Origin of the sequence: Microbacterium sp. MTN4-26 (assembly GCF_042846595.1) — a bacterium.
GTDB lineage: Bacteria > Actinomycetota > Actinomycetes > Actinomycetales > Microbacteriaceae > Microbacterium > Microbacterium luteum.
This window is the reverse complement of the sequence record NZ_BTGO01000015.1, coordinates 1-56,655: the sequence shown is the minus strand read 5'-3', so window position 1 is coordinate 56,655 and position 56,655 is coordinate 1. Positions and strand designations below refer to the sequence as shown.

Sequence of the window (56,655 nt, the reverse complement as noted above, 5' to 3'; positions counted from 1 at the left end):
GCCTCGACGTCCTCGCGTCCGATTCGGACCCGCAGGTCTCGGAGGCGTTCAGCGGACGCGATTATCACGACGTCGCGAGTCTCGCCGCCCACTACTACTCGATCGTGCTGACCGACACCGGCACCGGCATCGTGCATTCGGTCATGGGAGCCACGCTCGAACTCGCCGACCAGCTCGTGCTCGTCGCGGGGCTGAGCGTCGACGAAGCGCGCCTCGCGTCCGAGACGCTCACCTGGCTCGAGACGAACGGCTATGCCGACCGCGTGCGGAACGCCGTCGTGGTGCTCAACAGCGGTCGCCCGGGCGCCCCGCTCGTGCAGCTGGACCAGCTCGACGCGCACTTCCGCACGCGCGTGCGGGCGGTGGTGCGCATGCCGTACGACGCCCACATCGCGACCGGATCCTCGATCGTGTTCCGCGATCTGAACGCCGCCACCCGGCACGCCGCACGCGAGCTCGCCGCGGTCGTGGTGGAGGGCCTGCGGACCGCGACGGCGGCTGCCTGACATGGCCGTGCGCGCGATCCGCGTCTTCGGCGATCCCGTGCTGCGCGCTCCGAGCGCGACGATCGAGGTCATCGACGACGGCGTCCGCTCCCTCGTACGGGATCTGCTGGACACCGTGGAGCTGCCAGGGCGCGCCGGTGTGGCGGCGCCCCAGATCGGCGTCGGTCTTCGCGCCTTCAGCTACAACATCGACGGGGACATCGGCTATCTCCTCAATCCGGAGATCGTGGAGGTGTCGGGAGAGCCGGAGTACATCGGCGAAGGATGTCTGTCGGTTCCCGGACTCTGGCACGACGCGCTCCGCTACCCGCATGCGGCAGCCCGCGGTATCGACCTCGATGGACGCGAGGTCGTCGTCGAGGGCGAAGGCCTCATGGCCCAGGCGCTGCAGCACGAGACCGACCATCTGGACGGAAAGCTCTACCTCAGTCGGCTGACCCCTGAATCCCGCAAGGTCGCGATGCGGCAGATCCGCGAATCGGAGTGGTTCTGACGATTCCGGTGCCGGCTGCCCCGAGGGCACCGGAATCGCCTTCGCGTCAGGTCAGCGAGACGTTGGTCGTGTTCACCGGCACGGCGTAGATCTCGTCGATCTCGGTGGCGAAGTCGCTCATGATCACGTTGCGCTTGATGCTCATCTTCGGAGTGAGATGACCTGACGCCTCGGTCCATTCGGTGGCGAGGATGGTGAACTTGCGAATCGACTCGGCGCGGGACACGAGGGTGTTGGCGTGGTCGATGGCCTTCTGCACCTCGGCACGCACCGCGTCGTTCTTCGCTGCGTCTTCGAGGGGCATGTCCGCGGGCAGGCCGTTGTTCGACAGCCAGGTCGGAAGCATCTCGGGATCGAGCGTGACCAGCGCGGAGATGAACGGCTTCTGATCGCCGACGACGACCACCTGGCCGATGATCGGATTGGCGCGGATCGGGTCCTCCAGAGCGGCCGGGGCGACGTTCTTGCCACCGGCGGTGACGATGATCTCCTTCTTGCGCCCCGTGATGGCCAGGCAGCCGTCGCTATCGAACGTGCCGATGTCGCCGGTGCGGAACCACTCGCCGTCGAATGCGGTGGCCGTGGCCTCCGGGTTGCGCCAGTACTCCTTGAACACGTTGACGCCCTTGACCTGGATCTCGCCATCGTCGGCCAGACGCACACCGACACCCGGGATGACCGGGCCGACGGTGCCGATTTTCATCTGCTGGGTCGTGTTGACCGTGGCCGGCGCCGTGGTCTCGGTGAGCCCGTAGCCCTCGAGGATCACGACCCCCAGGCTGTGGAAGAAGTGACCGAGCCGCGGACCCAGCGGGGCCGACCCCGACACCGCGTAGATGACCCTGCCGCCCATGGCGTCGCGGAGCTTGCTGTAGACGAGCTTGTCGAACAGACGGAACTTCAGGCGCAGGCCGAGCGGAATCTTGCGACCCTCCTGCTCGAGCTTCGAGTGCTCGATGGCTGTTTCCGCGGCGGCGTGGAAGATCTTGCCCTTTCCACCGGCTTCGGCCTTCTGCTCGGCCGAGTTGTAGACCTTCTCGAACACGCGAGGGACGGCCAGCAGATACGTCGGCTTGAAGGACCCGAGGGCGGGAAGCAGCTGCTTGGTGTCGGGCTGGTGCCCCGTCTTCACACCGGCGTGCACGTTGAGGATCGAGATGAAGCGCGCGAACACGTGAGCGGTCGTGATGAACAACAGGGTCGAGGCGCCGGGGGTGGTGAGCACATCGTTGAGCGCCACGAAGCAGTTGCGGGACAGCTCCACGAAGTTGCTGTGGGTGAGCACGCAGCCCTTGGGGCGGCCCGTCGACCCCGACGTGTAGATGAGGGTGGCGATGTCATCCCCGTTCGCGAGGTTCCGACGGCGCTCGATCTCGTCGTCTTCGACACCGGTGCCCTCGGAGACCATGCGGTCCAGGTCGCCGGCGTGCATCGCCCACACCGATCGGATGAGGGGGAGGTCGCCTCGGACCTCTTCGAGCCGCGCGGCGTGGTCCTCCGATTCCACGATGCACGCGACCGCTCCGGAGTCGGCGAGGTTCCAGGCGATCTGCGACGACGACGACGTCTCGTAGATCGGAACCATCACGGCGCCGGCGAAGAACAGCGCGAAGTCCACAAGCGTCCAGTCGTACGTGGTTCGCGCGATGAATCCGACCTTGTCGCCGGGTTCGATGCCGGCCGCGACGAGGCCCTTCGCGAGGGCGATGACCCGCTCATGGAACTGCGCGGCGGTGATGTCGCGCCAGCCGGAACCGTCCGGAACTGCGAAGAGAGCGCGGTTCGGCGTCTCTTTCACACGTTCGACGAGGAGGTCTGTGATGTTCGCGTCGGGATCGGCGGGAACGACGGCGGGGATAGTGAACTCGGTCACGGCAACTCCTTTGGTACCGGCTGCGGTTTCGGTGGTCGGGTGTGAATCGAGTCTAACTGAGCGGGGTCTTCCTCTCGCGGGATTCCGCGCGGATGAGCCCGCACAGGACGCGCACCTCGCCCGCGGGAGAGCGCCCGCCCTACTAGAGTGGTTGCGCCGTCGCGCCAGCGCTCGGCCGGAAGGGAAGACGTTGCTCAAGGTCGGCATCGACATCGGTGGCACGAAGATCGCAGGAGGCGTCGTCGACGCCGAAGGACGCATCGTCGAAAAGCTCCGCGTGGCCACACCCGTCGACACGGCCTCGCTCGCCGACGCCGTCGTCGACATGGCGCGACACTTCGGGCAGAGTCATGACGTCGCCGCCGTCGGCGTGGCCGCCGCGGGTTTCATCGACCGGAACCGCGAGCTCGTGCTGCACGCACCGAACATCGCCTGGCGCAATGAGCCGCTGAAGGCGACTCTCGCCTCGCGCATCGACGTGCCCGTGACGATCGAGAACGACGCCAACGCCGCAGGGTGGGGCGAGTTCCGCTTCGGTGCCGGTCGCGACGTCGAGAACATGACGATGCTGACGATGGGCACCGGCGTCGGGGGAGCGGTCGTCGTCGACGGTGCGCTCCTCATGGGCGGCCACGGCATCGCCGGTGAACTCGGACACATCCGCTTCATCCGGGATGGACGACCCTGCGGGTGCGGGCAGAAGGGCTGCCTCGAGCAGTATGCATCCGGTCGAGCGCTCCAGCGCGAAGCGGAGGAGATCGCCGACGACGACGCCGGCATAGGTGCGGGACTGGCGGCGCTGCGCCTCGAGACGGGTGCTCTGAAGGGACCGGCGATCTCGCGCCTCATCCTGGCGGGGGATCTTGGTGCGATCGAGGCGCTGCGGCGTGTCGCGACGGCACTCGGTGAGGCGTGCGGCGGGTTCCAGGCCGTTCTCGATCCGGAGCTGTTCGTGATCGGCGGAGGCGTCGCGCAGCTGGGCGAAGACCTGCTGGGACCGATGCGCGAGGCGTACCGCACGGCCGTCCCGGGTTACGGCGACCGTCCGGTGGCGGAGTTCGCCGTCGCGCAGCTGGGCAACGACGCGGGTCTCATCGGCGTCGCCGACCTGGCGGAGGTCGGCTGACGGTGTTCTACTGGCTGATGAAGTACGTGGTCATCGGGCCCGTCGTCAAGGCCGTCTTCCGGCCCTGGATCGTCGGCCGCCGCAACGTCCCCTCGCAGGGTGCGGCCATCCTCGCCAGCAACCACCTGTCCTTCGCCGACTCCATCTTCCTGCCGCTGATGATCGACCGCCCGGTGTCGTTCCTCGCCAAGAGCGACTACTTCACCGGCAGAGGGCTGCGCGGCTGGGCGACCCGGGTCTTCTTCAAGGCGACCGGTCAGCTTCCCATCGATCGTTCCGGCGGCAAGGCCTCCGAGGCATCGCTCAACACCGGACTGCAGGTGCTCGGTCGGGGCGACCTGCTCGGGATCTATCCGGAGGGGACGCGCAGCCCCGACGGGCGCCTCTACCGCGGCCGAACCGGCATCGCTCGGATGGCCCTGGAAGCGCACGTCCCCGTGGTGCCCGTCGTGATGGTCGACACCGACACCATGATGCCGATCGGTCGCCGGATCCCGCGGGTCGTCCGGGTGGGCGTCGTGATCGGCGAGCCGCTGGACTTCTCGCGTTTCGAAGGGATGGAGAGCGATCGCTACATCCTGCGCTCCATCACGGACGAGATCATGGTCGCCCTGCAGCGCCTGGGGGAGCAGCGTTACGACGATGTCTACGCTTCGACCGTGAAAGATCGCCTCGTCAAGCGCGGCTAGACTTGCCTGGTGCTCCAGCAGCTAGACTCCCTCGACCACTGGCGGACCCTACCGATCAAGCAGCAGCCGGCGTGGCCCGACGCCGCCGCCGTCGCTGCGGTCTCGGACGAGATCGCCGGACTTCCGCCGCTCGTCTTCGCCGGCGAGGTCGATCTGCTGCGCGAGCGACTCGCGGGGGCTGCCGCGGGCGAGGCGTTCCTGCTGCAGGGCGGCGACTGCGCGGAGACTTTCGCCGGGGCCACCGCCGAGCAGATCCGCAATCGCATCAAGACCGTGTTGCAGATGGCGGTCGTGCTCACCTACGGCGCCTCGATGCCCATCGTGAAGATGGGGCGCATGGCGGGGCAGTTCGCCAAACCGCGTTCGAAGGACACCGAGACGCGCGGTGACGTGACGCTGCCGGCGTACCGGGGCGACATCGTCAACGGGTACGACTTCACCGAGGCCTCTCGCACGGCCGATCCGGGGCGACTGCTGCGCGGTTACCACACCGCCGCATCGACGCTGAACCTCATCCGGGCGTTCACGCAGGGGGGATTCGCCGACCTTCGAGAGGTGCACAGCTGGAACAAGGGGTTCGCGCAGAACCCCGCCAACCAGCGCTACGAGCGCCTCGCGACCGAGATCGACCGCGCGATCAAGTTCATGGAGGCGGCGGGAGCCGACTTCGACGAGCTGCGCCGCGTGGAGTTCTACACCGGCCACGAGGGCCTCCTCATGGACTACGAGCGGCCGATGACCCGCATCGACTCTCGGACGGCGACGCCGTACAACACGTCGTCCCACTTCCTCTGGATCGGCGAACGCACCCGCGAGCTCGACGGCGCGCACGTCGACTACTTCTCGAAGATCCGCAACCCGATCGGCGTGAAGCTCGGCCCGTCGACCTCGCCAGACGTGGCGCTGGCGCTCATCGACAAGCTCGACCCCGAGCGCGAGCCGGGCCGCCTCACCTTCATCACGCGAATGGGCGCGGGAAAGATCCGCGACGCGCTTCCTCCGCTCCTCGAAGCGGTGAAGGATTCCGGTGCGCGGCCGCTGTGGGTCACCGACCCGATGCACGGCAACGGCATCACCACGCCGACCGGCTACAAGACGCGTCGTTTCGACGACGTCGTCGACGAGGTGCGGGGATTCTTCGAAGCGCACCGCGCCATCGGCACCCACCCGGGCGGCATCCACGTCGAGCTGACCGGCGATGACGTCACGGAATGCCTGGGTGGCTCGGAGATGATCGAGGAAGCCACCCTCGCCACGCGCTACGAGTCGCTGTGTGATCCGCGCCTGAACCACATGCAGTCGCTGGAGCTGGCCTTCCTCGTCGCCGAGGAGCTCGAGAAGCGCTGACCCGCCCCGGCGATCAGCCGGTGACGGTGATCTGCAGGGTGACGGTCGTTCCCTGCACCCGCATGCTCGACCCCTCGGGATCCTGCGCGGTGACCTCGGTGACCGCGTCGGGCCAGACATTCCAGAGGGCGGAGTAATTCACCTCGAAGCCCTCAGCGCGCAGCGCGTCCGCGGCGGCATCCCGTGTCATGCCGACCACGTCGGGCACCGGGAACAGGGGAGGGCCACTGGAGACCACGAGGTTGGTGCGGTCGCCGGGTCGCCACCATCCGCCGCCCTCACGGTCGGTCATGTAGAGCACGCGGCCCTCGGCGATCTCGGTGCTGGACTCCTGCGCCACGGAGGCGACGTCGATCCCCGCGGCCTCGAGAGTCGCGCGGGCGTCGGCCTCGGTCATGTCGCGCACTGACGGCAACGGTCCGAGCGAGACGCGAAGGCTCGCACTGTCGCCTTCGTTGACTGTGCACTCCTCGCCGCACTCGACGGGGTCGCCGCCGCCACGCGGCGTCACGACGACACCGACGACGACGCCCTCGTCCGCATCGGTGTAGAAGGTCTGATTCTCTCCGACGTCGATGCGAGACGCGTCGAGCTGCGCCCTGACATCGGTCTCCGGCTGCCCGTTGAGTCCCGTGAGGGCGACCTCGGCCGGGCCCAGCGAGACGAGCACCGTCACCTCGGTGTCTTTGTCCACACGCGCGCCGGCCTCCGGCTCGGTGTCCACGATCAGTCCGCTGTCGACCTCGAGGCTGAACACGCCCTCCTCGACCCCGGTGAGCGACTCCTCGGCGAGGGCACCCTGCGCCTGATCGAAGGTCAGACCGCTGAGGTCGGGTACCGCCACCTGTGAGCCGGGCCCCGACCCGAACCACCATCCGGCGGCTCCGGCGAGTGCTGTCAGGATGACGACGACGCCGAGCAGCCAGGCTCCCTTTCGCGACCGGCGCTTGGAGGCCTGTCGCAGCCGTGACGTGTTGTCGACGTCTTCGGCCAGATCCGTCGGACCGGTGACGGCTGCCGGAAGGACCTTCGTGAGCTCTCCGGATGCACCGCTCTCATCGCGGGTGACGCCGGTGTCGACGGTGCGGGCGACCTGCGGCGTCACGCCCAGCTCGCGCTCGATCTCGCGCAGGCGCTCCAGCATCTCCCGGGCGTCGAGCGGGCGATCATCGGGCAGCTTCTCGGTCGACCACAGCACGAGCTCGTCGAGCTGTTCGGGCACACCGGGGTTCTTGACGCTGGGGCGGGGCACGGAGTCGGTGGCGTGCTGATAGGCGATCTGCATCGGCTGCTCGCCTTTGTAGGGCTGCTCGCCGGCGAGCATCTCGTAGAGCACGATGCCGAGGGCGTAGATGTCGCTGCGGGCGTCCGCGGTGCCCCGGGTGACGAGCTCCGGCGCGAGGTAGGCGATCGTGCCGAGCAACTGCGCGCCGGTCGCGGTGTTGGCCGTCGTCGCTCGCGCCAGGCCGAAATCGCCGATCTTGATGCGGCCGTCTTCGGCCAGGAGGACGTTCTCGGGCTTGACGTCTCGATGGACGATCCCGGCACGGTGCGCCGCCGCCAGGCCGGACAGGATGGCGTCCATGATCGAGATCGCCTGCGGCACGGTCAGTCGTCGCTGCTCTTTGAGGAGCTCCCGCAGGGTGATGCCCGGCAGGTACTCCATGACCAGGTAGGCCATGTCGCCGTCCTGGCCCTGGTCGAAGACGTTGACCACGTGGGGGTCGGCCAGCCGCGCGGCGGCGCGAGCCTCCTGGATGAATCGGCTCTGGAAGACCGAGTCATCGCTCAGATGCCCGTGCATCACCTTCAGGGCGACGCGGCGCTCCAGTCGCAGGTCGGTGGCGACGTACACTGTGGCCATGCCGCCTCGCGCGATGCGAGCACGCACGCGGTATCTGCTGTCGACCAGACGGCCGATCAGCGGATCCGTCTGCTGACTCGTGCTCACGTTCAGAGTCTACGGATGAGCACCTGGGAGCTCCGGTGCGCCGCACCGGCCGATCGGAGTCCGATCCTCACGCGTCGTCAACCGTGAGCGGCGAGCCACGCTTCGGCCGGAGCCTCCCACCGGGCGTATCGATCGGGGTAGGCGGAGATCTGCACCGCCTGCGCGGCATCGGCGAACGACATCGACTCCCATCCGGGGATGTCGAGAAGACCGCGCGTCGCGTAGTCGTTGGGGTCGTCGGCGCCGCCGAAGAAGGCGAGCGTCGCATAGCGCCGGTCGAGGATCTGAGCGGCGGAGCCCCAGCCGGTGCTGGGTCGCTGCTGGAAGAGCCCGAGCGAGTCGCGGTCGCCCCAATCGAGGTTCCGCAGCCACGACTCCTGCATCGCCGTGCCCAGGGCGATGGTGATGCCGCGGTCGCTCACCCCGAGTTCGCGTCCGATCGAGATGATCAGCCGCGCGTTCTCGATCTGCTCGGCGTCGAGCGACGAGTCGACGGACTGCTCGGCCGGCGTAGCGGATGCGGTGGCGGCCGCGGCAGTCATCGTCGGTGCCAGCGCCAGCGTCTGACCGGGGTAGATGATGGAATCCCGCTGCAGCCCGTTCGCCGCCAGCAGCGCGTCGACCGTGGTGCCGTGCTTCTGGGCGATGGCGAAGACCGTGTCACCCGCGGTGACGGTGTGGGTGCCGCCGGAGTCGGACGCCGCCGGGGGAGTGGATGGTTCGCTCAGCGCAGTCAGCACGATCTCCTGTCCCGGGTGGATCACGCTGGACCATCCGAGCCCGTTCAGGCGGAGCACGTCGTCGGTGCGAAGGCCGTGAGCCGCCGCGATGGAGCTGACGGTGTCACCCGCGCGAACGACATAGCGCTGCGGGACGGAGGTTGCGGCGACAGCGGATGCGGTGGTCACGGACGCGGGTGCGGCGGGAAGCTTCGCTCCGCGTGCGAGGTGACCTCCTCCGGTGGACGTCGCCTCGGCGTGCGCCGGGGTCGCGGCGGCGATGATCGCCAGGGACCCGATGATCGCCATCGGGGTGGCCGCGCGCCGTGCCCGCGGCGTGGGCATGATGTCGCTGATGGTGCTCATGGGATCCCTCCGGTCGACGCAGCCACGCTGTCACGGTTGGAAACGGGAGTCAATCAAAGTGACACATGTGAAAGATGAGACTTCTGTTACCTTTGTCGACTCGTCGCGGTCGGGAGGGCCGTCTGCACTGGCCTGCGGTGCGGAAGAACCGGGTGCGGAATGAGATAGTGACATCGTGACTGTGGATGCTTCCCCGATGCCGACCGACTGGCTGACCCTCCCCGAGCTCGCCGAGGAGCTCGATGAGACGCTCGGGCGCGTCAAGCGCCTGCTCGATGAGTCGCACCTCGTGGCCTCGCGTCGTCATGGCGCGCCGCGCGTCCCGTCGCTGTTCGTGCTCGACGGCAGGCCGCTGTCCTCGCTGCGCGGAACGGTGATCGTGCTGCACGACGCGGGATTCGACGATGATGAGACCATCGATTGGCTGCTGGCGCCGGAGGACTCCATCGGAATGGCGCCGATCGAGGCTCTGCGCCTGGGCCGAAAGAGCGAGGTCCGTCGCGTCGCCCAGTCTCTGGCCTGAGCCTCGTCTCAGGTGGTGCGGATGCTCGCGGCCCGGGCGAGCTCCCGCAGCTGACTGACCGAGGCGTTGTCGAGCCGCGCCCCGGACAGGGCGCGGTCGGCGGCCCGGGCCCGCTCGGCGATGAGGGCCTCCACCCGGTCGAGTGCACCGGTGTCGGTGATCGTCTGCTGAAGGGCCGCGATCTGGTCCGCATCGAGCGTCGGGTCGCCGAGCATCTCATCGAGAAGACGTCGCGATCCCGAGGGAAGGGCCTCGCGTGCGTAGGCGATGAGAACGGTGCGCTTGCCCTCCCGGAGATCGTCCCCCGACGGTTTGCCCGTCGTCTCGGCATCGCCGAAGACCCCGAGGACGTCGTCGCGCAGCTGGAAGGCCATGCCCACGGGCAGGCCGAACGAGGCGAGTGCCGTCGTCTGCGCCTCGTCGGCTCCCGCGAGGGCCGCGCCGATGAGGAGGGGCTGGAGCATGCTGTAGCGGGCCGACTTCAGCTCCGCCACGCGCAGGGCACGGGTGGCGTGGGTGTCGTCCGGCTGGCTCGCCCACGCCGATTCCTCCGCGACGTCCAGGAACTGGCCGATCGTGACCTCGCGTCGCATCGTCGCGTACTCGCGACGTGTGCGGGTCGCGCGCCCGGGTTCGAGCTCGGAGAGCGCATCTTCGAGGAGGTCATCCGACCAGGCGACCAGGAGGTCGCCGAGGAGGAGGGCGCCGGATCGACCGAACGCGCGTGGGTCTCCCTGCCACCTCGCTCCGGCGTGGTGCGCTTCGAGCGCCCTGTGCGCCGCGGGGTGACCGCGCCGCATGTCGGAGTTGTCGATGATGTCGTCGTGCACCAAGGCTGCGGCGTGGAAGATCTCGAGCGCCGCGGCTGTCGCCAGCACGTGCTCGGGCATCTGGCGCCCGGGTGTCGTGGCGTCGACGACGGCGCGCCATCCGGCGACGCAGAACCGGGCGCGGAGGCGCTTCCCGCCGGCGACGGCGGCGGCCCCGGCATCGACGATGAGGGTCGCTTCGTCTCCCCACGCGTGAGCATCGCGGCGCTGAGCCGAGATGAACGTATCCAGTCGCTGGGAAATCACCTGAGTGAGGTCTGGAGCCGATGACACGGGCCTAGCCTAGTAATCGCCAGCCCGAGTAGAATGTCGGGAAGATAACAGCAGTCCAGAGGGGGATGCATGCCACTGTCCGAACAGGAGCAGCGTCTGCTCGATGAGATGGAACGCCATCTCATGCGCAACGAGGCTGACGTGGTCACCGCCCCCGAAGGCGGACGCTCCCTCAGCTATCGAAATATCGTCTACGGCACGATCCTCGTGCTGCTCGGTCTCGCCGGGCTGATCGTCGGGGTCGCCGTCCAGCTCATCGTCGTCGGCGTCATCGGCTTCGTCGTCATGCTCGGAGGCGTGGTGCTCGCCGTCACCCCGCTGCGTGGCGCCGCCGCGACGGGCGGATCCGTCAAGCCGAAAGCAGCGCCCTCGGCGCCGCGAGGGTCAGGTCCGTCCTTCATGGACCGCATGAACGACCGTTGGGATCGTCGACAGGGAGAGCGCTGACCTCTCCACCCTCCTCCACTTCTGAGAACACCGGCCTTCGGGCCGGTGTTTTTTTGTGCGCCCGCGGTCTCGGCGTGGTTCGGGACAACACCGGGATGTCCGCCATCGTGCGGAAATTGCGGCCGAAGTGATACAAAGTGGGGCAAAGTGGAGTAAAGTGGGGATCAACCTGGAGGGGCCGGACGAAGGTTGGGGGTGAGTGGCACATGCTGCTGGGCACGCACACTCCCAAGCTCGACGACAAGGGCCGCGTCATCCTTCCTTCCAAGTTCCGTGACGATCTCGGCGCCGGGGTCGTCGTCACCCGCGGGCAGGATCGCTGCCTCTACGTCTTCGCCACAGAGGAGTTCGAGCGTGTGCACGAGCGCATCCGCGAAGCGCCCCTCGCCAACAAGCAGGCCCGAGACTTCCTGCGCATGTTCCTGTCGGGAGCGAGCGCGGAAAAGCCCGACAGCCAGAACCGCATCACCATCCCGCCGCCGCTGCGCGCCTACGCGGGCCTCGAGAAGGAGCTGATCGTGACGGGTGTCGGTGCGCACGCCGAGATCTGGAACGCCGAGGCGTGGAACGCCTACGCCGAGAGCAACGAAGAGACCTACGCCGAAATGGAGCAGGAGGTGATCCCGGGCCTGTTCTGAGCCCTCTGCGCCGACTCCCAGCCGTTCAGCCCTGACACCACTTCCCCGGCGTCAGGTCAGGAACGGATGGGGATCAGCGAAGAGGGACCGGCCGTCGACATCATGGACGCGCGAGAGATCCACACCCCTGTCATGCTCGGCCGCTGCGTCGAGCTGCTCGCACCGGCGCTCCAGAAGCCGGGCGCGGTGCTGATCGACGGGACGCTCGGGATGGGAGGGCACTCCGAGGCCTTCCTTGAGCGGTTCCCGGATCTGCACCTCATCGGCCTCGACCGTGACCGGGACGCCCTCCGGATCGCTGGCGGGCGTCTGGAGCGGTTCTCGGACCGGACGACCCTCGTGCACACGGTCTACGACGATGTCGACACGGCGCTGAGCGAGGCCGGCGTCGACAGGGTCGACGGTATCCTCTACGACCTCGGCGTCTCGTCGCTCCAGCTCGACGTCGCCGATCGCGGATTCGCCTACGCGCAGGATGCGCCGCTGGACATGCGGATGGACCAGAGCATCGGGGTGACCGCTGCGGATGTCGTCGGGGAGTACGGCGAAGGCGACCTGCGCCGTATCTTCGAGCGATACGGCGAGGAGAAGCTGGCTGCGCGGTACGCGCGCGCAATCATCGCCGCGCGTGCCGACGCACCCATCGAACGCTCGGGACAGCTCGTGCAGATCCTGAGCGACGCGACGCCGGCCGCGGTCCAGCGTGCCGGGCATCCTGCCAAACGGGTCTTCCAGGCGCTGCGCATCGAAGTCAACGGCGAGCTCGCCGCGCTCGAGCGCGCGGTACCCGCCGCGATGGGCGCGCTGGCCGTCGGCGGTCGCATCGTGGTGCTGTCGTACCAGTCGCTCGAGGATCGGCTCATCAAGCGCGCATTCGCGGAGGCGACCGCTTCGACCGCCCCCGCCGGTCTTCCCGTGGAGCTGCCCGAGCACGCTCCCCGTTTCCGTCTGCTGGTCAAGGGTGCCGAACTCGCATCCGATGAAGAGCGTGCGCGCAACTCACGGGCGATCCCCGTGCGGTTGCGCGCCGCCGAACGAGTGAGGGAGGCACGATGAGCACCGCACCTGCCGTCAGCCCGCTGCGGCGCCCGATCGAGGCGCCCGAACGCCGACTCCACGTCGTCGCCGAGCCGGACCGCAAGCGTCGCCCGAAGCTGCTTTACGGAATGGTCGCCCTTCTCGGTGCGTTCGCGATCGCCGGAGCCCAGATGGCTCTGTCGGTGCTCACCACCCAGACCTCGTACGACATCGCCGAGCTCACGTCGCAGCAGCGGAACCTGACCTACGAGAAGCAGATCCTCACCGACGAGCTGGCCGGTCTCAGCTCCCCGCAGTACCTCGCCGCCAACGCGGCCGCGCTCGGCATGGTGATCGATGAGACGCCCGCCTACCTGCGCCTCAGCGATGGAGCGGTGATCGGTGCGAGCGAGGCCGCCGGCGCGGTGTCCACCGTCGACGCGATCGGCCGCGGCGCGGTCGAGAACGCGCTCATCTCCGAGACCCCGCTCGTCACGGCCCCTGACGCGACCATCGCCGGTGACCCCGTGACGGCGGAGGAGATGGGACTGCCCGCCGACACGCCGCTGCCCGTGACCGACGGTCTGCCCACACCTGCGACACGCTGATCCCATGACGACTCGCGCCACCCGCAGTCCGCGTCGCCGCACCGTCGTCGCCCTCGCCGTCGTGCTGGCGGTGCTCGCCGCCTTCATCGTGCGGCTCGTCGACATCCAGGTCGTGAACGCCGACGATCACATCGAGGACTCGCTGTCGTGGGCATTCGGGGGCTCGCAGGAGCTCTCGGGCACGCGGGGGGCGATCGTCGACGCCGACGGCGAACCGCTCGCCGGAAGCGTGCTCACGTACGACGCACAGCTCGATCCGTCGAACGCGGGCGACATCCGCCGGGCCGATGCCACCGGCGACAGCGAGGTGGTCGCCTGGCCGACCGTCGCCGCGGAGATCGGGGCCATCACGGGACAGAGCGGGGAGGACGTCATGCGCGTCGTCGACGATGCGCTGGCTGAGGATGCGGATTCTCAGTATGCGCAGCTGGCACAGGGCCTCACGACGCAGCAGTATCGGGATCTCGTCTCCCTGGGGGTGCCGTTCCTCTACTTCGAGCCCCGCCCCGACCGCACCTATGTCGACGGTGCGGTCGCCGGCAGCCTCATCGGATACGTGGGCAGCGACGGCGTGCCGCTGGCCGGTCTGGAACTGAGCCAGAACTCGTGCCTCGAGGCGTCCGACGGCACGCTCAGCTATCAGAAGGGCAAAGACGGTGTGATCATCCCCGGAACTTCCGTCGAGGAGCCGGCGGTCGACGGGGGCACCCTCCAGCTCACGATCGACCGCGATCTGCAGTGGTACATGCAGCAGCTCATCGCCGAGCAGGCCGACGACATGGGCGCGCAGTACGGCAGCATCCTCGTGGTCGAGGCCGAGACCGGCAAGATCCGCGCCGCGGCGGAGTATCCGGGCGTGGACCCGAACGATGTCGAGTCGGCCGATGTGGATGCCCGCTACAGCCAGCTGTTCACGGCTCAGCGCGAACCCGGATCGACCTTCAAGGCGCTCACCGCGGCGACCCTTCTCGACACCGGCGCGCAGACCCCGTATTCGACCGTCGACGCCGCCAGCTTCGAGACCTTTCCGAACGGGGCGCGGGTGCGGGATGCCTTCGTGCATCCGTCGTACACGTACACGCTGACCGGAGCCCTCATCGACTCGTCCAACGTCGCGGTGTCGAAGTTCAGCGAGCGAGTGTCCGCTCAGACGCGATACGACTACCTCACGGACTTCGGCATCGGCGGGGGTGTCGATGTCGGCTACCCCTCCACGGCGTCGGGATACATCCGACCGGTCGACGAGTGGGACAATCAGACCCTCTACAACACCTCGTTCGGTCAGGGACTCCTGACGACGGTGCCCGAACTCGCACAGGCGTACACCGCCATCACGAACGACGGTGTCCGGGTGCCGCTCTCACTCGTCGAGTCGTGCACGACGGCGGATGGGACCGTCATCGAGCCCGAGCTCCCCGATCCCGTGCGCGTCGTGAGCGAGGACACCGCAGACGAGGTGAGCACGATGCTGGAGAACGTGTTCCTGCAGAGCGAGTACGCCGAAGACGTGGCCATTCCGGGATATCGCGTCGCGGGCAAGACCGGAACCGCCGAGAAGACAGACGGAGAGGGCGGCTACAAGGTCGGCGTGTACTTCACGACGATGATCGGATTCGCCCCGGCCGACGACCCGAAGTACATCGTCGTCGTCAACCTCGACGAGCCGACGAAGGTAACATCGTCTTCGGCCAACGTACCGGCTTTCCAGAAGGCGATGACCCAGGTGCTGAAGAACTACCGGGTGATGCCGTCGACCTCGACGCCGGAGGAACTCCCCAAGTTCGGGTGAGTGCGACGGCCGGAGAACACATGATCGCCCTCACCATCGCACAGCTCGCCCGGATCGTCTCGGGCCGCCCCGTCCTCGTCGGCTCCGACACCCTTGGGACCGTCGTCTCCGGCGCCGTCGACACCGACTCCCGCAACATCGGACCGGGCGACGTCTTCGTCGCCAAGCCCGGCGAGGCCACCGACGGACACCTGTTCGTCGGTGGAGCCGCCGACGCGGGTGCGGCTCTCGCTCTCGTGGAGCGGCACATCGATGCGCCGATCTCGCAGGTCGTGGTCGACGACGTCGTCGACGCCATCGCCGCGCTCGCCCGGCACGTCGTCGGGGTCGTCCGCGCACGCGGTGACCTCCGCATCGCCGGGATCACCGGCTCCAACGGCAAGACGACGACCAAGAACCTGCTCGCGCGCATACTTCAGGACGAGGGCGACACGGTGGCCCCTCGCGCATCCTTCAACAACGAGGTCGGTGCGCCGCTGACCATGCTGCGCGTCGACGACGACACCCGCTTCCTCGTGAGCGAGTTCGGCGCGAGCGCGCCGGGGGAGATCGCCCGCCTCGCCGGCCTGGTCGAGCCCGACCTCGGCGTGGTGCTCATGGTGGGCATGGCCCATGCGGGCGGCTTCGGCGGGATCGAGGCGACCTTCCACGCGAAATCCGAGCTGGTCCGTGCGCTCCGCCCGGGAGGGGTCGCGGTCTTGAACGCCGACGATCCGCGGGTGTCGGCGATGGCGCCCATCGCCGAGGAGATCGGTGCGTCGGTGCGCTGGTTCGGCCGCGGGGAACGGGCGGAGGTCCGTGCGGTCGACGTGGAGGTGACGGCGACGGGCACCGTCGCCGCGATCGTCGTCGACGGCGAGGCGCGCACCCTGCGGCTGCGCGTGCTCGGCGAGCACCACGTGATGAACGCGCTCGCGGCTCTCGCCGCCGCCACCTCCTTCGGCGTCGACCTCGATGCCGCGATCGCCCGGCTGGAAGCCGTCGAATTGGCCGAGCGCTGGCGCATGCAGCCGCTCGGCGGCGACCGCGTGCGGATCATCAACGACGCCTACAACGCGAGCCCCGACTCCATGGCCGCCGCGCTGCGCACCCTGGCGCAGATCACTGCGCGCGATGAGCGCATGGTCGCCGTCCTCGGCGCCATGAGCGAGCTCGGCGAGTACGCGGGGGAGGAGCACGACCGAGTGGGGCTGCTCGCCGTTCGCCTGGGCGTGCAGCGGATCGTCGTCGTCGGCGACGACGCCCGGCGTCTGTTCCTCTCGGCGGTCGGCGAGGGTTCCTGGGACGGCGAGGCGGTGTTCTTCTCGACCGCGGACGAGGCGTACGACTACCTCGTCACGGAGCTGCGGGACGGCGACCGCGTGCTCGTGAAGTCGTCGAACTCCGCGGGACTGCGCCACCTCGGCGACCGGCTCGGCGAGGCGTTCTCATGAGGTCGCTCCTGACGGCAGCGGCGATCTCGCTGGCCTTCACGCTCTTCCTCACGCCGGTCTTCCTGCGCCTGTTCCGGGCGTGGGGGTGGGGTCAGGTCATCCGGACCCCTGAGACCGGCAACAACCCCCGCCACGGCGCGAAGCGCGGCACGCCGACCATGGGCGGCACGATCTTCATCGTCGGCACCATCGTCGGATACTTCATCGGCGCCTACGTCGGCAACAATCCGCCGACCATCTCGGGACTCATGGTGCTGTGGCTCATGGTCGGGTTCGGCGTGGTCGGCTTCATCGACGACTACCTGAAGGTGCGCAGTCAGCGCAGCCTCGGGCTGTCGGGCTGGCGCAAGGTGATCGGACAGGTCATCGTCGTGGTGCCGTTCGCCGTCGTCGGGCTCAGCTTCCCGAATCTCGCGGGGACGACGCCCGCCTCGCCGTACGTCTCGGTCTTCCGCGACGTGCCCATCCTGTACTTCTTCGCGCTCGCGCCGATCATCGGATGGCTCATCTACCTCGCGTGGATCATGCTGATCGGCGTCGCGGCATCGAACTCCGTGAACGTGACGGACGGACTGGACGGACTCGCCGCCGGAGCGGGGATTTTCGTCGTGGGCGCCTACAGTCTCATCGCCTTCTGGCAGTTCAACCAGGCGTGTGCGGGGGGCAAGGTCCTCCAGCCCGACGTGCAGGCGGGGTGCTACGAGGTGCGCGACCCGTTCGACCTCGCCATCGTGTCGGCCGCCTTCGTCGGGGCACTCGTCGGCTTCCTCTGGTGGAACGCGCCCAAGGCGAACGTCTTCATGGGCGATGTCGGGTCGATGGCGATCGGGGGCGTCATCGCCGCGATGGCGATCCTCACCCGCACCGAGCTGCTGATGGTGCTCGTCGCCGGCGTCTACGTCATCGCATCCGGTTCCGTCATCCTGCAGCGCCTGTACTTCAAGCTCACCCGGGGCAGGCGCCTGTTCCTCATGAGTCCCCTGCACCACCACCTCGAGATGCGGGGATGGTCGGAGGTCACGATCGTGGTGCGCATGTGGATCATCGCGGGCCTCCTGGCCGTCTCGGGTGTCGGACTCTTCTACGTGGAATGGCTCACGCGCACATGACCGACGACGCCCGCCTGTCCTCCCTCACCAGCTGGTATGCCGACTGGAAGGGGGTGAAGGTCGCCGTGCTCGGCCTCTCGGTCACCGGATTCTCGGTCGCCGACACGCTCGCGGAACTGGGCGCGGACGTGCTCGTCGTCACCGAGAGCGCTTCGCAGGAATACGCTCGGCTGCTTCCCGTGATCGGCGTGCGCGCGTGGACGGGCTCGCTGGATACCGTCCCCGGCGACCTCGTCGACTTCGCACCGGAGGTCGTGATCGCCTCGCCCGGGTTCGCCCCGCACCACCCTGTCATCTCCTGGGCGCAGGAGACCGGCATCCCGTTGTGGGGCGACGTCGAGCTCGCGTGGCGCGTGCGCGACAAGGTGACGCGCGCGGACGGATCGCCCGCGGACTGGGTGCTGGTCACCGGCACCAACGGCAAGACGACGACGACGCGGATGGCGGCGACGATGCTCGTCGCCGCGGGCCTGCGCGCCGCTCCCGTCGGCAACATCGGCACGCCGGTGCTCGACGCGGTGCGCGACCCCGCGGGCTTCGACGTCCTCGTCGTCGAGCTCTCGAGTCACCAGCTGTGGTATCTCGGGCTCCAGAGGGGTCCCCAGCCCGTCTCGCCGGCCGCCAGCGTGTGCCTGAACCTCGCCGATGACCACCTCGAATGGCATGGGTCGTTCGAGGCCTACCGCGATGCCAAGGCCCATGTCTACGACCACACGCGCATCGCGTGCGTCTACAACAAGTCCGACGAGGCCACGCGACGCATGGTGGAGGACGCCGAGGTGGTCGAGGGGGCCCGAGCGATCGGATTCGACCTCGGCGTGCCGGGCCCGAGCGACATGGGCGTCGTCGACGGCATCGTCGTCGACCGTGCCTTCCTCGATGACCGTCGCACCAGCGCGCTGGAGCTCACGACGCTCGCCGATCTCGATGCCCGAGGGCTCGGCGCTCCCCACGTCGTATCGAACATCCTGGCGGCGGCCGCTCTGGCGCGCGCGGTCGGTGCGCCGCCGGCGGCGGTCCGCGACGCGCTCACCGCGTTCACGCTCGATCCGCACCGCATCGAGGTCGTCGCCGCAGAGGCCGGGATCACCTGGGTCGACGACTCCAAGGCGACGAACCCCCACGCGGCCGCGTCGTCTCTGGCGGCGTATCCGGGTGCGGTCTGGGTCGTCGGGGGTCAGCTCAAAGGTGTCGACATCACGGGCCTCGTCGCCGAGCGTGGGCCGGCGGTGAAGGCGGCGATCCTCATCGGAGCCGACCGCGCGGACCTGGTGGCGGCATTCGAACGACACGCCCCCGCGGTGCCGGTGTTCGAGGTCGCCTCCGATGACACTGAAGAGGTCATGGCACGGGTCGTCGAACTGGCGGCGGGCGTCGCCGCCGACGGAGACGTGGTCCTCCTCGCTCCGGCAGCGGCATCCTTCGATCAGTTCTCCTCCTACGCCGATCGCGGCCGGCGTTTCGCCGACGCGGTGAAGGATCGTCTTGCGAGGGGGAGTCAGGGTGACCACGACGCACAGCCCGTCCCCGGCGACATCTGACGACGGCGGCTCGAGAGGTGGCCTGACCGCGCGCGTCTCGCTCGGCCGCGTGTTCGCTCCGGTGCCGAGTGAATTCCTCCTCATCGCCTCGACGGCGCTGATCCTCACCGGCTTCGGGCTCGTCATGATCCTCTCCGCGACATCGGCGACCTCCACCGCATCGGGCGTCGCGCCGTGGGATGCGGCGATGAAGCAGGCGGTCTTCGCCGTCCTCGGCATCCCGCTCATGTTCATCGCGAGCCGTCTTCCCATCGCCTTCTGGAAGCGCATCGCGTGGCCCGCGCTGATCGGGGCCACCGTCTTCCAGCTGCTCGTGTTCACCCCCCTCGGCGTCGAGAACGACGGAAACCGGAACTGGATCGTCATCGGCGGCATTCAGGCGCAGCCGTCCGAGTTCCTGAAGCTCGCCCTCGCGCTCTGGCTCGGGTTCGTCCTCTTCCGCAAGCGCACGCTGCTGGGGCTGTGGCGTCACGTCTTCATCCCCGTGGTCCCGGTCGCCGGCGCGGTGATCGCGACGGTGCTCGCCGGACGTGACCTCGGCACGGCCATGATCCTCGTTCTGATCGTGCTGTCGGCACTGTTCTTCTCGGGCGTGAAGCTGCGCATCTTCATCCTGCCGCTGATCATCGCCGTCGGCTCGGTCGCGGCGCTGGCGGTCACCAGCCCGAACCGCATGGCGCGCATCATGAGCTTCCTCGATGCCAACTGCGATTACTTCGACGAGTGCTATCAGCCGATGCACGGCATCTTCGGGCTGGCGCAGGGAGGTGTCTTCGGTCTCGGGCTCGGGAACTCCAAGGAGAAGTACAACTGGCTTCCCGCCGCCGCCAACGACTACATCTTCGCCATCGTCGGAGAGGAGCTCGGCCTCATCGGCTGTGTCGTGGTGCTCGCGCTCTTCGCCCTCTACGCCGTCGGCGCCTTCCATGTGATCCGCAAGACCGACGATCCCTTCGTCCGCATCGTCGCCGGCTCCGTCACGGTGTGGATCGTCGGCCAGGCGCTCATCAACATCGGGGTGGTGCTGCGCGTCTTCCCGGTGCTCGGGGTGCCGCTGCCCTTCATGTCACAGGGAGGCACCTCTCTCCTGTCGCTCCTGGTGGCGACCGGTGTGCTGCTGGCGTGTGCGCGTTCCCTGCCGACGCGCACCCCATCGGTCGGCGCTCCGCCGAATCCCGGTCGACGTGCGAGGATCGGGTGAGTGACCACCTACCTCCTCGCCGGCGGCGGCACCGCCGGGCATGTCAATCCGCTCCTCGCGGTCGCCGACGGGCTCCGCGACCGCGATCCCGAGGCTGAGGTGCTCGTCCTCGGCACGAGGGAGGGCCTCGAAGCGCGGCTGGTGCCGGAACGGGGCTATGAGCTGCTCTTCGTCGACAAGGTGCCCTTCCCTCGTCGGCCGAACCGGAATGCCGCGGCCTTCCCGACGCGATTCCGGCGCGCCATCTCGCAGGTGAGGCGTCACCTGGAGGATCGCGGCGTCGACGTCGTCGTGGGGTTCGGCGGGTATGCCTCCGCGCCCGCCTACGTTGCCGCATCCCGTGCCCGCGTGCCGTTCGTCGTGCACGAGGCCAACGCCAAGCCGGGTCTGGCGAACATCCTCGGCGCCCGCCGCGCCGCCGGCGTGGGCGTGGCCTTCGACGGCACGCCGCTGAAGCGCTCGTCCGTCGTGGGCATGCCGCTTCGCCGCGAGATCGTCGACCTCGACCGAGACGCGCGGCGCGCGCAGGCCGCTGAGCTGTTCGACCTCGACGAGGATCGCCCGGTGCTGCTCGTCTTCGGCGGATCGCTCGGCGCCCAGCGGCTGAACGAGGCGTTCGGCGACGGGCACGGCGCCGCGTGGCGCGATGTGCTCGACGCCGGTTGGCAGCTGCTGCACGTGACGGGGGAGCGGTCGACCCTGTCGGATCCGGGGGTACCCGGCTACACCGTGCGTCGGTACGTCGACAGGATGGACCTCGCCTTCGCTCTCGCCGACGTCATCGTCTCGCGCGCCGGCGCGGCCACGGTGTCGGAGGTCAGCGCCCTGGGCATCCCGGCCGTCTACGTGCCGTACGCCGTCGGAAACGGCGAGCAGGCCCTCAACGCCTCGTCCGCGGTGCGCGCCGGAGCGGCGCGCCTCATCGCCGACGCGGAGTTCACGCCGGGCGCCGTGCGCGACGAGGTGCTGCCCCTGCTGGCCGACGCCGAGCGGCGGCAGGAGATGGTTCGCGCGTCGGCCCGCGTCGGAACCCGGTCGGGGACCGAGAACGTGATCGCGATGATCGATCGCGCCCTGGCGTGACGCGGCGCTGACTCCGCCACGCGTGCAGAGGAGATCCCGGTCAAGGAGGACGGATGCGGTGCCCGGCTTCCTCTCGGGGCGCGATGTCCTCTCGAAGCGCGCGCGATCAGCGCCGGAGGGCGTCCGCGACGAGGGCGAGGGCCTCGTCGGCGTCCATCCGGACCATGTGCACCTGCTCGGCGAAGTCGGCAGCCGCCGCCTCGATCCGTCGACGCGCGGGATCGGTCGACATCGCGACGAAGGTGCCGGCACGGCCACGCGTCTCGATGACCCCCGCCGCCTCGAGCTCCCGATACGCGCGCGCCACCGTGCCCGGTGCGACGCCGAGCTGCTGCGCGAGCGCGCGCACCGGCGACAGGCGCGAGCCGGGCGTGAGCGAGCCGTCTCGCACGGCATCGACGATCTGCGTGCGGAGCTGCTCGAACGGGGGGACGGCGAGGGAGGCGTCGACGGTGAGTCTCATCGGCGCTCATCATGGTCGTCGCGATCGCAACGTGTCAACACGAACAGCCCACTCCCAGCGCGCCGGGAGGGTGGGTCACCCTGCCCGGCCTAGGATTGTCGGGTCATGATCAGACCCGACCTCTCCCTGCCGATCCCCGAGCGGATCGAGGCTGCGCACTTCATCGGCATCGGCGGCTCGGGCATGTCGGGCCTTGCCCGCATGTTCCTGCAGCGCGGCATCCGCGTGTCCGGTTCGGACCGTGCCGACAGCGCCGCCCTGCGCGAGCTGGCGGAGCTCGGCGCGACCGTGCACGTGGGGCACGACGCCGCGAATCTCGCGGACGACGTCGACACGGTCGTCCACACCGGCGCGATCTGGGCGGAGAACCCCGAGTTCCTCCTCGCGAAAGAGCGCGGTCTGCACGTGATCCACCGCTCGCAGGCGCTGTACTGGCTCATCGGCGGCCGTCGGCTGGTGTCGGTTGCGGGGGCGCACGGCAAGACCACCTCGACCGGCATGATCGTCACCGCCCTGCGCGACCTGGGCGATGACCCGACGTTCGTCAACGGAGGGGTCATCGCGCAGCTCGGAGCCTCGAGTGGCATGGGTGCCGACGACCTGGTGGTCATCGAGGCCGACGAGTCCGACGGCACCTTCCTGCTCTACGAGACCTCGATCGCCCTCATCACCAACATCGACGCGGACCATCTCGACCACTACGGCACCGCGGACGCCTTCGACGACGCGTTCGCCCGGTTCGCCGACGCCGCGCGCGAAGCCGTCGTCATCTCGGCCGACGACCGCGGCGCGCGTCGCGTGCGGGAGCGGATGACGCATGAGAACGTCGTCACGTTCGGGGTGAGCGACGACGCCGACGTGCGTCTCGTGGACCTTCGAACCGACGGCCCCGTCTCCTTCGCCGTCGAACACGCCGGCGAACGCGTGGATGTTCGTCTGCCCATCCCGGGTGCCCACAACGCGCTCAACGCCACCGGAGCCATGGCGGTGCTGCTGTCGCTGGGGTGGCGGCTGGACAGCGCCGCACGTGCCGTCGGGGGATTCACCGGCACGGTGCGCAGATTCGAGCTCCACGGCGTCGAGAGGGGGGTCAGCGTGTTCGACGACTACGCGCACCACCCGACCGAGGTCGCGGCCGCCCTGGCCGCAGCCCGCACCGTGATCGGCGAGGGCCGGATCATCGCCCTGCATCAGCCGCACACGTACTCGCGCACGCAGGCGATGTTCCGGGAGTTCGCCGAGGTGCTCGAGTCGCACGCAGACCACACGGTCGTCCTCGACGTCTACGGAGCCCGCGAGGATCCCGTCCCGGGCGTGACCGGCGAGCTCGTCGCCGATGCCTTCGAGCAGTCGGACCGCGTGGCGTTCGTCCGGGATTGGCAGGATGCGGCGGACTACACCGCGTCGGTCGCGCGGGCCGGCGATTACATCATCACCCTCGGCTGCGGGAACGTGTACCTGATCATCCCGCAGGTTCTCGAGGCCCTGGCGGGCACGACGGACGCTCCGGCGGGGAAGTAGCAGGCGGTGCGCCGGCCCTCTCCGCTCCCGCCGCCGCAGCGCTCGAACGACGCCGTCGATGTGCGCGCAGCGCGCGCCGAGGCGGCACGCGGCGACCACTCGCCCGGTGACGAGGGCCTCGACGACCTCGACGACGCTGTGCGCGTCGCCGACGAAGCCGATGACGACGGACCCGCCGGAATCGCACCCGTCGTCGGCCTCGATCGCGCGCGGGGCGGGAGCGCGTCGCGGAATGCGCGTGCCGCGTCCGAGGCGACGGGATGGCGTGCCGTCTGGCGAGCCGCTCGCGCGCGTCGGCGGGCGCTCCGGGCCGAGATGCGTCGCTTCACCGTTCGTCAACGACGACGGCGAGCGGCATGGCTCTGGTCGGCCGGGGCGGTGGTCGCCCTCGTGGTGGTGACCCTCGGTGCGGCGTATTCCCCGCTGTTCGCCGTGGAGCGCATCCGCGTCGTCGGTGCGGACACCCTCGACGCCGCGAGCGTCGAGGAAGCGCTGTCTGGTCAGCTCGGCACGCCGCTGCCCCTCGTCGACGAGAGCGCCGTCAAAGCCACGCTCGTGACGTTCCCGCTCGTGGAGACCTACACGCTCGAAGCGCGACCTCCCCACGACCTCGTCGTGCGCATCGTCGAGCGCACGCCGGTGGGCGTGATCGACGGCCCCGCGGGCTTCACGCTGGTCGATGCCGCGGGCGTCGCGCTGTCGACCACACCCGAGGCGCCGGAAGGCGAGCCGGTGCTGGAAGTGGTCGGCGGCACCGGGTCTGCGGCATTCGAGGCGGTCGGGCAGGTCGTCCGAAGCCTCCCGGAGGCGATCCGCGCGCAGGTGACCGCCGTATCGGCCTCCTCGGCCGATGACGTCACCCTCACGCTGGGCGGCACGGACACCGACATCGTGTGGGGCAATGCCGACGACTCGGCCCTCAAGGCCCTGGTGCTCGAGCGCCAGATGGCGGCGACGCCTCCCGAGGACGTCTCCTCGTACGACGTGTCATCGCCCGATGTCGTCGTCGTGGGATGACGCGCCCGACGACGCCGAACGACGTTTGCGCGACACGCCGACGCCCTCCGGATCTTGGGGTCGTGGACGCATACCTTCGATCTCAGGAATTGCATACCGGGCAATTCTTTAAGCCTCTAGTAGAGGTTGAAACTTGGGTTCGGACGAGACGGAGGCCCGCATGAGCCAGAACCAGAACTACCTTGCGGTGATCAAGGTCGTCGGCGTCGGCGGCGGCGGCGTCAACGCGGTCAACCGCATGATCGAACTCGGCCTTCGCGGCGTCGAGTTCATCGCCGTGAACACCGACGCCCAGGCGCTGCTGATGAGCGACGCCGACGTCAAGCTCGACGTCGGGCGTGAGCTCACCCGCGGGCTCGGCGCCGGAGCCGACCCCGAGGTGGGTCGACGCGCGGCCGAAGACCACGCCGAGGAGATCGAAGAGGCCCTGCGGGGCGCAGACATGGTCTTCGTCACGGCGGGAGAGGGCGGTGGCACCGGCACGGGGGGAGCGCCCGTCGTCGCCAAGATCGCGAAGTCCATCGGCGCACTCACCATCGGTGTCGTGACCAAGCCCTTCTCCTTCGAGGGGCGCCGGCGACAGAGCCAGGCCGAGTCGGGCGTGGCGAAGCTGAAGGAAGAGGTCGACACCCTCATCGTGGTGCCGAACGACCGGCTCCTGGAGATCAGCGATCGCGGCATCTCGATGATGGAGGCGTTCGCCACCGCCGATCAGGTGCTTCTGGCCGGTGTGCAGGGCATCACCGACCTCATCACCACGCCGGGCCTCATCAACCTCGACTTCGCCGACGTCAAGTCGGTCATGCAGGGTGCGGGCTCCGCCCTTATGGGAATCGGCTCCGCTCGGGGCGCCGACCGCGCCATCAAGGCGGCCGAGCTCGCGGTGGAGTCGCCTCTGCTCGAAGCCTCGATCGAGGGTGCGCACGGCGTGCTGCTGTCGATCCAGGGCGGATCGAACCTGGGCATCTTCGAGATCAACGATGCGGCTCAGCTCGTCAAGGAGGCCGCGCACCCCGAGGCCAACATCATCTTCGGAACGGTCATCGACGACACGCTCGGCGACGAGGTGCGGGTGACGGTGATCGCGGCGGGGTTCGACGGCGGGGAGCCTTCTCTCCGTCTCGACCCGGTGGGCACGGCGCGCGTGACCACGACCACCGCGCCGGTGCTTCCCGCGACGCCGGCTGATGAAGCGGCCAAGGAGCGCGACGAGGAGCCCGCGCCGGCGGAGAAGGTCTCGGTGGCGGCACCGGCTCTGCCGGAGTCGTCCTACGACTCCGCGTTCAACGACGACGACCTCGACATCCCCGACTTCCTGAAGTAGTCGGTGGCCGAAGAAGGTCTTGCGCAGCGACTTGCGCACCTCGACGCCCGTGTCGCGGAAGCGGCGCGGGCGGTCGGTCGTTCCCCCGCGGAACTCACGCGCATCGTGGTGACGAAGTTCCATCCCGCGAGCCTCGTGACAGAGCTCTACGGGCTTGGGGTGCGGGATGTGGGGGAGAACCGCCAGCAGGAGTTCAGCGCCAAAGCCGGGGAGATCGGCCCTTTGGACGGTCTTCGCTGGCACTTCATCGGACAGGCGCAGACCAAGAAGGCCCGGGCGATCCGGGCCGCTGCCTCCGTCGTGCACTCGGTCGACCGCGAGAAGCTCGCGGATGCCCTGGATCGTGCCGGCGAGGGGCTGCCGCCGCTCGATGTGCTGGTCCAGGTGAATCTCACCGACGATCCGGGTCGCGGCGGCGTCGCCCCGGGCGACCTGGAGCGTCTCGCCGAGCACGTCGCCGGATGCGAGACGCTCGCGCTGCGCGGCGTCATGGCCGTCGCGCCCCTCGACGTGGAGCCGGCATCGGCATTCGCGACGCTCGCCGGATATGCCGAACGCGTGCGCAGCGTCGTGCCCACGGCGACATGGATGTCGGCGGGGATGACCGCCGACTTCGCCGAGGCGATCGCCGCGGGTGCGACACACCTGCGGATCGGCTCGGCAATCACGGGTCCCAGGCCCGACCACGGTTAACCTCGGAAACAGGATGAGCGATCCTCGCCGACAGGCGAACAGGGAGGAACGATGTCGAACGTGCTGAAGAAGTCCATGGTGTATCTCGGACTCGCGGACGAAGAAGAGGTCTACGACGAGGCCGAGTCGCAGCCCGCGCGCAAGGCGCAGGCGCCGGAGAAGACCACGGCGCCGGTGACGCCGATCCACCGCCCCGCCGTCGTGCGCCAGCCGGTCGCCACCCAGGTCAGTGAGATCCTGACGGTGCACCCCAAGCAGTACCGCGACGCGCAGGTCATCGCCGAGAGCTTCCGCGACGGCGTGCCCGTGATCATCAACCTGTCGCAGATGAGCGACGCCGATGCGCGACGTCTCATCGACTTCGCCAGCGGCCTCTCTCTCGGGCTGTACGGGCGCATCGAGCGGGTGACCAGCAAGGTCTTCCTGCTGTCGCCCGAGAACGTCTCGGTATCGGGCGAGGGCGCTGTCGCCCAGGCCGATCCCGATGCGGTGCCGTTCGCACAGACCTCCTAGGTCGTGGGCGTCATCCAGGTCATCGCAGGGGTCCTGAACTTCCTGCTGCTGATCTACGTGTTCGTTCTCCTCGGGCGTCTCGTGCTCGAGTGGATCCCGGTGTTCAATCGCGAGTGGCGACCGCGCGGTTTCGGTCTCGTGCTCGCCGAAGTGGTCTACACGGTCACCGATCCGCCCATCCGGCTGTTCCGTCGCTTCATCCCTCCGCTGCGCGTCGGCGCGGTGGCCATCGACTTCGGCTTCGCCCTCACGATGCTGCTGTGTTTCATCCTGCTCTCGGTGACCCGCACCATCGCCGCGGGGTGAGTCCCTTCGACACCCCCGGAACCCCGGACTATGCTTTTCTGAAAGCGACCCCGTCGGCATCCGCCTTCGGGCCCCACATCGGCAAGCGATACGCGCTCGAAAGAGGTACCACCCATGGCATTGACCCCCGATGACGTCGTCACCAAGCAGTTCCAGCACGTCCGGTTCAAAGAAGGATTCGACCCGGACGAGGTGGACGACTTCCTCGACGAGATCGTCGTGGAGTGGCGCAAGGCCCTCGCCGAGAACGAGGAGCTGAAGGCGAAGCTCGCCGCGTACGAGTCGGGCGAGCAGGCTCCGGCCGCCGCCGAGGCGCCCGCCGCCGAGGAGGCGGAGGCCCCCGCCGCCGCTCCCGTCGCCGAGGCTCCCGCGGCTGCTGCCGGTGGAGCCGCCGGTGCCCAGAGCGCCGGCATCATCGAACTCGCTCAGCGTCTCCACGACGAGCACGTCGCCGAGGGCCAGGCTCAGCGCGACCAGCTCATCGCAGACGCGCAGTCGCGTGCGGCGACGATCGTGGCCGAGGCCGAGGCGAAGGGCCGCGACGAGATGGCGCGCCTCGAGCGCGAGCGCACCACCTTGGAGGGTCGCATCACCGAGTTGCGCAACTTCGAGCGCGACTACCGCGCTCAGCTGCGCAGCTACATCGAAGGCAAGCTGCGCGATCTCGAGACCACGTCGACGTCGTCGGGCTCGACCCCGGTGTCGGCGATCGGCCTTTGAGAGGCAGAGCCCCTCTTCACACGGCGGCGGCCGGTATCCTCGTCGCGATCCTCGCGGCGTCGGTGCTGGCCGCCGACCAGTTGTCGAAGTACCTCGCCATCGAGAACCTGCCGCTTCGCGAAGCCGTCCCGGTCTGGGGCGAGTTCCTGCAGTGGTATCTCGTCTACAACCCGGGTGCGGCCTTCTCGCTCGGCGAGGAGTACACCTGGATCTTCACCATCGCGCTCGGTGCCGTCGCCGTCGCGATTCCGGTGATCGTCGTCCGGTCGGTGCGTTCGCGCGTCTGGGCCGTCACGCTCGGACTCCTGCTCGGCGGGGTGCTCGGGAACCTGTTCGACCGGCTGTTCCGGGAGCCGGGCTTCGGTGTGGGTCACGTCGTCGACTTCATCCTCACGCCGTGGATGTGGTTCTGGATGAACCCGGCGATCTACAACGTCGCCGACATGTTCATCGTCACGATGATGGTCGTCGTGGCCGTGCTCATCCTTCGCGGTGTGCGCCTCGACGGAACGCGCGAGCATCGCGAGACGCCCGCCGAATCCGATGAGCAGGTGAAGGACTGACGTGCCGTCGCGCATGATCCCCGTCCCGGACGGGCTCGAGGGCGCGCGCGTGGATGCCGCGCTGGCGAAGATGCTCGGCTTCTCCCGCACCTTCGCGGCGGAAGTGGCCGAATCGGGCGGTGTCGCGTCGGGTGGTCGGTCGCTCGGCAAGTCCGATCGCCTCGAATCCGGCATGTGGCTCGACGTCACGTGGCAGGACAAGCGCGGGCCGGCGGTCGTGCCGGTCGCAGTGCCCGACCTCGGTATCGTCTTCGAGGACGACGACATCGTGGTCGTCGACAAGCCGTCGGGGGTCGCCGCGCATCCATCCGTCGGGTGGGAGGGGCCGACGGTGCTCGGAGCGCTTGCAGCCGGAGGGTTCCGGATCGCGACGAGCGGGGCGCCCGAACGGCAGGGCATCGTGCACCGGCTGGATGTGGGCACGAGCGGCCTCATGGTCGTGGCGAAGACGGAGACCGCCTACTCGGCCCTGAAGCGGGCCTTCAAGGAGCGTGAGGTCGAGAAGATCTATCACGCGGTCGTCCAGGGGCATCCCGATCCCCTCACCGGCACGATCGACGCCCCGATCGGGCGGCATCCGTCCCATTCGTGGAAGTTCGCCGTGACCCCCGCCGGCAAGGACTCGGTGACCCACTACGAGACGGTGGAGGCGTTCCGCGGCGCTTCGCTGCTCGAGATCCGACTCGAGACCGGCCGCACCCACCAGATCCGGGTGCACATGGCCGCTCATCGGCATCCGTGCGTCGGCGATCCCCTCTACGGCGCTGACCCCAGCATGTCGGAGCGGCTCGGTCTCATCCGCCAATGGCTGCACGCCCGCCGGCTCGGCTTCGATCACCCGGTCTCGGGGAGCCGGGTGAGCTTCACATCCGCCTACCCCGACGATCTCTCGCACGCCCTCGAGGTGCTTCGGGCGGACTGACCCGAGGCGAAGGATGCCGACGCGTCAGCGACCGCCTTCGAAGACGGTGGGGCCGTCCGCGAGCGCCGCGGCGATCCGCCTGCGCATGTCGTCGTCGATGTCCGATGCGTCGAGGTCCGCGAGCGGGTACCAGTCGACCTCGGTCATCTCGCCGTCGGCCGGATAGGGCTCCCCCGAAACCCACGAGCAGCGGAAGGTCAGATCGAGGTAGTCGGTCTGGTCGCCGTTCGCGTAGGTGATGCGCGGGATCTGGTGCACCCACGACAGACGGTCCACGCGGATGCGCACGGCGGCCTCCTCGGCGGCCTCGCGGACAGCGGCATCGGCCGGCTCCTCCCCGGGATCGACGATGCCCGTGATGGGCGTGAGTGCGCCGTTGTCGGAGCGGCGACCGAGCAGCACGTGGTCGTCGCGCACGATGACGGCGGTCACCCCGGACAGGAAGAGCGGACGGGTGCCGATGAAACGACGCAGGTCGAGGATGAAGTCGGGTGTGGGCACCGCTCCACGCTATCCGACGCTCCGGAGGTGCTCTGCGCGGTGTCCGGAGCCCGACCTAGACTCGACGGGTGGCATCCGACTCCTTCGTTCACCTGCACGTACACAGCGAATACTCGATGCTCGACGGCGCCGCCCGCATCGACGCGATGGTGCAGGAGGCGGCTCGCCTCGAGATGCCCGCGATCGCCGTGACCGACCACGGCAACACCTTCGCGGCGTTCGAGTTCTACAAGGCGGCCAAGAACGTCGGCATCAAGCCGATCGTCGGCATCGAGGCGTACGTCACCCCCGGAACGCACCGTTCCGACAAGGCGCGCGTGCGGTGGGGCTCGCCCGAGCAGTCGAGTGACGATGTGTCGGGCGCCGGCGCCTATACGCACATGACGCTGCTGTCGGAGTCGACGGAGGGGATGCACAATCTCTTCCGGCTGTCCTCGCTCGCGAGCATGGAGGGCTACTACTTCAAGCCCCGCATGGACCGCGAGATTCTGCAGAAGTACGCCAAGGGCCTCATCGCCACGACGGGGTGCCCGTCGGGGGAGATCCAGACGCGGCTTCGGCTCGGACAGTACGACGCCGCCCGCGCTGCGGCCGCCGAGTTCCAGGACATCTTCGGCAAGGAGAACTACTTCGCCGAGATCATGGATCACGGCCTGTCGATCGAGCGCCGCGTCCTGGAGGATCTCACGAAGATCGCTCGAGACCTCGACATCCCGCTCCTGGCCACGAACGATTCCCACTACACGCATCAGCACGACGCCACGAGCCATGCGGCGCTGCTGTGCGTGCAGTCCGGCTCCACCCTCGACGACCCGAAGCGGTTCAAGTTCGACGGTGACGGCTACTACATCAAGTCGCCCGCCGAGATGCGGCAGATCTTCCGCGACAATCCATCGGCCTGCGACAACACGCTGCTGATCGCGGAGCGCTGCGACGTCGAGTTCAACACGAGTGCGAACTACATGCCGCGCTTCCCGGTTCCCGACGGGGAGACCGAGGATTCGTGGTTCGTCAAGGAGATCGAGAAGGGCCTGCACGAGCGCTATCCCGGCGGTGTTCCCGACGAGGTGCGCAAGCAGGCGGAGTACGAGACCGGGGTCATCACCCAGATGGGCTTCCCCGGTTACTTCCTGGTCGTCGCCGACTTCATCAACTGGGCAAAGGACAACGGCATCCGCGTCGGTCCCGGTCGCGGTTCGGGTGCCGGGTCGATGGTCGCATACGCCATGAAGATCACCGATCTCGACCCCCTCAAGCACGGTCTGATCTTCGAGCGCTTCCTCAATCCCGATCGTGTCTCGATGCCCGACTTCGACGTCGATTTCGACGACCGTCGCCGGGGCGAGGTCATCCAGTACGTGACGGAGAAGTACGGCGACGAGCGCGTGGCGCAGATCGTCACGTACGGCACCATCAAGGCCAAGCAGGCCCTCAAGGACGCCGGCCGGGTGCTCGGGTTCCCGTTCAGCATGGGGGACCGGCTCACCAAGGCGATGCCGCCTGCGGTCATGGGCAAGGACATGCCCCTGAACGGCATGTTCGACAAGGAGCATCCGCGCTTCAAGGAGGCGGGGGAGTTCCGCACCCTCATCGAGACCGACCCCGAGGCGAAGACCGTCTTCGACACCGCGATCGGGCTGGAGAACCTGAAGCGCCAGTGGGGTGTGCACGCCGCGGGCGTGATCATGTCGAGCGAGCCGCTGCTGGACATCATCCCGATCATGCGCCGGGAGCAGGACGGTCAGATCGTCACGCAGTTCGACTACCCCGCGTGCGAATCCCTCGGCCTCATCAAGATGGACTTCCTGGGGCTGCGCAACCTCACCATCATCAACGACGCGCTCGACAACATCGAGATGAACCGGGGCACGCCGCTCGTTCTCGAGGATCTCGATCTCGAAGACCAGGCGTCGTACGAACTGCTGACCCGCGGTGACACGCTCGGGGTCTTCCAGCTCGATGGCGGACCGATGCGCTCCTTGCTGCGTCTGATGAAGCCCGACAACTTCGAAGACATCTCGGCCGTGCTCGCGCTCTACCGCCCGGGTCCCATGGGCGTGAACTCGCATATCAATTACGCGCTGCGCAAGAACGGGCAGCAGGAGATCGAGCCGATCCATCCCGAGCTCGCCGAGCCGCTCGCCGACATCCTCGACACGACCTACGGCCTGATCGTCTACCAGGAGCAGGTGATGGCCGTCGCCCAACGGGTCGCCGGATACACGCTCGGGCAGGCCGACCTGCTGCGACGCGCGATGGGCAAGAAGAAGAAGTCGGAACTCGACAAGCAGAAGGAGATCTTCTTCGGCGGCATGACCGAGCGCGGGTTCTCCGACGAAGCGCAGGGAACGCTGTGGCGGGTTCTGGAATCCTTCGCGGACTACGCGTTCAATAAGGCTCACACCGCCGCATACGGGCTCGTGTCGTACTGGACCGCCTATCTCAAAGCCCACTACCCGGCTGAATACATGGCGGCGCTCCTCACGAGCGTCGGCGATTCGCGAGACAAGCTCGCGATGTACCTCAACGAGTGCCGCCGCATGGGCATCAAGGTGCTCCCACCAGACGTGGGCGAGTCGATCCGCTTCTTCGCCGCCGTCGGCGAAGACATCCGTTTCGGGCTCGAGGCGGTCAGGAACGTCGGTGCGAACGTCGTCGAGGCGATCGTGCAGACGCGCCAGAGCGGACCGTTCCTCTCCTTCCACGACTTCCTGAACCGCGTTCCGGCACAGGTGGCGAACAAGCGCACGGTGGAATCGCTCATCAAGGCCGGCGCCTTCGACGAGCTGGGACACACCCGCCGGGCGCTCGTGGAGATCCACGAGGATGCCGTGGAGCAGGCCGTGCTCGACAAGCGCCGCGAGGCACACGGCGAAGTGGGGTTCGATTTCGACAGCCTGTGGGGCGACGACGAGCCGCAGCAGGTCGCGAAGGTCCCCGAGCGTCCCGAGTGGACGAAGAAGGACAAGCTGGCCTTCGAACGCGACATGCTCGGCCTGTACGTGTCCGACCATCCTCTCGCCGGGCTCGAGATCCCTCTCGCCAAGCATGCGTCGATCTCCATCCACGACCTGCTCGCGTCGGAGGAGCTGCAGGACGGCGACCAGGTGACGGTGGCGGGGCTTCTCACGAGCGTGCAGCATCGCGTCGCGAAGTCCAGCGGCAATCCCTATGGAATGGTCACCGTCGAAGACTTCAACGGTGAGGTGACGGTCATGTTCATGGGCAAGACCTACACGGAGTTCCAGACGATGCTCCAGGCCGACTCGATCCTCGTCGTGCGCGGGCGCGTGTCTCGCCGCGACGACGGACTCAACCTTCACGCGCAGGCGGCCTTCGCACCCGATCTCGGCTCGTTCGACGCGTCCGGGCCGCTGGTGCTGGCCGTCCCAGAGCAGCGGGCGACCGAGCGCCTGGTGGCGGACCTGGCCGATGTGCTTCGTCGGCACTCGGGCGACACGGAGGTGACACTGCGCCTGCACAAGGGCGGCACCGCGAAGGTGTTCGAGGTTCCGATGCCGGTGTCGGTGTCTGCGGATCTCTACGGAGATCTGAAGGGGCTGCTCGGACCCAACTGCCTGGGCTGAATCGGCTCGGCGGCGGCGTCGATCTCATGTGCGTCTCATTCGACGCGGGTAGGATCGGACGGCGCGCGAGCACTCCGCGCAAGGAAGGACGATTGTGACCGACGAGCAGTACGACGACACGACCGAGGTCCCCGAGCGGACGACCCCCGCGGGGGAGAGCACCGTCGGCGAGGAGGCCGCGGGACCGTATGGCGTCGGTCCCTTCAGCATCCGCGAAGTCGCGCTCGGAGGCGTGTGGCTGGTCGCCTTCGTCGTCTCGTTCTTCTCGGTGACCGTCGCGCGATTCGACTCGGTCTGGACGTCGGGGCTGCTGTGGATCATCACGATCGGCCTCCCGACGGCCGCGGTGTTCCTCCTGGCGCTCCGCCGGCTCTCGCCGCAGGGCATCCGCCGCGTCGGTTCGCTCGGAATCGATCAGTTCGCGTCGGTCGTGTTCTCCTTCGCCGCTCTTCTGTGGCTGCAGATGGTGTGGGAGACCGTCGCCGTGGCGATCGACAGCGGTCTGTGGCTGCGCTCGTGGGTGGTCTGGGTCGAACTGGTGCTCATGCTCGCCGGTGTCGTCCTGACCGTCTTCGCCCCCCTCATCCCCGTCTTCGCCGCGGACTTCCACGACCGCCCCGAAGTTCCCGCTCACCGGAACGCCCGTCCTGTCCGCGCGGTGGTGCCGCGTCCCGCCCGTCCGTCCGCTCCCGCTCCGGCTGCGGCTCCTGCGGCGGACGACACCGCGCCGGGGGCGGGGTGGACCGGTGCGGCAGAGGATGACGCGCCGTCCGATCGCGACGATGACGACCTCGACGTCTTCACTCCTCGCCAGACGCGCGACACCTTCGAGGCGGTCGAGCCGGGAGAGACCGTCGAGAGCGAACGCTCGGTTCGCCAGCAGGCCTTCTGGGCGCTCGTCCCCGAGGAACGCGACGTTCTCGATGAGACGGGGGCACCGCTGTTCCGCATCGGCCCGACCGCCTGGGCACTCGTGATCGAGGATCGCGGGGAGGTCTTCGTGGTGCGCGACGAAGACGGGCGCGTTGGCTACCTCCACGAGGTCGACGGCGTCACACGCGGCTGACCGCGGGCGGTTAGCCTAGAGGGATGCTCCGCACCATCGATCTGCGCGGTCGTGCGCTCACGCCCGCCGAGCTGCTCGCCGCCGTGCCGCGCGCGGGCGTGGCCAGGGCGGATGCGCTGTCCGCCGCCGCTGCCATCGTCTCCGACGTGGCCGAGCGCGGCGAGACGGCGCTCCGCGAGCAGGCGGCGCGCTTCGATCGGGTCGAGGGGCATGCGCTCCGTGTGCCGGAGGAACACTTCGTCGAGGCGCTCGATCGTCTCGACCCCGGAGTGCGGCGTGCTCTCGAAGAGGCGATCGCTCGTGTGCGTCACGCGTCGCGAGCACAGGTCCCGCCCGCGGTGACGACGGAGATCGCCCGCGGGGCTGTCATCGAGCAGCGCTGGCGTCCCGTCGCCCGCGCCGGGGTCTACGTTCCCGGCGGCAAGGCGGTCTACCCCTCCTCGGTCGTCATGAACGTCGTGCCGGCACAGGTTGCCGGTGTGGCGCGCATCGCCCTCGCTTCGCCGCCGCAGGCGGAGCATGGCGGGCGCGTGCACCCCGACATCCTGGCGGCCGCACGCCTGCTCGGAATCGACGAGGTCTACGCGGTCGGCGGGGCGGGAGCGATCGGCGCCTTCGCCTACGGCGTGTCCGAGATCGGCCTCGAGCCCGTCGACGTCGTCACCGGGCCGGGCAACAACTTCGTGGCCTCCGCCAAGCGTGTCGTCGCGGGAGTCGTCGGCGTCGACTCCGAGGCCGGAGCGACGGAGATCCTCATCGTCGCCGACGCTTCGGCGGATCCGCGATTCGTGGCGGTCGACCTCATCAGCCAGGCCGAGCACGACGAGCAGGCCTCCGCGGTGCTCGTCACGCCGTCCGCGGAACTCGCCGAAGCCGTGACGCGCGAGGTCGAGGCCCGCGTCTCCGGCACCCGCAACGCCGCGCGAGCCATCGAGGCCCTGCGCGGCGTCCAGTCCGCCATCATCCTCGTGGATGACCTCGACACCGCCATCGCCTTCAGCAACGCCTATGCGCCCGAGCATCTCGAGGTGCTGCTCGAGGACGCCCAGGTGGAGCGCTTCGTGAACGCCGGCGCCGTCTTCGTCGGCGACTCGTCGCCGGTCAGCCTCGGCGATTACCTCGCCGGCAGCAATCACGTGCTTCCCACCGGCGGCCAGTCTCGGTACACGTCGGGATTGTCCGCGTCGACGTTCCTTCGCCCTCAGCAGGTCATCCGGTACGACCGAGACGCGCTGCACGCGGTTGCCGAGGGGATCCTCGCCCTCGCGAAAGCCGAGGCGCTTCCCGCGCACGGCGAGGCGGTCACCGCGCGGTTCGAGGGATAGGGGAGCGATGCACTGTCCGTTCTGCCGCAATCCCGACTCGCGCGTCATCGATTCGCGCACGAGTGACGACGGTCTGAGCATCCGTCGCCGCAGACAGTGCCCGCAGTGCGGAGGTCGGTTCTCGACGATCGAGACCGCGAGTCTCAACGTCATCAAGCGGTCCGGCGTGATCGAGCCCTTCAGCCGCGAGAAGGTCATGAGCGGCGTGCGGAAGGCGTGCCAGGGCAGGCCCGTCACCGAGAGCGACCTCGCGGTTCTGGCGCAGACGGTCGAGGATGCCATCCGCCAGACCGGATCCTCGCAGATCGACACCAACGAGATCGGACTGGCGATTCTGCGCCCTCTCCGGGACCTCGACGAAGTGGCCTTCCTGCGATTCGCGAGCGTGTACCAGGCGTTCGATTCCCTCGAGGACTTCGAAGCGGCCATCGAGCAGCTTCGCGTCGACCACGCCGATCGTCACGGGCGGTCCTCGCTCGATGAGACCGCGGAGACGTCGGTCTGAACGCGTCATCGGTGCGCGGGCGCGACCGATAGCCTGAAGGGGATGTACCCCTTCCTCTTCCGGACCGTCCTCACGCGCACGGACCCCGAGACGGCCCATCACGCCGCGATGATCGTCATCCGCGCGCTCGGCCTGCCGGGCGTGCGCGAGCTCACGCGCCGCTTCGCCGCGCCGTCGCCGGTTCTGCGCACGCGGGCTCTCGGCCTCGACTTCGAGTCGCCCTTCGGCGTGGCGGCAGGCTTCGACAAGAACGTCACGGGTGCGGCGGGCCTTCACTCCCTCGGCTTCGGTCACGTCGAGGTGGGAACCGTCACCGCCATCCCGCAGCCGGGCAATCCCCGCCCTCGACTGTTCCGACTGGTTCCCGACCGCGCCGTCGTGAACCGCATGGGGTTCAACAACCAGGGTGCCGAGGTGGCGGCTCTGCGGCTGCTGCGACTGCGTCGTCGGCGTTCGCGCCCGGTGCTCGGCGCCAACATCGGCAAGAGCCGCGTCGTCGATGTCGCGGCGGCCGCGGACGACTATCTGCGAAGCGCGCGGCTCCTCGCGCCGATCGCCGACTACCTCGTGGTCAACGTGTCATCGCCGAACACGCCCGGACTTCGCGGCCTTCAGGCCGTCGAGACCCTGCGCCCGCTGCTGACGTCGGTCCGCGACGCGAGCGGCGAAACGCCGCTGCTGGTCAAGATCGCGCCAGACCTCCCCGACGAGGAGGTGACGGCCATCGCCCTGCTCGCGCGGGATCTCGGTCTGGCCGGCATCATCGCCACGAACACCACCATCTCCCGAGACGACCTCCGCACCGAACCGGCGGTCGTCGCCGCGGCGGGGGACGGCGGGCTGTCCGGCGCTCCGCTGCGCCGCCGCTCGCTCGAGGTGCTGCGACGGGTGCGCGCTGCCGTGCCCGACAGCGACTTCTGCGTGATCTCCGTCGGGGGAGTGGAGACGGGCGACGACGTGCAGGAGCGGCTGGATGCCGGCGCCACGCTCGTGCAGGGCTACACGGCGTTCCTGTACCGAGGGCCGCTGTGGGCGCGCCAGATCAATCGGCGCCTGGTCGAACTCAGGCGGGGTACTGCCCGCGGGTGACCTGCGGCTTGGGCAGGCGCAGGAAGCGCATCTGCACGATGCGCATGGCGCCGTACCAGCCGAGGCCCTTCTCGAGGCGGTCCTCGCCGAACTTGGCCCGGGCGGCGCCCTTCACGCGGATCGAGGTGTAGATCATGTCGCCGACGACGAAGATGATGAATCCCCACAGCGCCAGGAGAGCGTAGTACTGCACCTCGACGACCGGCATGAGCGTGGCGACGATCACGAGGATCATCGCCGGCATGACGAACTCAGCGAGGTGCCAGCCCGCGTCGACGAAGTCGCGGACGAACCTGCGCTGCGGACCCTTGTCGCGCTGCGGCAGGTACTTCTCCTCGCCGGCGGCCATTCCCTGCCGGGCCTTCTCGCGCTTGGCGGCCAGCTCGGCGCGCTGGCGCGCCTTGGCCTCTTTGGTGTCGGGCACGAGGGGGCGCTTCCGGGCGGCCTCCCGCTCTGCACGAGAGGGGGTGGGACGACCCTTGCCGGCGACCGACGTCTCTGTCTCGGTCGACTCGTCCTTGGGCGCCGGGGCGGCGGGGGTGTTGGGCACGATGAATCCTCGGATCGCGGTGACTGCTGCACTTAAGATTACCCGCATGGCTTCTGAGCAGACTCTCGACGATGCGGTCACCGCCGCGGCCGCGGCCGGCATCCCCTCCGCGCTGGCCGATCTGGGCGCCCTGGTGCGCATTCCGTCCATCGCCTTCCCCGGGTTCGACGAGGCACAAGTTGGGCGAACCGCCGCGGCGGTGGCCGAACTCGCCGAGAAGACCGGGGTGTTCGACGAGGTCTCGATCCGGAGGGCGGCGATACCCGGGACGGATGAGGTCGGCAAGCCCGCGGTGCTGACGCGCCGGCACCCTCGCAACGGCCGACCCACGATCCTGCTGTACGCGCATCACGACGTGCAGCCGGTCGGCGACGAGTCGCTCTGGGACACGCCGCCTTTCGAGCCGACCGTGCGGGACGGGCGTCTCTACGGCCGCGGCGCTGCCGACGACAAGGCCGGCATCATGGCTCACATCGGCGCGATCCGCGCCCTCGTCGACGCTGTGGGTCCGGACTTCGATCTCGGGCTGTCGCTGTTCATCGAGGGCGAGGAGGAAGCGGGGTCGCGCTCGTTCGCGCAGTTCCTCTCCGACAACGCCGATGATCTGCGAGCCGACGTGATCGTCGTCGCCGACTCCACGAACTGGGACGCGACGACGCCCGCCCTGACCGTGACGCTGCGCGGCAACGCACGCTTCACGCTGACCGTGCGCACCCTCGAGCACGCGTCGCACTCGGGGATGTACGGCGGGGCGGTGCCCGACGCGATGATGGCCGCCGTGACGCTCCTGTCGTCCTTGTGGGATGCCGACGGCGCCGTCGCCGTCGATGGGCTCCTCACCCGTGACGGCGAGACTCCCGACTATCCCGAAGACACCCTGCGCGCGGAAGCCGGACTGCCCGACGGCGTGCAGCCGATCGGAACCGGATCGATCCTGAGCCGGTTGTGGAACAAGCCGTCCCTGACGGTCACCGGGATCGACGCCCCGTCGGTGCGCAACGCCTCCAACACCCTCAGCCCCGAGGTCGCCGTGGTCGTGAGCGCCCGGATCGCCCCCGGGCAGCCGGCGGCCGAGGCATACGCGGCGATCGAAAGCCACCTTCGCGCACATGCGCCCTGGGGTGCACACCTCGAATTCTCCGACGTCGACCTCGGGGACGGGTTTCTCGTCGACACCGACGGGTGGGCGGTCGCCGAGGCACGCGAGGCTCTCGCGGCCGGGTACGGTGTCGCGCCGGTGGATCTCGGCGTGGGCGGCTCCATCCCGTTCATCTCCGACCTCGTCCGAGCGTTCCCGGAGGCGCAGATCCTCGTCACGGGGGTGGAAGACCCCCATGCCCGTGCCCACAGCCCCAACGAGTCGCTCCACCTGGACACCTTCCGCCACGCGCTGACCGCGGAGGCGCTCCTGCTGGCGCGACTGGACCGACGCGGCGCGTGAGCCCGCCCTCGCTGCGGCGGACGGCGCGTAGAATCGACCCATCGTCCCCGCGCCGCGCGCGGCCCATCCCGAAGGAGCGTCATGACCGACACCGCCCTGACGACCGATCAGATCGCCCGTGAGCACGGCGTCTCGTTGACGGACGCCGCCGCACAGAAGGTGAAGAACCTCCTGGAGCAGGAGGGTCGCGACGACCTCCGCCTGCGTGTGGCTGTGCAGCCCGGCGGGTGCAGCGGCCTGATCTACCAGCTCTACTTCGACGAACGGTTCCTCGACGGCGACAAGGCCATCGACTTCGCCGGCGTCGAGGTCATCGTCGATGACATGAGCGTGCCCTACCTCGACGGCGCCACGATCGACTTCAAGGACACGATCTCGGAGCAGGGGTTCACGATCGACAACCCCAACGCCGCGGGCAGCTGCGCATGCGGTGACAGCTTCCACTGATCACTCCGGAAATCCGACAGGCCCGGCGGTTCGACAGAACCCCCCGGGCCCGATCCGCGTTCCCCACGCCGCGGGGGCTCACCTGTGTGGTTGGCCTGAAGAGCGTGGGAGCTTGCTCTAGACTGGCTGGAGCAACACCCGCGACCCGGAAAGGTGCACCGTGCACTCGAAACGCCGTCTCCGCTGGGCCGTTCTTCCCATCGGGATCGCAACGGCCGCAGTCCTCGCCGGATGCACACCGACGGAGCTGAACGGGTTCCTCCCCGGCTTCACGGAGGACGGCGTTCCGACGACGGACAAGACCGAGATGGTCTCGGGTCTGTGGGTCAACTCCTGGATCGTGCTGCTCGCGGTCGGCGTGGTCACCTGGGGCCTGATGCTGTGGGCGATGATCGCCTACCGTCGTCGCAAGGGCCAGACGGGTCTGCCTGTCCAGCTGCGCTACAACATGCCGATCGAGATCTTCTACACGGTCGTGCCGCTGATCCTCGTGGTCGGCTTCTTCGCCTTCACGGCGCGTGACCAGGCCATCCTCGAGACCCGTTACGAAGATCCCGACGTCTCGATCACCGCGATCGGCAAGCAGTGGGCGTGGGACTTCCAGTACAACGGCGAAGAGGAAGACGGCTCCGATGCCGTCTGGAGCATGGGCATCCAGGCCCAGCCCGACGAGCAGGGGAACATCGACGAGAGCCAGCTGCCGACGCTCTATCTCCCGGTCAACCAGACGGTCGAGATCAAGCTCAACTCGCGCGACGTCATCCACTCCTTCTGGATCATCGACTTCCTCTACAAGAAGGACATGTACATCGGCAAGGACAACTACTGGTCCTTCACGCCGACGCGCGAGGGCGAGTACGCCGGAAAGTGCGCCGAGCTCTGCGGTGAGTACCACTCGATGATGCTGTTCAACGTCAAGGTCGTCAGCGAAGCCGAGTACGACAGCTATCTCGCCTCTCTCGAGGCTGCTGGCAACACCGGCAACATCAACGAGGCGTACGACCGCCTCCAGAATTTGCCCGGCACGGGCGACAGCTCCGAGGGAGACGAGTGATCATGGCCACGACTCTGCCGCAGGAGACGACGCGACCGAAGACCGTGCCGCCGCGTCAGGCCGCCCTCATGAGCTCGACCCGCGTCGAGCAGAAGGGCAACATCGTCGTCAAGTGGATCACCTCCACCGACCACAAGACGATCGGCTACATGTACCTGATCGCCTCCGTGCTGTTCTTCATGCTCGGTGGCGTCATGGCGCTCATCATCCGCGCTGAGCTGTTCGAGCCCGGCATGCAGATCGTGCCCACGAAGGAGCAGTACAACCAGCTGTTCACCATGCACGGCACGATCATGCTCCTCATGTTCGCGACGCCGCTGTTCGCGGGCTTCGCGAACGCGATCCTGCCGTTGCAGCTGGGTGCCCCCGACGTCGCATTCCCGCGACTGAACGCCTTCGCGTTCTGGCTGTTCCTCTTCGGCTCGACCATCGCCGTCGCCGGCTTCCTCACGCCGCAGGGCGCGGCGGCATTCGGATGGTTCGCGTACCAGCCGCTCGCCAACGCCAGCTTCTCGCCCGGCGTCGGCGGGAACCTCTGGATGCTGGGCCTCGGCATGAGCGGTTTCGGCACGATCCTCGGCGCCGTGAACTTCATCACGACCATCCTGACGATGCGTGCTCCGGGTATGACCATGTGGCGCATGCCGATCTTCACGTGGAACACGCTCATCACCAGCATCCTCGTGCTGATGGCCTTCCCCGTGCTGGCCGCGGCGATCCTCGCCGCCGCCGCGGACCGTGTGCTCGGCGCCCACATCTACGATCCGCAGAACGGCGGTGTGCTGCTGTGGCAGCACCTGTTCTGGTTCTTCGGTCACCCCGAGGTGTACATCATCGCGCTGCCGTTCTTCGGCATCGTGTCGGAGATCTTCCCGGTGTTCAGCCGCAAGCCGATCTTCGGATACAAGACGCTGGTCTACGCGACGATCGCCATCGCGGCGCTCTCCGTGGCCGTCTGGGCACACCACATGTACGTCACCGGCAGCGTTCTCCTCCCGTTCTTCGCGTTGATGACCATGCTCATCGCCGTTCCCACGGGTGTGAAGATCTTCAACTGGATCGGCACGCTCTGGCGCGGCTCGGTGACGTTCGAGACACCGATGGTCTTCGCGCTCGGCTTCTTGATCTCGTTCGTCTTCGGCGGCCTGACCGGTGTCATCCTCGCCTCGCCGCCCCTGGACTTCCAGCTCTCCGACTCCTACTTCGTGGTGGCGCACTTCCACTACGTCGTCTTCGGCACCGTGGTGTTCGCGATGTTCGCGGGCTTCTACTTCTGGTGGCCGAAGTGGACCGGGCGCATGCTCAACGAGCGACTCGGCTACGTCCACTTCTGGCTGCTGTTCATCGGCTTCCACATGACCTTCCTCATCCAGCACTGGCTCGGTGTCGACGGCATGGTCCGCCGTTACGCGGACTACTCGGCGGCCGACGGCTGGACATGGCAGAACCAGGTGTCGACGGTCGGCTCCATCGTTCTCGGCGCGTCGATGATCCCGTTCCTGTTCAACGTGTGGCTCACCTCGCGTAAGGCCCCGAAGGTGACGGTGAACGACCCCTGGGGCTACGGTGGCTCGCTGGAGTGGGCGACGTCGTGCCCGCCGCCGCGCCACAACTTCACGTCGATCCCGCGCATTCGCAGCGAGCGCCCGGCGTTCGACCTGAACCACCCCGAGGCCGGCCTGCCGGTCGGTGTCGGCCCGGCGAAGGATGCCCCGCAGACGCCCGTCGTCGACGTCGCCCAGGGAGAGGTCAAGTAAGTGCGTACCAATGTCGGTCTCTGGTGGATCCTCACCGCCTTCTTCTTCCTGATCGGCGTCGTCTACACGGCGTGGAACATCATCGGCCACCCCGATGTGCCGTGGTACACGGCCATCGAATGGGTCGGCACGGTGGCTCTCTTCTTCGCCGGCTTCATGGGCGTGATGATCGCGTTCTACGTGGATCGCGTTCACAAGGCACAGGGTGGCGAACTGCCCGAAGATGTGCTGACTGCCGACATCGACGACGGTGATCCCGAGCTCGGCGAGTTCAGCCCGTGGTCCTGGTGGCCCATCGTTCTGGCCTTCTCGGCGTCGATCGCGTTCATCGGTCTCGCCGTCGGCTCGTGGATGGTGCCGATCGGTTTCGCGATCTTCCTCGTTGCGATCGTCGGCTGGGTCTACGAGTACTACCGCGGATACTTCGCACGCTGAGCGTGGCTCATCGCCTCCTCGCGGCTGCCGCATCCGACGTCGGCTCCTACCGGGATCTCAATCAGGATGCGGCTTTCGCGTCGAGCTGGGGTGCGGCCGTGGCCGACGGAGTGGGCGGCGGCCCGTCCGGCGATCTCGCCTCCGCGGCGCTGGTGCACCGGTTGGTCGCAGGTCGTGTCACGACCTGGACGGCCCAGGCGCTGCGTGAACGCATCCTCGAGGCGAACTGGGACCTTCGCGCCCACACCGAGCGCGATCCATCGCTGCGCGGCATGGCGACGACGTTCACGGGCGTCTTCCTCGCCGGCGCCGAGCATCTGCTGATCGCGCACTCCGGTGACTCGCGAGCGTATCGCGTGCGCGACGGTCGATTCGAACGCCAGACCCGCGATGACTCGTACGTGCAGGTGCTCGTCGACCGGGGCATCATCGCCCCGGAGGACGCCGCGACGCATCCCCGCCGCAACATCATCACAGCCTCTCTGGGCGGCGGTGAGGCCGACGTGGTCTCGGTGGCGGAGACGGAGCTGGGGGAAGGGGATCGGTGGCTGCTGTGCAGCGACGGTCTGACGGACTACGTTCCCGAAGACGATGTGGCCCGCGTCATGGTGGACCGCGCTGCCACACCGCGGGAGGCCGCCGACGAGCTCGTGCGGCTCGCGCTGGAGGCGGGCACGCTGGACAACGTCACGGCGGTGGTCTGCGATGTGCTGAGCTCCGACGAGAGTGAAGACCTGGAGCGCGTGCAGTTCGCCGGCGCAGCGGCAGGCAGATTCGCCGAGGGGCTCGAAGACGACGAGATGTGGGAGATCGAGCAGACCGGGTGAGGACGGGGGTCAGGCGCGCACGACCATGACCTGGGGATCGAACACCCGCGGGAGCTCACCGTCGTCGTTCACGGTGGGTTGTCCCCCGCGCACCCAGTACTCGTATCCGCCGATCATCTCCTTGACGTCGTAGCCGAGCCGCGCGAACGCGGCAGCGCCCTTCGCGCCGCCATTGCAGCCCGGTGACCAGCAGTAGACGACGACGGGTGTCCCCGCGGCGATGAGGTCGGTCGCCGCCGTCGCGATGCGCTGGTGGGGGAGATGGATGGCGCCGCGGATGCGACCTTGTCGCCACGCCTCGTCGCTCCGCACGTCGACGAGCACGAACTCATCGCCGGCGTGCTGTGCCGCATAGAAGTCGCTCGCATCCGTCTCGTGTGCGAGCTTGTTCTCGAAGTAGGTGAGAGCGTCGGAGGTCATGGATCAACGCTAACGACGCGATGGCCGCCTCCCCAGCGGGGAGACGGCCACCGAACGTCGATATCCTGCCGACTACTTCTTGTCGTCCTCGTCCGGGATGATCACGTTCGAGGGACGGTTCGCCGTTTCGGGGTGATGGCCGTCGTCGATCGGCACGTGAGGCGCGTCGGGAACGCCCGCGCGCTCGTGAGCGCCCTGGATCTCGGCATCCTCCTCGGTGGCGATGTGCTCCAGAGCGTGGTGCTGGTGCGCGGTCGCCGCGTCGAGTTCGGTCTGGGTGAGGGGCGCGAGTCGGTCCTCGAAGAACCACCGCGACAGGGCGGCGCGCAGGTTCGCGTGCCAGGGGATGCTGCCCTTGTCGTTGGGCCGCACCACGAGGGGTTCGTAGGTCTCGGCATCGATCAGGCGCCACCGCTCGAACTCGTCGACGGGCTGGTGGACCTCGATGTACTCGCCACCCGGGAGGCGGACGATACGACCGGACTCGTAGCCGTGCAGCACGATCTCGCGGTCCTTCTTCTGCAGCGCGATGCAGATGCGCTTGGTGACGAAGTAGGCGATGATCGGCCCGAAGATGAGCATGGCCTGGAGGCTGTGGATGACACCCTCCATCGTGACCTTGAAATGCGTCGCGATGATGTCCGATGACGCAGCGGCCCAGAGAGCGGCGTAGAACACGACGCCGGCGGCGCCGATCGCCGTGCGGGTCGCCGCGTTGCGCGGACGCTGAGCGATGTGGTGCTCGCGCTTGTCACCGGTGATCCACGCCTCGATGAAGGGGTAGATGAGCACGAGCACGATGAACAGTCCCAGCACCGCGAGCGGCACGAGGATGTTGAACGACCACGTGCGGTCGAGGAAGACGAACTCCCAGTGCGGCGGCACGAGACGCAGTGCGCCGTCGGCGAAGCCGATGTACCAGTCGGGCTGGGTGCCGGCCGAGACCGGTGAGGGGTCGTAGGGACCGTAGTTCCAGATCGGGTTGATCGTGAACAGCGAGGCGATCAGAACGATCACGCCGAACACGATGAAGAAGAAGCCGCCCATCTTGGACATGTAGACCGGCACCATCGGGAATCCCACGACGTTGCTGTTCGTGCGGCCGGGGCCGGCGAACTGCGTGTGCTTGTTGATGATCATCAACATGAGGTGAAGGGCCAGCAGTGCGACGAGGATCGCCGGGAGCAGCAGGATGTGCAGGGTGTAGAGGCGACCCACGATCTGGGTGCCCGGGAACTCGCCGCCGAAGAGCAGGAACGAGGTCCAGGTTCCGATCAGCGGAATGCCCTTGATCATGCCGTCGATGATGCGAAGGCCGTTGCCCGAGAGCAGGTCGTCGGGGAGGGAGTAGCCGGTGAAGCCCTCCGCCATGGCGAGGATGAAGAGGATGAAGCCGATCACCCAGTTCAGCTCGCGCGGCTTGCGGAACGCTCCCGTGAAGAATACGCGCAGCATGTGCACGCCGATGCCGGCGACGAAGACTAGGGCTGCCCAGTGGTGGATCTGACGAACGAGCAGGCCGCCGCGGATGTCGAAGGAGATCCGGAGCGCGGAGTCCATGGCGGCAGACATCTCGACGCCGCGCATCGGGATGTAGGCGCCGGTGTAGTGGGTCTCGACCATCGACGCCTGGAAGAAGAACGTCAGGAAGACACCCGAGAGCAGCACGACGACGAAGCTCCAGAGCGCGATCTCGCCGAGCATGAACGACCAGTGATCAGGGAAGATCTTGCGTCCGAGTTCCTTGGTGATCCCGGAGATGCTCGTGCGCTCGTCCAGATAGTTCGACGCGGCGCCGACGAATCGACCGCCGAGAGGCTTGTCACGGGCGGACGACGACTTCGGGAGCGCAGGCTCCTGAGTGACGTTCTCCGTGGGGTGCGAGGTACTCAATGGCGCTCCCAGAAGCTCGGGCCGACGGGTTCTTCGAAGTCACTCCGCGCGATGAGGTATCCCTCGTCGTCCACCGTGATCGGCAGCTGGGGGAGCGGGCGGGCGGCCGGACCGAAGATCACCTTGGCGCCGTCCGCGACGTCGAACTGAGACTGATGGCACGGGCAGAGCAGGTGATGCGTCTGCTGCTCGTACAAGGCGACCGGGCAGCCCACGTGGGTGCAGACCTTCGAGTAGGCGATGATGCCGTCGTAGGACCAGTCGGCGCGCTCAGGGGTCTCGATGAGGTCTTCCGGAGGCATGCGCATGAGGAGGACGATCGCCTTCGCCTTCTCCTCGAGATAGCCCTCCTCGTGGCTGAGTTCGGCCAGCTCGGCCGGGATCACATGCACGGCCGAGCCGAGCGTGACGTCTGCCGCGCGGATCGGTGTTCCCTCGGGGTCGTGAGCCAGACGCGACCCTTCCTTCCACATGGTGTGGCTGAGGAGGTAGACCGGGTCACCCGCGTGAGGGTTCTCGGGAGAGCTCTCCGGGGCGAGACCTCGGAACAGGGTGATGCCGGGAACGACCGAGGCGGCCAGGGCGGCGATCAGCGAGTTGCGGATCATGGCGCGACGACCGAAACCGGACTCCTCGTTCGCGGCTTCGAAGACCGCCACCGCACCCTCGCGGGTGGCGTCCCGGCCGCGCGTGGCGTGCCGCGGCTCGATGAATTCCTTGTCGGGCATCACGGCCTTGGACCAGTGGATCGCGCCGATTCCGATCGCGAGCAGCGCGAGCGCGATACCGAGACCCACGAACAGGTTGTTGTTGCGGATGTCGACGATCGATCCGCTCTCGATCGGGAACAGCATGTAGGCCGCGACGGCCCAGATGCTGCCGGCCACCGAGAGGTAGAAGAGCGTGTAGACCGTGCGGACGGCGCGCTTCATCGCGGCCGGGTCCTTGTCGGTCATCCGCTCGCGGTGCGGCGGAAGATCGGGTGTGCGCACCGGGTCGCTCACCGCGACGGCGAGCCCGGGGGAGGGCTTCCACGAAGCCCTCTCGTGCTCGAGCGCGTCGTCCTCGTTTGCCATGGTGCTCCTCGTACGTGCTTGCAGTATCAGGGGTGGGTCAGTTGGATTTCGCCGTGATCCAGACGGTGATGGCGATCAGTGACCCGATGCCGAAGATCCAGATGAACAGGCCTTCGGAGACCGGTCCGAGCGATCCGAGCTTGAATCCGCCCGGGGACTCGTTCTCCTGGATGAACAGCAGCGACGAGATGATGTCGCGCTTGTCCTCGAGGCTGAGGGTCATGTCGTTGAACACCGGCATGTTCTGCGGGCCGGTGACCATCGCCGCGTACATGTGGAGGGCGCTCGTCTCGGTGAGCTCGGGCGCGTACTTGCCCTCGGTGAGCGCGCCGCCCGCAGCCGCCACGTTGTGGCACATCGCGCAGTTGATCCGGAAGAGCTCCGCGCCGCGGGCGATGTCGCCTTCTCCGTCGAGGATCTCGGGGGAGGGGAACTCGGGGCCGGGCGACGTGCTCTGCACGTATGCCGCCATCGCCTGGATCTGCTCCTCGGTGAACTGCACCGGCTTCTGCGGCGCCTGGGGGCCCTGCATCTGCAGGGGCATGCGCCCGGTCGCGACCTGGAATTCCACGGAGAGTTCGCCGACACCGTAGAGCGACGGGCCGCTCTCGGTGCCCTGCAGGTCGAGTCCGTGACAGGTTGCGCAGTTCGCCTGGAACAGCTTCTTGCCGTCTTCGACCGTCAGTGCCGAGGCCGACGTCTCGTCGGTCGTGGAAGCCATCGCGGCGGAGGCGCCGGCATAGGCACCGCCGGTGAGCAGCAGTCCGACGCCGATGAGGGCGGCGGCCGCCCACGGACTGCGGCGGCCCTGGGAGCGGCGCGGTTTCGTGCGTGCCATGTGGGGGATCAGCTCCGCTCTATTTCAGGAAGTAGATGACGGCGAACAGGGCGATCCAGACGACGTCGACGAAGTGCCAGTAGTACGAGACCACGATCGCCGAGGTCATCTCCTTGCGGCCGAAGTTCTTGACCGCGTAGGCGCGACCGATCACGAGGAGGAAGGCGACGAGTCCGCCGGTGACGTGAAGCGCGTGGAATCCGGTCGTCAGATAGAAGGCCGAGGCGTATGCGTTGGCCGTGATCGGCATGCCTTCATAGACGAGCTGCGCGTACTCCCACACCTGTCCCGAGACGAAGATCGCGCCGAGGGCGAACGTCAGCCAGAACCACGGCACCATTCCCCACCGGCGGCGACCGCCGCCCGTGGAGGTGTACGGCTGGAAGCGCTCGGCGGCGAACACGCCCATCTGGCAGGTGACCGACGAGAGCACGAGGATGACGGTGTTGGCGAACGCGTAGGGCACGTTGAGCAGCTGGGTCTCCTCAGCCCACAGATCGGGGGAGGTGCTCCGCAGGGTGAAGTAGATCGCGAACAGTCCCGCGAAGAACATCACCTCGCTGCCGAGCCACACGATGGTTCCGACGGCGACCGGGTCCGGGCGCTTGACAGAACGCATCGCCTGGGCATAGGTCGCTGGCGTGGTCGTCACGTCCACCATTATTGCCGATTCCGGAGCGGGTTTTCCCCATCTGGACGGCCTTGTCGCGCGCGACGATGAGTAAGGGCGCCCTAAGAAGTGGCGGTAAATCACCGATCAGGACACTGTGGGCGCGCTGACAGCGGGCCGAACGCAGGCCGTGAATCCGCGCAAGTCGGCCGACGGTAGGCTCGGTGCCATGTCGGAGTCGTCTTCGTGGCCCGGAATCCTCACCTCATTGCTGGACGGGCGCGACCTCAGCGTGTCGGAATCGACATGGGCGATGCGACGCATCATGGCGGGGGAGGCGACGCCGGGTCAGATCGGCGCCTTCCTGATCGCGCTCCGCGCGAAGGGGGAGACGATCGACGAGGTCGTCGGATTCCGTGACGCCATCCTCGAGGCTGCAGTACCGCTGCCGGTGAGTGCCGAGGTGCTCGACATCGTCGGTACCGGCGGCGACCGCTTCGGAACCGTGAACGTCTCGACGATGGCGTCCGTCGTGGCCGCCGCCACCGGCATCCCCGTCGTCAAGCACGGCAACCGCGCCGCGAGTTCGGCCTCCGGATCCTCGGATGTGCTGGGGGCGCTCGGCGTGGAGCTGACCCTGGATCCTGCCGCGGTCACCGAGACGCTGGAGCGGGCCGGCATCACGTTCGTCTTCGCGTCTGCCTTCCACCCCGGATTCCGTCACGCCGGTGCCGTGCGCAAGGAACTCGGCGTGCCGACGGTGTTCAATTTCCTCGGGCCGCTGTCCAACCCCGCGAGGGCCGAAGCCAACGCAGTGGGCGTCGCCAGCTTGGAGCGTGTGCCGCTGATCACCGGCGTCTTCCGAAATCGCGGCGCCACGGCCCTCGTCTTCCGTGGCGACGACGGACTCGACGAACTGACCACCACCGGCCATTCCCGCCTGTGGGAAGTGAGCCGCGGAGACGTCCACGAGCACGACGTCGATCCGCGGGACCTCGGCGTTCCGCTGGCCGAGATGGCGGATCTCATCGGCGGCGACCCGACGCACAACGCCGAGGTGGTGCGCCGGGTGCTGGCGGGCGAGGCGGGACCGGTCCGCGACATCGTTCTGCTCAATGCCGCCGCGGGAATCGTCGCCTATCGCCTTTACCGCGATGCCGCGCAGGTGCAGCGGCCGATCCTCGACCGCCTCGGCGAGGCGATCGACACCGCACGAGAGGCGATCGACAGCGGGGCAGCCTCGCGGACGCTCGACGCGTGGGTCGCCGCCACGCGGGATCTCGCGGGCTGAGGGTCGGGATGAACCCGCACGACGCGTTGACGGAGATCGCGACGCTGCTCGAGCGGGAGCGTTCGTCGCGCTACCGATCCAAGGCGTTTCGCACGGCGGCGGATGCGATCGCGGGGCTGAGTGATGCGGAGCTTGCGGATACGGCGGCGCTCCGTCGCCGCAAGGGGATCGGCGAATCCTCCCTCACCGTCATCGCTCAGGCGCTGGCGGGAGAGATCCCCGAGCGGCTCGCGGCGCTCCGCGCGAGTGCCGGGGTCGAGCAGTCGTCTGAGATGCGACGGCTGCTGCGGGGAGACCTGCACAGTCACAGCGACTGGTCGGACGGACTCACCCCGATCGACCTCATGGTCGACGCCGCACGCTCTCTGGGCCACGAGTACCTCGCCCTGACCGATCATTCGCCGCGGCTTCGCGTGGCGAACGGGCTGACGGCGGATCGCCTGCGGGAACAGATGGTGCTCGTACGGGGCTTCCATGGCGACGGATTCACCCTGCTGACGGGGATCGAGGTGGACATCCTCGAAGACGGGGCGCTGGATCAGGATCCCGAGCTCCTGGATGAGCTCGACGTGGTCGTCGCGTCGGCGCACTCGAAACTGCGCATGGATCGCGGGCCGATGACGCGCCGTCTGGTGGCGGCGGTGTCGGATGCTCGGGTGGATGTGCTCGGGCACGTGACGGGAAGGCTCGTCGAAGGGAGCCGAGGGACCCGTCCGCCGTCGCAGTTCGACCCCCGTGCAGTGTTCGAGGCCTGCGCGGAGCACGGAACGGCCGTCGAGATCAACAGTCGCCCGGAGCGTCAGGATCCTCCCGACGAACTCATCACGCTCGCGCTGGAGGTCGGCTGCCTCTTCGCCATCGATTCGGATGCGCACGCCCCCGGACAGCTCTCCCTCTTGGACCACGGCGCGGCACGCGCTGAGCGGCTGGGGGTGCCGCCCGAGCGCATCATCACCACCTGGTCCCTCGATCGCCTGCGTGACTGGACGGCGGCGTGAACGGCGCGCGCATGGTCGGAGGCCTTCGGGCGCATCCGTAGACTCGACAGGTGAGAAGCCGTTCGGAACCCGTCGTTCGCGGCGCGTTCCCCTGGCTGGTCGTCGCGGGTATCCTCGTGGCCGCTCTCAGCTTTCGCGGACACATCGTCGCGCCGACGCCCGTGCTTCGCGACATCGAGGTGGACCTCGGCATCCCCTCCGCGCAGGCAGGGCTCCTGACGACGGCGCCGGTGCTGATGTTCGCGCTCCTCACCCCGCTCGCGGCCATCGTCATCCGTCGCGCGGGGGCGGAGCTCGCCCTTCTGCTCTCGCTCGTGGGAGTGCTGGTGGGGACGGTCATCCGCACGCTTCCGGGTTTCGGGTGGCTCTTGGCGGGAATGGTGGTCATCGGGGCGTCGGTGACGATCGGTAACGTCGTGACCCCTGTCGTCATCCGACGCGACGTTCCGGGCGAGAGGGTCGGTGTGGTCACGGCGGCCTACACGGCGACGCTGAACGTCGGATCCCTCCTGACGACGCTGTTGACCGCGCCCGTCGCCGAAGCGATCGGATGGCCGCTGGCGCTGTTCGGCTGGTCGGTTCTCACGGTCGCGGGCATCGCCGTCTGGAGCGTGCATCTCGCCCGGGAACGCCGCGCCGGCGGCGCCTTGGTTGCGCACCTTGCTCGGACTCGCCCGGACGGTTCCTCGTCGCGCGGATGGGATCCCGCCGGCCTGACCGGACCCACGCCGGTCGTCACCTCGCGGCGCGGACGCTCCTACCTCGCGCGTCCGGTGGTGTGGCTTCTCGTCGCCGCATTCGCCTCGCAGGCCTTCTTGTACTACGGCTACAGCACGTGGCTGCCTGCCATGACCGCCGACCTGCTCGGGGTCGGCGCTTCGTCCGCCGGTGCAATGGCCTCGGTGTTCCAAGGTGTGGGTATCGCCGGTGCGCTGGTGATCCCGGTTCTGACGCGGTTCACCCCGCGCCTGGTGCCCGCCGCGGTGGTCTGCGCGTCATGGATCATCCTCGCCGTCGGAGTGCTTCTCGCGCCCGAGCTGCTCTGGGTATGGCTGAGCATCGGGGCGATGGGACACGCGGGAGGCTTCGTCGTCGTCTTCAGCACGCTCGTCGCGGTGGCACGCACCGACGCTGAGGCGACGGGGATCTCCGCTCTCGTGCAGGGTGGCGGGTATGCCCTCGGTGCGACGGCGGCGCCGATCCTCGGCGGCGTGCACGATGCGACGGGATCGTGGAGCGCCACCCTCTGGGTGACGCTGGCGCTGTCGGTCGCCTACGCGGTGCTGCTCATGAGCGCCGTGATCACCGCACAGCGCTCGCGCTGACTCGCGACTCAGGCTCGCGCGGTCAGCGCTTCGGCTGCACGCGCCATCGACGAACCGAGCGACCACCGCTCCGCGACGGCGGCGGTGCGGGAGGGGAGATCGTCGGGAAGCGGCAGCAGTGCGCCGTCGACATCGGGGAGATCGAGCGTGCGCACGACCTCGACGACGCGGGGTGCGACCGCCAGGTAGTCGGATGCGGCGAGAACCTTGGTGCGCTGGGCCGGGGTCATGCCCGTGCCCGCTTGGGCCGCCGCGGTGATGCCGGCGATGTCACCGTGCGCCGCGAGCAGTGTCGCGGCCGTCTTCTCTCCCACGCCGGCGACGCCGGGGAGGCCGTCGGACGAATCGCCCCGCAGGGTCGCGTAGTCGGCGTACTGCAACGCGTGTACGCCGTACTTGCCGACGATGAACGCGTCGTCGACGAGATCCAGATTGCTCATTCCTCGCGCGGTGTAGATCACCCGGATCGCGCGGTCGTCGTCGACGAGCTGGAACAGGTCGCGGTCGCCGGTGACGATGTCCACCGGCATCGTCGCACGCGTGGCGAGGGTGCCGATGACATCGTCAGCTTCGTGCGCGGCCGCACCCACGATCGGAATGCCGAGGGCGTCCAGCGTCTCGCGGATCACCGGAATCTGCTGCTCGAGCGGATCGGGGACCTCTTCGACATCGGGGCCGCCCGCGACGATCTCGACGACGCGGTGCGCTTTATACGAGGGGATGAGATCCACGCGCCACTGCGGACGCCAGTCGTCGTCCCAACAGGCGACGAGGTGGGAGGGCTCGTATGCCGACACCAGACGCGCGATCATGTCGAGGAACCCACGTGCGGCGTTCACCGCGCGCCCGTCCGGCGCCTTCACCGTGTCCGGAACGCCGTAGAACGCGCGGAAGTAGAGCGACGCGGAATCCAGGAGCATGAGGCGTTCGGTCACGCACTCATCCTGTCACGGCGCCTGTCCGTGCATCGGGCGGTCTTCTGCCAGGGTGGAATCATGCGAATGAACACGTGGGTTCCCGCGCTCGCCATCGTCGCCGCGGCTGTCGCGATCAGCGGATGCTCGTCTTCGGACGGGGATGTGATCGCGCCCGTCACGATGGAGGTCGATGATCTGCAGAACGCCACCGTCGACCTCGTCGTCGGCCAGGTGCTGAACATCGACACCGGGGACGTGCCGGTCGACAGCTATGCCGGAGAGATCGCCGACACCTCGGTCGCTGAGTTCACGCCGGGCCGAGTGGAGGACGACGCGACCTTCAACCCGGGGGTCACCGGTCTTTCCGCGGGGAGCACCGAGGTCCTGATGTCGAACGTCGACAACGGTGACGAAGCGATCACGTTCACGGTCGTCGTCGGCGACGGCTGATCGCTGCTCGACCCGCTGTGGTCGGCGATGACTCACGTGTCGTGTTCGATGATCCCGAGATCCTCGCGATGATCGTCGATCCCGCCCTCGGGATAGGTCGTCCGTTCCGGGCGGGCGCGCAGGAACAGCGAACTGCCGAGGAGCCCTCCCCATACGATCACGATCGCGAGGACGAGGAAGGTGATGGCGAGCGGAGTCATCGGCGTGCCTCCTTGCGGTTGTCGACGGACGCCGCCGGATACGGCGGCCACGCGCGGTAGTCATCGGGGGAGTGCCGCCAGGGCACGAGAGTGCCGATCACGGCGCCGAGAACGAGCACGGCCACGGTGCCCCATCCGAAGATCCCCAGGTACCAGAACGGATACGTGTCGTACCCCTCGGTCAGGAGCGTGATGATGCGGGCGACGAGCATGTAGCCGAGCACGAGAGGGGCCAGCACCCCGACGAGGCCGATCCAGATGCGCCCGACCGAGAAGGTCGACACCGCGTTCAGGTGATAGCGCAGTTCGGGTCCGCGTCGCAGCACCCAGATGACGAGGATGGTCATGAGCACGGCCGACGCGACGATACCGACGTTGTTGGCCCACATGTCCGTCACGTCGAGGGCGAGCAGACCCGTCGTGGTGGAGAAGAACAGCACCGAGAGCACCGCCGAGACGCCCCCGATGCCCACGGCCGCCGCGCGTCGTGAGATCGACAGCTTCTCTTGCACGGCGGCGATGACCACCTGCAGCACCGAGACGAGGGAGGTGAAGCCGGCCATCGCGAGCGAACCGAAGAACAGGGCGCCGAAGATCGGGCCGCCGGGCATCTCCGAGATGATGGCCGGGAAGGTCACGAAGGACAGTCCGACGCCGGCGATGCCGTCGAGCTCCGACACATCGACGCCCTGTCGGAAGGCGAGAAACCCGAGCGTGGCGAACACGCCGATGCCGGCGAGGATCTCGAAGGACGAGTTGGCGAACGCGACGACGAGACCCGGGCTGGTGAGATTCGATCGACGCTTGCGGTACGAGGCGTAGGTGATCATGATGCCGAACGCGATCGACAGGGAGAAGAAGATCTGACTGTAGGCGGCGATCCAGACGTCGGGATCGGCGAGCGCCTGCCAGTTCGGCGTGAAGAGGGCATTCAGGCCATCGGCGGCGCCCTCGAGGAAGAGAGCGCGCACCACGAGCACGAGGAAGGCGACCACCAGCAGCGGCAGGAAGATGACGTTCACCCGCTGCAGGCCCTTCGCGACGCCGGCGGCGAGCACGACGATCGCGGCGATCCAGACGAGGGCGAGCGGGATGAGCGCGCCGGGCACGAAGTCGAAGCTGATGCCGGGGTCACCGACCCGCAGGTAATCGCCGAAGAGGAACCCGGCCGGGTCGTCTCCCCATCGCAGGTCGAACGAGAACACGAAGAAGCTGAGCGCCCAGGCGATGACGGCGGTGTAGTACAGGCCGATCACGAAGGCGATCGTGACTTGAAACCACCCGAGAGACTCGATCCAGCGCCCTGCGCGCCCGCCGAGTCGACGGAACGCCGTCGGCGCGGCGCCTCGGAAGCGATGGCCGATCGCGTAGTCGAGGAACAGGATGGGGATGCCCGCGGTGATGAGGGCGACGAGGTACGGGATGAGGAACGCGCCTCCGCCGTTCTCGTAGGCCACACCGGGGAAGCGCCAGATGTTGCCGAGACCGACGGCGGAGCCGATGGCCGAAAGGATGAATCCGACCTGGCCGGTCCACTGCTCTCGTGGTCTCGCGGGCCCGGCGGCTGGGGTGGTGGCGCTCACAGACGAGCTCCCTTCGTGATCCTCATGGCGGCGATCTGAGGACGCCGACGCTATCAGCGCCCGCCTCGCCGCAGAAGGCCGGTGACAGAATGCGTCGTCGCGGTGTAGGTATCAGCAGCCGGGTCCACCCGGCGATTCGGCGCAGGAGCGCTCCACGAGCGCGGTGCGGGCTTCGAGAACCTCGATGGGATGCGCGCCGCTGTCAGCGCGGACGTTGCCGGTGACCGGGCGCCAGCCGTATCCCCAGTCGACGGATGCCTCGTAGACGACGGTCGCCGTGACGGTGTGCCATCCGCGTTGGCGGTAGGTGTGCCCCGTCTCCGTCGGTGCGAATTGCGTCGCACCCTGCGCGCTCCACGTCTCGCCGCCCGTCGCCGACGTCGCCGTCGATCCGTCGCCGTAGTCGAACTCGAAGCCGACCGGAACGAAGCGCACGGCCACGTCGAACCCGAGCAGCTCGCCGTTCAGCGTCTGCGCCGAAGCGGCGGCGTACACGTTCGTGGGAAGCCCGACGACGGCGAAACCCGACGGCTCGTTGTCGAGTGAGGGGCCTGCGGGACGGAAGGACACGAGATCTTCGGCAGACACCGTCGGATACACGAACACGTCATAGTTCTCGCGACCGCAGAAGCCGGGCATGCACTCCGGGATCTCCTCCGTGGACTCTTCGGGAGCCGGAGCACCGTACCCGCCGCCCCCGCCACCGCCATCGGACGCGCCTCCACCCGACGACCCACCCAGCGACGCACCGACATCAACCTGTTCGCCATTGGGATTGCAATAGACCCAGGTGTTCGAGCCGTCACAACCAGTCGACGTGTGGGATACGCCAGCGAGGGCACTTGCGAGTAATGCGACAAGTAGAC

General features: G+C 68.3%; 56 protein-coding genes (1 of these 56 only partly in view). 40 read left to right on the top strand and 16 right to left on the bottom strand.

Annotated elements, in window-relative coordinates:
- Together ACGG9C_RS13125 and def are read left to right on the top strand one after the other, a co-directional pair.
- Positions 1–506 carry the end of a MinD/ParA family protein gene (locus tag ACGG9C_RS13125; RefSeq protein ID WP_194383303.1) on the top strand. The gene continues 1,066 nt to the left of window position 1, outside the view, so the window shows 506 of its 1,572 coding nt (coding positions 1,067–1,572); the start codon falls outside the window, past its left edge; its stop codon occupies positions 504–506.
- A 1-nt stretch (position 507) separates the two neighbouring features.
- Positions 508–999: a peptide deformylase gene (gene def, locus ACGG9C_RS13120; protein WP_194383302.1), complete on the top strand. Its 492-nt coding sequence runs from the start codon at positions 508–510 to the stop codon at positions 997–999.
- A 46-nt stretch (positions 1,000–1,045) separates the two neighbouring features.
- Here def and ACGG9C_RS13115 read toward each other — a convergent pair whose 3' ends face one another.
- Positions 1,046–2,872: a long-chain fatty acid--CoA ligase gene (locus ACGG9C_RS13115; protein ID WP_194383301.1), complete on the bottom strand. Its 1,827-nt coding sequence runs from the start codon at positions 2,870–2,872 to the stop codon at positions 1,046–1,048.
- A 190-nt stretch (positions 2,873–3,062) separates the two neighbouring features.
- Here ACGG9C_RS13115 and ACGG9C_RS13110 point away from each other — a divergent pair, with 190 nt between their 5' ends.
- From ACGG9C_RS13110 to ACGG9C_RS13100, 3 genes are read left to right on the top strand one after another with little or no spacing between them, the layout of a single operon-like run.
- Positions 3,063–3,998 (top strand): ROK family protein, encoded by a 936-nt coding sequence (locus tag ACGG9C_RS13110; RefSeq protein ID WP_194383300.1) that lies wholly within the window; start codon positions 3,063–3,065, stop codon positions 3,996–3,998.
- A gap of 2 nt (positions 3,999–4,000) precedes the next feature.
- The gene (locus ACGG9C_RS13105; protein ID WP_071043686.1) at positions 4,001–4,687 is read left to right on the top strand and encodes a 1-acyl-sn-glycerol-3-phosphate acyltransferase; all 687 of its coding nucleotides are present in this window, start codon (positions 4,001–4,003) and stop codon (positions 4,685–4,687) included.
- A 9-nt stretch (positions 4,688–4,696) separates the two neighbouring features.
- A complete protein-coding gene (locus ACGG9C_RS13100) occupies positions 4,697–6,034 on the top strand; it encodes a class II 3-deoxy-7-phosphoheptulonate synthase (RefSeq protein ID WP_194383299.1) in 1,338 nt (445 codons plus the stop codon).
- 13 nt (positions 6,035–6,047) lie between these two features.
- Here ACGG9C_RS13100 and pknB read toward each other — a convergent pair whose 3' ends face one another.
- The gene (gene pknB / locus ACGG9C_RS13095; protein ID WP_194383298.1) at positions 6,048–7,985 is read right to left on the bottom strand and encodes a Stk1 family PASTA domain-containing Ser/Thr kinase; all 1,938 of its coding nucleotides are present in this window, start codon (positions 7,983–7,985) and stop codon (positions 6,048–6,050) included.
- A 77-nt stretch (positions 7,986–8,062) separates the two neighbouring features.
- On the bottom strand, positions 8,063–9,070 hold the full coding sequence (locus tag ACGG9C_RS13090; RefSeq protein WP_228480756.1) for a LysM peptidoglycan-binding domain-containing protein: 1,008 nt from the start codon (positions 9,068–9,070) through the stop codon (positions 8,063–8,065).
- A 196-nt stretch (positions 9,071–9,266) separates the two neighbouring features.
- Here ACGG9C_RS13090 and ACGG9C_RS13085 point away from each other — a divergent pair, with 196 nt between their 5' ends.
- Positions 9,267–9,593: an Rv2175c family DNA-binding protein gene (locus tag ACGG9C_RS13085; RefSeq protein WP_071043682.1), complete on the top strand. Its 327-nt coding sequence runs from the start codon at positions 9,267–9,269 to the stop codon at positions 9,591–9,593.
- 8 nt (positions 9,594–9,601) lie between these two features.
- On the opposite strand, the gene ACGG9C_RS13080 is transcribed toward ACGG9C_RS13085, so the two are convergent.
- A complete protein-coding gene (locus ACGG9C_RS13080; protein WP_194383297.1) occupies positions 9,602–10,696 on the bottom strand; it encodes a polyprenyl synthetase family protein in 1,095 nt (364 codons plus the stop codon).
- A 69-nt stretch (positions 10,697–10,765) separates the two neighbouring features.
- Between ACGG9C_RS13080 and ACGG9C_RS13075 the strand changes: the two genes are divergently transcribed.
- The 10 genes from ACGG9C_RS13075 to ACGG9C_RS13030 all read left to right on the top strand — a co-directional run bounded on the left by ACGG9C_RS13075 (position 10,766) and on the right by ACGG9C_RS13030 (position 21,562).
- Positions 10,766–11,143, top strand: a complete 378-nt coding sequence (locus ACGG9C_RS13075; protein ID WP_071043680.1) for a DUF3040 domain-containing protein — start codon at positions 10,766–10,768, stop codon at positions 11,141–11,143.
- A gap of 206 nt (positions 11,144–11,349) precedes the next feature.
- Positions 11,350–11,781 carry a division/cell wall cluster transcriptional repressor MraZ gene (gene mraZ / locus ACGG9C_RS13070; RefSeq protein WP_194383296.1) on the top strand — a complete coding sequence of 144 codons (432 nt, stop codon included), beginning with the start codon at positions 11,350–11,352 and terminating at the stop codon, positions 11,779–11,781.
- 66 nt (positions 11,782–11,847) lie between these two features.
- Positions 11,848–12,837, top strand: a complete 990-nt coding sequence (gene rsmH, locus ACGG9C_RS13065; RefSeq protein ID WP_390178711.1) for a 16S rRNA (cytosine(1402)-N(4))-methyltransferase RsmH — start codon at positions 11,848–11,850, stop codon at positions 12,835–12,837.
- Positions 12,834–13,406 carry a hypothetical protein gene (locus tag ACGG9C_RS13060; RefSeq protein ID WP_071043677.1) on the top strand — a complete coding sequence of 191 codons (573 nt, stop codon included), beginning with the start codon at positions 12,834–12,836 and terminating at the stop codon, positions 13,404–13,406. The genes rsmH and ACGG9C_RS13060 overlap by 4 nt, the downstream gene beginning before the upstream one ends.
- Positions 13,407–13,410: 4 nt before the next feature.
- Positions 13,411–15,195: a penicillin-binding protein 2 gene (locus ACGG9C_RS13055; RefSeq protein WP_194383295.1), complete on the top strand. Its 1,785-nt coding sequence runs from the start codon at positions 13,411–13,413 to the stop codon at positions 15,193–15,195.
- 20 nt (positions 15,196–15,215) lie between these two features.
- Positions 15,216–16,628: a UDP-N-acetylmuramoyl-tripeptide--D-alanyl-D-alanine ligase gene (gene murF / locus ACGG9C_RS13050; RefSeq protein ID WP_286793815.1), complete on the top strand. Its 1,413-nt coding sequence runs from the start codon at positions 15,216–15,218 to the stop codon at positions 16,626–16,628.
- Positions 16,625–17,737, top strand: a complete 1,113-nt coding sequence (mraY, locus tag ACGG9C_RS13045; protein ID WP_194383293.1) for a phospho-N-acetylmuramoyl-pentapeptide-transferase — start codon at positions 16,625–16,627, stop codon at positions 17,735–17,737. Before murF ends, mraY begins: the two co-directional genes overlap by 4 nt.
- Complete coding sequence (gene murD / locus ACGG9C_RS13040) at positions 17,719–19,278, top strand: UDP-N-acetylmuramoyl-L-alanine--D-glutamate ligase (protein WP_390178710.1); 1,560 nt, start codon at positions 17,719–17,721, stop codon at positions 19,276–19,278. The genes mraY and murD overlap by 19 nt, the downstream gene beginning before the upstream one ends.
- The gene (gene ftsW / locus ACGG9C_RS13035; RefSeq protein ID WP_194383292.1) at positions 19,241–20,479 is read left to right on the top strand and encodes a putative lipid II flippase FtsW; all 1,239 of its coding nucleotides are present in this window, start codon (positions 19,241–19,243) and stop codon (positions 20,477–20,479) included. The genes murD and ftsW overlap by 38 nt, the downstream gene beginning before the upstream one ends.
- A complete protein-coding gene (locus ACGG9C_RS13030; RefSeq protein WP_194383291.1) occupies positions 20,480–21,562 on the top strand; it encodes a glycosyltransferase in 1,083 nt (360 codons plus the stop codon). It begins immediately after the preceding gene.
- Positions 21,563–21,668: 106 nt separating this feature from the next.
- On the opposite strand, the gene ACGG9C_RS13025 is transcribed toward ACGG9C_RS13030, so the two are convergent.
- On the bottom strand, positions 21,669–22,025 hold the full coding sequence (locus ACGG9C_RS13025; RefSeq protein ID WP_194383290.1) for a GntR family transcriptional regulator: 357 nt from the start codon (positions 22,023–22,025) through the stop codon (positions 21,669–21,671).
- Between the two features lie 105 nt (positions 22,026–22,130).
- Here ACGG9C_RS13025 and murC point away from each other — a divergent pair, with 105 nt between their 5' ends.
- From murC to ACGG9C_RS12980, 9 genes are all read left to right on the top strand, one after another.
- Positions 22,131–23,546, top strand: coding sequence for a UDP-N-acetylmuramate--L-alanine ligase (gene murC / locus ACGG9C_RS13020; protein ID WP_194383289.1), 1,416 nt, complete (start codon positions 22,131–22,133; stop codon positions 23,544–23,546).
- A 6-nt stretch (positions 23,547–23,552) separates the two neighbouring features.
- Entirely contained in the window at positions 23,553–24,563 is a 1,011-nt protein-coding gene (locus tag ACGG9C_RS13015) for an FtsQ-type POTRA domain-containing protein (protein ID WP_390178709.1), read from the top strand.
- 160 nt (positions 24,564–24,723) lie between these two features.
- The gene (gene ftsZ / locus ACGG9C_RS13010) at positions 24,724–25,887 is read left to right on the top strand and encodes a cell division protein FtsZ (RefSeq protein ID WP_194383288.1); all 1,164 of its coding nucleotides are present in this window, start codon (positions 24,724–24,726) and stop codon (positions 25,885–25,887) included.
- Between the two features lie 3 nt (positions 25,888–25,890).
- Entirely contained in the window at positions 25,891–26,580 is a 690-nt protein-coding gene (locus ACGG9C_RS13005) for a YggS family pyridoxal phosphate-dependent enzyme (protein WP_194383287.1), read from the top strand.
- Positions 26,581–26,631: 51 nt separating this feature from the next.
- Positions 26,632–27,093 carry a cell division protein SepF gene (locus ACGG9C_RS13000; protein WP_390178708.1) on the top strand — a complete coding sequence of 154 codons (462 nt, stop codon included), beginning with the start codon at positions 26,632–26,634 and terminating at the stop codon, positions 27,091–27,093.
- A 3-nt stretch (positions 27,094–27,096) separates the two neighbouring features.
- Positions 27,097–27,399: a YggT family protein gene (locus tag ACGG9C_RS12995; protein ID WP_071043664.1), complete on the top strand. Its 303-nt coding sequence runs from the start codon at positions 27,097–27,099 to the stop codon at positions 27,397–27,399.
- Positions 27,400–27,513: 114 nt separating this feature from the next.
- Entirely contained in the window at positions 27,514–28,119 is a 606-nt protein-coding gene (locus tag ACGG9C_RS12990) for a DivIVA domain-containing protein (protein ID WP_194383286.1), read from the top strand.
- Positions 28,116–28,682, top strand: coding sequence for a signal peptidase II (gene lspA, locus ACGG9C_RS12985; RefSeq protein WP_390178707.1), 567 nt, complete (start codon positions 28,116–28,118; stop codon positions 28,680–28,682). Before ACGG9C_RS12990 ends, lspA begins: the two co-directional genes overlap by 4 nt.
- A gap of 1 nt (position 28,683) precedes the next feature.
- Positions 28,684–29,604 (top strand): RluA family pseudouridine synthase, encoded by a 921-nt coding sequence (locus tag ACGG9C_RS12980; RefSeq protein WP_390178706.1) that lies wholly within the window; start codon positions 28,684–28,686, stop codon positions 29,602–29,604.
- 24 nt (positions 29,605–29,628) lie between these two features.
- Here ACGG9C_RS12980 and ACGG9C_RS12975 read toward each other — a convergent pair whose 3' ends face one another.
- Complete coding sequence (locus ACGG9C_RS12975) at positions 29,629–30,105, bottom strand: NUDIX domain-containing protein (RefSeq protein ID WP_390178705.1); 477 nt, start codon at positions 30,103–30,105, stop codon at positions 29,629–29,631.
- A 116-nt stretch (positions 30,106–30,221) separates the two neighbouring features.
- Between ACGG9C_RS12975 and dnaE the strand changes: the two genes are divergently transcribed.
- The 5 genes from dnaE (at position 30,222) to ACGG9C_RS12950 (ending at position 37,677) form a co-directional block, all read left to right on the top strand.
- Positions 30,222–33,692: a DNA polymerase III subunit alpha gene (dnaE, locus tag ACGG9C_RS12970; protein WP_071043764.1), complete on the top strand. Its 3,471-nt coding sequence runs from the start codon at positions 30,222–30,224 to the stop codon at positions 33,690–33,692.
- Positions 33,693–33,786: 94 nt separating this feature from the next.
- Positions 33,787–34,758, top strand: a complete 972-nt coding sequence (locus tag ACGG9C_RS12965; protein WP_194383281.1) for a hypothetical protein — start codon at positions 33,787–33,789, stop codon at positions 34,756–34,758.
- A gap of 23 nt (positions 34,759–34,781) precedes the next feature.
- Positions 34,782–36,083, top strand: a complete 1,302-nt coding sequence (gene hisD / locus ACGG9C_RS12960; RefSeq protein WP_194383280.1) for a histidinol dehydrogenase — start codon at positions 34,782–34,784, stop codon at positions 36,081–36,083.
- 7 nt (positions 36,084–36,090) lie between these two features.
- Positions 36,091–36,588: a transcriptional regulator NrdR gene (nrdR, locus tag ACGG9C_RS12955; protein WP_390178704.1), complete on the top strand. Its 498-nt coding sequence runs from the start codon at positions 36,091–36,093 to the stop codon at positions 36,586–36,588.
- Between the two features lie 42 nt (positions 36,589–36,630).
- The gene (locus ACGG9C_RS12950; protein WP_194383279.1) at positions 36,631–37,677 is read left to right on the top strand and encodes a quinone-dependent dihydroorotate dehydrogenase; all 1,047 of its coding nucleotides are present in this window, start codon (positions 36,631–36,633) and stop codon (positions 37,675–37,677) included.
- Here the strand turns inward: ACGG9C_RS12950 and ACGG9C_RS12945 are convergent.
- Complete coding sequence (locus tag ACGG9C_RS12945) at positions 37,652–38,227, bottom strand: DUF3043 domain-containing protein (RefSeq protein ID WP_228480754.1); 576 nt, start codon at positions 38,225–38,227, stop codon at positions 37,652–37,654. The genes ACGG9C_RS12950 and ACGG9C_RS12945 overlap by 26 nt on opposite strands.
- Before the next feature lie 46 nt (positions 38,228–38,273).
- Here ACGG9C_RS12945 and ACGG9C_RS12940 point away from each other — a divergent pair, with 46 nt between their 5' ends.
- From ACGG9C_RS12940 to ACGG9C_RS12915, 6 genes are all read left to right on the top strand, one after another.
- The gene (locus ACGG9C_RS12940) at positions 38,274–39,668 is read left to right on the top strand and encodes a dipeptidase (RefSeq protein ID WP_286717312.1); all 1,395 of its coding nucleotides are present in this window, start codon (positions 38,274–38,276) and stop codon (positions 39,666–39,668) included.
- Between the two features lie 81 nt (positions 39,669–39,749).
- Positions 39,750–40,115: an iron-sulfur cluster insertion protein ErpA gene (erpA, locus tag ACGG9C_RS12935; protein WP_194383276.1), complete on the top strand. Its 366-nt coding sequence runs from the start codon at positions 39,750–39,752 to the stop codon at positions 40,113–40,115.
- A gap of 160 nt (positions 40,116–40,275) precedes the next feature.
- Positions 40,276–41,169 (top strand): cytochrome c oxidase subunit II, encoded by an 894-nt coding sequence (gene coxB, locus ACGG9C_RS12930; protein ID WP_194383275.1) that lies wholly within the window; start codon positions 40,276–40,278, stop codon positions 41,167–41,169.
- 2 nt (positions 41,170–41,171) lie between these two features.
- The gene (gene ctaD / locus ACGG9C_RS12925; protein WP_286793799.1) at positions 41,172–42,926 is read left to right on the top strand and encodes a cytochrome c oxidase subunit I; all 1,755 of its coding nucleotides are present in this window, start codon (positions 41,172–41,174) and stop codon (positions 42,924–42,926) included.
- Positions 42,927–43,361, top strand: a complete 435-nt coding sequence (locus ACGG9C_RS12920; RefSeq protein WP_071043651.1) for a cytochrome c oxidase subunit 4 — start codon at positions 42,927–42,929, stop codon at positions 43,359–43,361.
- A 2-nt stretch (positions 43,362–43,363) separates the two neighbouring features.
- Positions 43,364–44,188: a protein phosphatase 2C domain-containing protein gene (locus ACGG9C_RS12915; protein WP_071043650.1), complete on the top strand. Its 825-nt coding sequence runs from the start codon at positions 43,364–43,366 to the stop codon at positions 44,186–44,188.
- Between the two features lie 9 nt (positions 44,189–44,197).
- On the opposite strand, the gene ACGG9C_RS12910 is transcribed toward ACGG9C_RS12915, so the two are convergent.
- The 5 genes from ACGG9C_RS12910 to ACGG9C_RS12890 form a co-directional block, all read right to left on the bottom strand.
- On the bottom strand, positions 44,198–44,608 hold the full coding sequence (locus ACGG9C_RS12910; RefSeq protein ID WP_390178703.1) for a rhodanese-like domain-containing protein: 411 nt from the start codon (positions 44,606–44,608) through the stop codon (positions 44,198–44,200).
- A 72-nt stretch (positions 44,609–44,680) separates the two neighbouring features.
- Complete coding sequence (locus ACGG9C_RS12905; protein ID WP_071043648.1) at positions 44,681–46,501, bottom strand: cytochrome bc complex cytochrome b subunit; 1,821 nt, start codon at positions 46,499–46,501, stop codon at positions 44,681–44,683.
- The gene (locus tag ACGG9C_RS12900; protein ID WP_071043647.1) at positions 46,498–47,577 is read right to left on the bottom strand and encodes a Rieske (2Fe-2S) protein; all 1,080 of its coding nucleotides are present in this window, start codon (positions 47,575–47,577) and stop codon (positions 46,498–46,500) included. The genes ACGG9C_RS12905 and ACGG9C_RS12900 overlap by 4 nt, the downstream gene beginning before the upstream one ends.
- A gap of 37 nt (positions 47,578–47,614) precedes the next feature.
- The gene (locus ACGG9C_RS12895) at positions 47,615–48,415 is read right to left on the bottom strand and encodes a c-type cytochrome (protein ID WP_071043646.1); all 801 of its coding nucleotides are present in this window, start codon (positions 48,413–48,415) and stop codon (positions 47,615–47,617) included.
- Positions 48,416–48,434: 19 nt separating this feature from the next.
- Positions 48,435–49,076: a heme-copper oxidase subunit III gene (locus ACGG9C_RS12890; protein ID WP_071043645.1), complete on the bottom strand. Its 642-nt coding sequence runs from the start codon at positions 49,074–49,076 to the stop codon at positions 48,435–48,437.
- Between the two features lie 178 nt (positions 49,077–49,254).
- Here ACGG9C_RS12890 and trpD point away from each other — a divergent pair, with 178 nt between their 5' ends.
- Genes trpD through ACGG9C_RS12875 form a run of 3 tightly spaced genes read left to right on the top strand, consistent with a single transcriptional unit; the run spans position 49,255 to position 52,639 of the window.
- Positions 49,255–50,316: an anthranilate phosphoribosyltransferase gene (trpD, locus tag ACGG9C_RS12885; RefSeq protein ID WP_194383268.1), complete on the top strand. Its 1,062-nt coding sequence runs from the start codon at positions 49,255–49,257 to the stop codon at positions 50,314–50,316.
- An 8-nt stretch (positions 50,317–50,324) separates the two neighbouring features.
- Entirely contained in the window at positions 50,325–51,314 is a 990-nt protein-coding gene (locus ACGG9C_RS12880; protein ID WP_390178702.1) for a PHP domain-containing protein, read from the top strand.
- A 50-nt stretch (positions 51,315–51,364) separates the two neighbouring features.
- On the top strand, positions 51,365–52,639 hold the full coding sequence (locus ACGG9C_RS12875) for a CynX/NimT family MFS transporter (protein ID WP_286717323.1): 1,275 nt from the start codon (positions 51,365–51,367) through the stop codon (positions 52,637–52,639).
- A gap of 8 nt (positions 52,640–52,647) precedes the next feature.
- Here the strand turns inward: ACGG9C_RS12875 and ACGG9C_RS12870 are convergent, their stop codons facing one another.
- Positions 52,648–53,574: a 5'-3' exonuclease H3TH domain-containing protein gene (locus ACGG9C_RS12870; protein ID WP_390178701.1), complete on the bottom strand. Its 927-nt coding sequence runs from the start codon at positions 53,572–53,574 to the stop codon at positions 52,648–52,650.
- Positions 53,575–53,640: 66 nt separating this feature from the next.
- Here ACGG9C_RS12870 and ACGG9C_RS12865 point away from each other — a divergent pair, with 66 nt between their 5' ends.
- The gene (locus tag ACGG9C_RS12865) at positions 53,641–54,006 is read left to right on the top strand and encodes a hypothetical protein (RefSeq protein WP_390178700.1); all 366 of its coding nucleotides are present in this window, start codon (positions 53,641–53,643) and stop codon (positions 54,004–54,006) included.
- Between the two features lie 32 nt (positions 54,007–54,038).
- On the opposite strand, the gene ACGG9C_RS12860 is transcribed toward ACGG9C_RS12865, so the two are convergent.
- The 3 genes from ACGG9C_RS12860 to ACGG9C_RS12850 all read right to left on the bottom strand — a co-directional run bounded on the left by ACGG9C_RS12860 (position 54,039) and on the right by ACGG9C_RS12850 (position 56,428).
- Positions 54,039–54,206: a methionine/alanine import family NSS transporter small subunit gene (locus ACGG9C_RS12860; RefSeq protein WP_075807083.1), complete on the bottom strand. Its 168-nt coding sequence runs from the start codon at positions 54,204–54,206 to the stop codon at positions 54,039–54,041.
- Positions 54,203–55,789, bottom strand: coding sequence for a sodium-dependent transporter (locus ACGG9C_RS12855; RefSeq protein ID WP_390178699.1), 1,587 nt, complete (start codon positions 55,787–55,789; stop codon positions 54,203–54,205). Before ACGG9C_RS12855 ends, ACGG9C_RS12860 begins: the two co-directional genes overlap by 4 nt.
- A 111-nt stretch (positions 55,790–55,900) precedes the next feature.
- Positions 55,901–56,428: a hypothetical protein gene (locus tag ACGG9C_RS12850; RefSeq protein WP_390178698.1), complete on the bottom strand. Its 528-nt coding sequence runs from the start codon at positions 56,426–56,428 to the stop codon at positions 55,901–55,903.
- Positions 56,429–56,655 lie beyond the last annotated feature (227 nt).

What these genes read in the sequence shown, in the direction of transcription:
- def (WP_194383302.1), top strand. Translation starts at nt 508, where the DNA reads ATGGCCGTGCGCGCGATCCGCGTCTTCGGCGATCCCGTGCTGCGCGCT.
- ACGG9C_RS13090 (WP_228480756.1), bottom strand. Translation starts at nt 9,070, where the DNA reads ATGAGCACCATCAGCGACATCATGCCCACGCCGCGGGCACGGCGCGCG.
- ACGG9C_RS13085 (WP_071043682.1), top strand. Translation starts at nt 9,267, where the DNA reads ATGCCGACCGACTGGCTGACCCTCCCCGAGCTCGCCGAGGAGCTCGAT.
- ACGG9C_RS13075 (WP_071043680.1), top strand. Translation starts at nt 10,766, where the DNA reads ATGCCACTGTCCGAACAGGAGCAGCGTCTGCTCGATGAGATGGAACGC.
- mraZ (WP_194383296.1), top strand. Translation starts at nt 11,350, where the DNA reads ATGCTGCTGGGCACGCACACTCCCAAGCTCGACGACAAGGGCCGCGTC.
- rsmH (WP_390178711.1), top strand. Translation starts at nt 11,848, where the DNA reads ATGGGGATCAGCGAAGAGGGACCGGCCGTCGACATCATGGACGCGCGA.
- ACGG9C_RS13060 (WP_071043677.1), top strand. Translation starts at nt 12,834, where the DNA reads ATGAGCACCGCACCTGCCGTCAGCCCGCTGCGGCGCCCGATCGAGGCG.
- ACGG9C_RS13055 (WP_194383295.1), top strand. Translation starts at nt 13,411, where the DNA reads ATGACGACTCGCGCCACCCGCAGTCCGCGTCGCCGCACCGTCGTCGCC.
- murF (WP_286793815.1), top strand. Translation starts at nt 15,216, where the DNA reads ATGATCGCCCTCACCATCGCACAGCTCGCCCGGATCGTCTCGGGCCGC.
- mraY (WP_194383293.1), top strand. Translation starts at nt 16,625, where the DNA reads ATGAGGTCGCTCCTGACGGCAGCGGCGATCTCGCTGGCCTTCACGCTC.
- murD (WP_390178710.1), top strand. Translation starts at nt 17,719, where the DNA reads ATGGCTCACGCGCACATGACCGACGACGCCCGCCTGTCCTCCCTCACC.
- ACGG9C_RS13025 (WP_194383290.1), bottom strand. Translation starts at nt 22,025, where the DNA reads ATGAGACTCACCGTCGACGCCTCCCTCGCCGTCCCCCCGTTCGAGCAG.
- murC (WP_194383289.1), top strand. Translation starts at nt 22,131, where the DNA reads ATGATCAGACCCGACCTCTCCCTGCCGATCCCCGAGCGGATCGAGGCT.
- ftsZ (WP_194383288.1), top strand. Translation starts at nt 24,724, where the DNA reads ATGAGCCAGAACCAGAACTACCTTGCGGTGATCAAGGTCGTCGGCGTC.
- ACGG9C_RS13000 (WP_390178708.1), top strand. Translation starts at nt 26,632, where the DNA reads ATGTCGAACGTGCTGAAGAAGTCCATGGTGTATCTCGGACTCGCGGAC.
- ACGG9C_RS12990 (WP_194383286.1), top strand. Translation starts at nt 27,514, where the DNA reads ATGGCATTGACCCCCGATGACGTCGTCACCAAGCAGTTCCAGCACGTC.
- dnaE (WP_071043764.1), top strand. Translation starts at nt 30,222, where the DNA reads ATGCTCGACGGCGCCGCCCGCATCGACGCGATGGTGCAGGAGGCGGCT.
- hisD (WP_194383280.1), top strand. Translation starts at nt 34,782, where the DNA reads ATGCTCCGCACCATCGATCTGCGCGGTCGTGCGCTCACGCCCGCCGAG.
- nrdR (WP_390178704.1), top strand. Translation starts at nt 36,091, where the DNA reads ATGCACTGTCCGTTCTGCCGCAATCCCGACTCGCGCGTCATCGATTCG.
- ACGG9C_RS12950 (WP_194383279.1), top strand. Translation starts at nt 36,631, where the DNA reads ATGTACCCCTTCCTCTTCCGGACCGTCCTCACGCGCACGGACCCCGAG.
- ACGG9C_RS12940 (WP_286717312.1), top strand. Translation starts at nt 38,274, where the DNA reads ATGGCTTCTGAGCAGACTCTCGACGATGCGGTCACCGCCGCGGCCGCG.
- erpA (WP_194383276.1), top strand. Translation starts at nt 39,750, where the DNA reads ATGACCGACACCGCCCTGACGACCGATCAGATCGCCCGTGAGCACGGC.
- ctaD (WP_286793799.1), top strand. Translation starts at nt 41,172, where the DNA reads ATGGCCACGACTCTGCCGCAGGAGACGACGCGACCGAAGACCGTGCCG.
- ACGG9C_RS12910 (WP_390178703.1), bottom strand. Translation starts at nt 44,608, where the DNA reads ATGACCTCCGACGCTCTCACCTACTTCGAGAACAAGCTCGCACACGAG.
- ACGG9C_RS12900 (WP_071043647.1), bottom strand. Translation starts at nt 47,577, where the DNA reads ATGGCAAACGAGGACGACGCGCTCGAGCACGAGAGGGCTTCGTGGAAG.
- ACGG9C_RS12895 (WP_071043646.1), bottom strand. Translation starts at nt 48,415, where the DNA reads ATGGCACGCACGAAACCGCGCCGCTCCCAGGGCCGCCGCAGTCCGTGG.
- ACGG9C_RS12890 (WP_071043645.1), bottom strand. Translation starts at nt 49,076, where the DNA reads ATGGTGGACGTGACGACCACGCCAGCGACCTATGCCCAGGCGATGCGT.
- trpD (WP_194383268.1), top strand. Translation starts at nt 49,255, where the DNA reads ATGTCGGAGTCGTCTTCGTGGCCCGGAATCCTCACCTCATTGCTGGAC.
- ACGG9C_RS12880 (WP_390178702.1), top strand. Translation starts at nt 50,325, where the DNA reads ATGAACCCGCACGACGCGTTGACGGAGATCGCGACGCTGCTCGAGCGG.
- ACGG9C_RS12865 (WP_390178700.1), top strand. Translation starts at nt 53,641, where the DNA reads ATGAACACGTGGGTTCCCGCGCTCGCCATCGTCGCCGCGGCTGTCGCG.
- ACGG9C_RS12860 (WP_075807083.1), bottom strand. Translation starts at nt 54,206, where the DNA reads ATGACTCCGCTCGCCATCACCTTCCTCGTCCTCGCGATCGTGATCGTA.
- ACGG9C_RS12850 (WP_390178698.1), bottom strand. Translation starts at nt 56,428, where the DNA reads ATGCCCGGCTTCTGCGGTCGCGAGAACTATGACGTGTTCGTGTATCCG.